Consider the following 57,671-nt stretch of genomic DNA (forward strand, 5'->3'; position numbering starts at 1 on the left):
GATCTCAACCGGCACATCGACCTGAAATACGAGGACCAGACGCTTGCCGCCTACCCGGCGCCGCTCGCTCCGCCGCCGCTGCCGATGCCGAGCCCGGTCGACCGGGAGGCCGGCATCGCGGCCTACAAGGCACTGCTCGACCCGCAGGACTACCAGGACCGTGTCAGGCGCGGCGAAACCGAGGGCCTGACACCGGGCCTGACCAGATTGTCCGGCCCGGCGCCGGTCATCGTGGCGCGGGTCAAGCGCCGGTGGCGGAGTTCCGCCGACGGCAAGATCGACCTGTTCGAGATCGAGACGCGCGACGGTTCGCCGATGCCGCCCTTCACCGCGGGTGCGCATATCGACATCACCGTTACGCCGCAATACATCCGCCAGTTCTCGCTGGCCGGCGATCCGGCGAAGCTGGACACCTATCTGGTCGGCATCCTGCGCGAGGACGAGGGGCGCGGCGGATCGAAGAAGATCCACCAGATGCTGAAGCCTGGCGCTCCGGTCGTCATCTCGCAGCCGCGCAACCATTTTCCGGTCATCGCCGAGGCCAGGCGGCACCTGCTGCTTGCCGGCGGCATCGGCGTGACGCCGCTGATCGCCATGGGCCACGAGTTGCACAGGGCAGGGGCCGACTTCATCCTCTACTACAAGGCCCGCACGCGCGCCCAGGCGGCCTTCATCGCGGAGCTGGAGCAGGTGCCTTGGCTCGACCGCGTCCGCTTCCATTTCAGCGACGAGAACCGGCTCGACATCGCCGACGTGCTTGGCGACTACCGGCCGGGCGACCATCTCTACACCTGCGGTCCCTCGCTCTTCATGGATGCGATCTTCGAAACGGCCGAGGCCAAGGGCTGGCAGGAAGATGCCCTGCATCGGGAGTATTTCTCCGTGCCCGACGGAATGGACTACGAGAACCATCCGTTCACGCTGGAACTCGCGAAGTCCGGAACGGTCATCGAGGTGCCGGCCGATCTCAAGGCGACGGAGGCGCTGGAGAAGGCGGGTTATACGGTGGACGTGAAGTGCTCGGACGGGCTGTGCGGCGTCTGTTCGGCCGGCTATCTCTCGGGCGAGGTCGAGCACCGGGACTTCGTCCTCAGCAAGGAACAGCGCCAGAAGCGCATGATCCTGTGCTGCTCGCGTGCGGCGGCGGCCGACGGCCGCATCGTTCTGGATCTGTAGAGCATTTTGCAGTCAGGTGGAATCACCTGACGTTCGCATAAATGCGGAAAACAAGAGATAGAGCGGGACAGCGTTTCTGTGAAACGATGAACCACTCTAGACGCGAAAACGGCCCGGATGATCAGCCGGGCCGTTTCCCTGAAGGCGGAGAGGGGATCAGTCGAGGCGCGCTAGGATTTTTTGCGCGAGAAGCCGGTAATCGTCCTTCTCGCTCTCGCCCGGATCGCCGAGCTGCAGGCCGCCGACGATCTTCTGCCATTCGGCGGTGGCCTGCGCCATGCGCCCCGAAAGGCCGAGATCGGCGGCCGTCTTGGCGGCTTCCTCCATTTCGGCGGCGCGGCGCGTGCCATGCACCATGGCGCGCTCCAGCATGTAGGCCGAACGCTCCGTCCAGCCGAAGCCCGGGAACGTCTTCTCGAGTGACGACAGGACCACCTCGTCGACGCCCTCGCGGGTTGCCGACAGCACGCATTCGAGCACGAGCGCCTCGATGCCCTTGACCATGATGCTGCGGATCATCTTGATCGCCGAAGCGGTTCCGACCGGTCCCTCGGCCGGCGCCGGGCGCATGTCGAGGCCCTGGAGCGCGCTCAGGGCTTCCGTGGCATGCGGGCCGCTGACCAGCAGCGGCGCGTGATGGCGTAATGGCAGGACGGGAGACATCACCGCCACGTCCACATAGCGCCCGCCGGCGCCTTCGATCGCTTCCGCCGCCTGCCGCTTGGAGGAGGGCGCGCAGGAGTTCATGTCGAAATAGAGCGCGCCGGCTTCAAGATGCGCTGCCGCGCCGCGCGCCGCCTTCAGGGCCTGATCGGCGGTGACCGTGCTGAAGACGAGGCTGGCGCCTTCCAGCGCCTCCGCCAAGCTCGTGCAACCCGATATGCCGGTGCGCAGGTAATCGGCGCGTTTGGCCGCCGCCACGCTCTCCATGGGATTGTCGGTCTTGATGTCGAATGCCTTCACCAGACGGCGGCGGCGTATGCCCCATCCTTCGGAGAAGGCGGTCGCGGCTTCGCCAAATCCGACAAAGGCTATGGTCTGCATGGTGGGTCCGTTTCGTTTCTCAGGATTGGATAAGGGTATCGATGCGATGGATGGCGCGCATGGCCGGCAGCACGTCGCCGATGGTGGATTGCGCCGGCCGGGCGCCGTTGATGGCGTCGATGAAGGCCTGGTCCTGATCGAGGAAGGCCGCGCCGGGCAGTCGTATCGGCTGGCGCTCGTGATCCTCCAGCGCGTCGCGGAACACATGGAATGTCCCGCTGTCGCCGATATAGCGATAGAAACCGCCGAACGGACCCCGGTTGTTGAACGAGAGGGCGAGCGAGAGCAGCGGGCCGCCGGCGGCCTTGAGCGCGATGCTCATGTCCATCGGAATGCCGAGTTCGGGATGCAGCGGTCCTGCCTGGCCGAAGGCGCGCGGCTCTGGGTCTCCGGTCAGCCAGATGAACAGGTCGATCGTGTGGCAGGCATGATGCCACAGGAGATTGTCGACCCAGCTGCGCGGCTCGCCATGCATGTTGAGATTGGTGCGCCGGAAGAAGAACGTTTCCGCCACCAGATGCTGGAGCGCGAAGGAGCCATTGTCGATCCGCGCCTTCAGATGGCGGTGCGCCGGCGAGAAGCGGCGGGTATGTGCCGCCATCGCCACCTGCCGGGGCCGGGCACCGGCGAATGCCGCCAGCGCCTCGCAGGCGGCAAGGTCGAGGCCGATGGGGATCTCCGCCAGGACGTGCTTGCCGGCATCTAGCGCCCGGGTCGCATGCTCGGGATGCAGGGCCGACGGGCTGGCGACGATCACCGCGTCGATGTCGTCGCGTTCCAGCACGGCGTCGAGATGGGGCGAGGTCGCGGCGATGTTCCATTTTTCAGCGAAGGCAGCCCCCGCCATCGCCTCGCCGTGGACCAGCGCCACGACCTCCGCCCCGGCGATGCGCGACAGCGACTGCATATGCGTGTCGGCAATCGCGCCTTCGCCAACGATAGCGATCCGCACCATGGTTTCGCCCTGTCCGTCGCTGTCTACTTGTTGCGGTAGCAGGCGAGGCCGGCGGCGGTCAGCGACGCGGAGACGTGGTAGTGCTGGTACACTTCCTCGACCTCCAGGTTCATGGCGCCGCGTGCCACGAGCCACATGATGAGCTCGGCGCCCTCATGGCCGGCTTCCTTCATGAAGACACCGTTCGGGATCTTCGTCAGGGCCATCGGATCGGTGACCATCTTGTCGAGGAACATGCGGTCGAAGTTCGGCTGCATGAAGCCCGAGCGCTCACCCTGAAGCTGGTGCGACATGCCGCCCGTTCCCATGATCAGCACCCGCGTATCCTTCGGATAGGCATCGACCGCCTTGCGGATCGCCTGGCCAAGCTTGAAGCAGCGGGCGGCCATCGGCAGCGGGAACTGGATGGTGTTGACGGTGATCGGGATGACGCGGGTCGGCCATTCCTCCACCTCGCCGGCGGGACCGCCGAAGAACACGCTCATCGGAACGGTGAAACCATGGTCCACGGTCATTTCCTGGAACATGGTCATGTCGAATTCCTGGGCCACCAGGTGCTCGATCAGATGCCAGCTCAGTTCCGGATCGCCCTGGAAAGGCGGGATCGGGCGCGGGCCCCAGCCTTCGTCGCCGGACAGATACTGCGCAGCCGCCCCGATGCCGAAGGTCGGCACGCGGTCGAGAAACACTTCCAGACCGTGATCGTTGTAGACGACGATGGTGACGTCGGGCTTCAGTTCCTTGACGAATTCCTTGGCCGGCAGATAGCCGTCGAACAGCGGCTTCCAGTATGGGTCCTGCGTGATCCCGGAATCCATGGCGATGCCGATGGAGGGGACGTGGCTCGTCGTGACGGCGGCGATGATTTCAGCCATGGAAACCTCCTATTGATCCCGGTGGGCGTTGAGCTTGGCGCGGAATTCCTCCAGCGTCATGCTGTTCTGCTGCGCGCCCACATGCTGCATCGAAACATGGTCGATCGCCGCGAGCTTGAACACGTAGTAGATGTTGCCGCCCGAGCGGATCATGCCGATCCAGTCGCGTTCGAGCACGAGCCGCTTCGATTCATCGCTGAGGCCGAAACGGTCGCAATAGGCGGCCTCGTCGGCGGCGAAGGCTGCGCGGTTGTCCGACTTCGTCAGGGACATGCACATCTTGTTGAGGGGATAGTTCTTCTGGCTTCGGCTGCCGTCGAACAGATAGGTGCCTTCGAGCGAGCGGGCCAGCCGCTTGTCTTCCTCGATGCGTTCGCTGATCGACGGCATGCCGCCGCTCTCTTTATCGGATGATGACATGAATGCCTCCTTGTTCGCACAGAAGCGGAACCTGTCGCTCCACACTGGCATCGGGGGAGCCGCAACTGAAATTGGAATTGCGCGCTCCATTATTCATTTCCTGCACAAGCCGAGATGCATATCTCCGGAAAGCCGTTGATTTCTGCTGGAGAGGCATTCATCGGCGTTGAATTGCGTGGCGATTGCGTGGTCAGTCCTCGAACGGCAGGCCGATATACTGCTCGGCAAGTGCCGCCTGCGCACGCTCCGAGACGCACAGGTGATCGTAGTCGTTGATGCGCACCTTCTTCTCGAAGGGCGTTTCCTGCGGGAAGACGTGCAGCAGTTTGGTCAGCCACCAGGACAGGCGCTCGGCCGACCAGACACGGCGCAGCGCCATGGCCGAGTAGCCGTCGAGATAGGCGTCGTCGCCCTTCGCGTAGTGGGTCTCGAAGGCGCGGGCCAGATAGTAGACATCCGAGACGGCCAGGTTGAGGCCCTTGGCGCCGGTTGGCGGCACGATGTGCGCGGCATCGCCGGCGAGGAACATGCGGCCGTAGCGCATCGGTTCGGCGACGAAGCTGCGCAGCGGGGCGATCGACTTCTCGATGGACGGACCGGTGACGATCTGACTGGACAGCTCTTCGGGAAAGCGGATCTTCAGCTCTTCCCAGAAGCGCTCATCGGACCAGTCGTTCAGGTCCGCGTTGACGTCGCACTGGATGTAGTAGCGGCTGAGCATGGGATTGCGCTGAGAGGCGAGCGCGAAGCCGTTGTCATGCTGGGCGTAGATGATGTCGGGCAGGGGCGGGGTCTCCGACATGATGCCGAGCCAGCCGAACGGATAGACCTGCTCGTAGGTTTTCAGAATGTCGGCGGGGATCGACTGGCGGCCGATGCCGTGAAAACCGTCGCAGGCGGCGATGAAGTCGCAGTCGATGCGTTCCTGCCTGCCATCCTTGACATAGGTCACATAAGGCTTGTCGCTCGTCAGGTCGTGCAGCTTCACGTCGGCGGCCTCGTCGATGATCTCCGCGCCCGCTTTCTCGCGTGCCGCGTAAAGATCCTCGGTGATCGCCGTCTGGCCATAGGCCATCATCGGCTTGCCGGTGTATTTGACGGTATCGATGAAGAACGGGTCGCGCCCCTGCCAGACAATGTGGGTGCCGTCGTGGAGATGGCCCTCGCGGTCCATGCGCTCTCCGAGGCCCATGTCGCGCAGCAGCTTGATCGTGCCATATTCCAGCACGCCGGCGCGGATGCGCTTGAGCACATAGTCCTTGCTCTGGCGTTCCAGGACGATGCTGTCGATCCCCTTCAGATCGAGAATGTGGGAAAGCAGCAGCCCGGCCGGGCCCCCACCGATAATGGCGATGCGCGTTTTCTTCATTGTTCGAAATACCAGTGTGGTGACTGTTGATGCGTTCGCCGCGCCAGGCGTGCCGGGCGCAACGGCCTGCCCGGACAAGCCGTGGCAGGGAGCCCTAATAAAGGCCAAGGCGATTGCGCTGTCAAGAAAATGAACTATGGTCTGCACAATGGACCATCGGAAACCCAGCCACGTTGCGTCTGCCGGCAAGGCACGGCGGAACGAACGGCGAATTGACAGAATCGGGCTTTTGGAAAACTCTCCCCCCTTTATCTGGCCGCAATCCGGCAGGCATGGAGCTGGCATGACCGATACCGATGAAGAGTCCGCGCCGACCGGCGTACGGTCGCTGTTGCGCGGGCTCGAGATTCTCATCGCGGTCAACGAGAACCCCCCGGCGACGATTACCCGGCTGGTGACCCTCACGGGCCTGCCGAAGGCCACGGTGATCCGACTCCTGGCGACGCTGAAATCGGCCGGCTATCTGCAACAGAACAGCGATACGGGGGCCTACGAGCCCTTGCCGCAGGTGCGGCGGCTGGCCAGCGCCATGATGATCGAGAACCCGTTTCTCACGGAGGCGCGGCAGCGGCTGAACGCCTTCGGCTTGCAGGTCGGCTGGCCGTCAGACCTTTTGATGGCCGAACCCGATGCGATGGTGACGGCGGCCTCGAACCGCGATACCGCGCCGATCCATCTGCGCCGGTTCGAGCAGCGCCGCTTTCCGATTCTCGATTCGGCCGCCGGCCTGGCTTTCCTGGCGGCGCTGCCGCAGGAGGAGCGCCTCGAGATCGTCAACCGGCACTGCGCGATGATGGATGAGGGCGGCGATGTCCGCCAGACTGTCGATGCGACGTTGCGGGCGGTTGCCGAGGTCGGCAGGCATGGCTTCTCGATGCACGACTACAACGCACCGATGGCGGGCACACGGGCAGTGGGCGTTGCGGTGGTCTCGCAGGATCGCCCGGTCGGCGCCCTGGTCCTGATCATCCTGAAGGGAGCGGTCACGGACGGGCAGCTTCACCAGCAATATCTGCCGGCCCTGCAGGATTGCGCGGCCGGCCTCGGCGACGCCTACCATCTGCACCGGGGTGCGCAGATGCCGTTTCCGGATGCCTGAGCTGAGGCTGCTCAGGTTTCGGCGGCAATCGTTCTCAGATGCTCGAGCAGCCTCTGCTGCGGCACGGCGGGCATCCATCCTTCGCGCATGGTGATGCCGATCGAGCGCTCGCTGCCTTCGAGCGGGTAGGGGATTTCCGACAGGAGGCCGAGCTTGATCTCGTAGTCCACCTGCCGGGCGGAGATGATGGTCAGCCGATCGCTGTTCATCAGCAGGCCGCGCAGCACGGTGAGCGAACCGGTTTCGATCGGGTGCGCGTCGCCTGCGGGACGTTCCAGCGCGGCGTAGAAGCCGTCGAAATAGTCGCGGGCGGGCGCGCCGGCGCGCGGCGCGATCCACGGGTTCGCGGCCAGGCGCCCGGGCGTCACCGGTCCCCCGGACAGAAGCGGGTGGCCGCTGCGCCCGACGATTATCATCGGATCGACAAACAATTCCTCCTGCACGAGCTCTGGCGGCAGCAGCGCGCGCCGCAGGGCGCCGATGATGATGTCGATGTCGCCGTGCCGCAGCGCCTTGGACAGATCCGCATAAGGAGCATCGACCACGGTGATGTCGAGCATCGGATATTCTTCGGCAAGCTGCATCAGCGCCCGCGGCAGCAGGCTCGTCTTCGCCAATGGCAGGCAGCCGATGGCGAAACGTCCGGCAAAACTGCCTTTCCAGCCCTGAATGTCGGCTTGCGCCTGGGCAAATTCGCCAAGCGCCAGTTTCGTCAGCCGCGAGAACTCCACCGCCTGGCGGGTCGGCTTGACGCCAGCGCTGGTACGCTCGAACAGGGCGCAGGTCAGCTGCGCCTCCAGTTCGCGGCAGGAGCGATGCACGGTCGATTGCTGCACGGCGAGCTGCTGGGCGCCAAGCCGGAAACTCTCGTGCTCGACCACGGCGATCAGCGCCCGCAACTGGCTGAGCGTGAAGCGGCGGTGCAGGTGCGGCGGCGGCCTGTCGGCGAAGCGCGCCGCATAGTCGCCGGCGCGGCGCAGATAGTGCGTGCCGCGGCCGATGCGCTTCAGATAGATCTCGCCCGGCTCCGTCGCGACCATGCCTCGCCGCCGGTTGAACAGTTTGACGCCAAGCTGCGCCTCGACCTTGGCGATGCCCTGCGTCAGGGCCGGTTGCGACAGGTTCAGATGATCGCAGGCGCGCGTGATGCTGTGCGTCGCCGCGATCGCTTCCAGCGCCTGCAGGTGCTTCAGGTTCGGGATGTCGGCGTATGGGTCCAATGCGGGCCTCCGGGCGATGGGATGGCGCCGTAGGGCGCGTCTTCCCATAGCCCGAAATCAAAATTGCGTAAAATGAATAGTTCGACATGCCCGGGGCGACATTCAAATTGGCGGATGCGGCGTGAATGGCGCTAGCTTTGCAAGCTGAAAGACCACAACAGCAAGGTAGCGACCGCCCAATGGCCCAAGACAAGACCGCTCTCGTTATCAGTGCCCATTCAGCCGATTTCGTCTGGAGGGCGGGAGGCGCAATCGCGCTGCACGCAAAGCTTGGCTACCAGGTGACGGTCGTCTGTCTGTCCTATGGCGAGCGCGGCGAATCCGCGAAGCTGTGGAAGTCGGAAGGCATGACCCTCGACAAGGTCAAGGCGGAGCGTCGCCGCGAGGCCGAGAATGCCGCAAAGGCACTCGACGTTCACGATATTCAATTCTTCGACCTCGGCGACTACCCGCTCGAGATCGACCGGGATGCGAAGTACAGGCTGGTCGACGTGATCCGCGCCGTGCAGCCCCGCTTCATGCTCAGCCATTCCCATTACGATCCGTACAATCTCGATCATTCGCACACGACCAAGATCGCGATGGAATGCCGGATGATCGCGCAGGCCTGGGGACACAATCCCGGCGAGAAGGTGCTCGGCGCGCCGCAGCTCTATCTGTTCGAGCCGCACCAGACCGAGCAGATGGGCTGGAAGCCTGACACCTTCCTCGACATCACCGATGTCTGGGAGAAGAAGAAGGCAGCCATCGAATGCATGGAGGGCCAGGAGCACCTCTGGCACTTCTATACCAATGTCGCCGAGAACCGCGGCAATCACTTCCGCCGCAATTCCGGCGGGCAGTCGGGCGGCCGCGCCGCCAGATACGCGGAGGGATTCCAGTCCGTCTATCCGCGCACCGTCGATGAGCTCTAGGGGCCTTTCCGCATGAACGTGGTGGTACAGAACATCGAGCGCGTGGATCCGGCAGTCGTCGAGGGGCTCGGCAAATGCGGCGTCTCCACGGTGCATGAGGCACAGGGGCGCAAGGGGCTGCTGGCATCCTACATGCGGCCTATCTATCCGGGCGCGCGGCTCGCCGCCTCCGCCGTCACCATTCTGGCGCCTCCATGCGACAACTGGATGGTGCATGTCGCCATCGAGCAGGTGCAGGCCGGCGACATTCTGGTGCTCGCCACCACCTCGCCGTCGGATGCCGGTTACTTCGGTGATCTCCTGGCCACGTCCATGCAGGCGCGTGGCGGCGTTGGGCTCATCATCGACGCCGGCGTGCGTGATGTGCGCGACCTGACGCAGATGGGCTTCCCGGTGTGGTCGAAGGCGATCTGCGCGCAGGGAACGGTCAAGGAAACGCTCGGTTCTGTGAACGTACCGGTCGTTTGTGCCGGAGAACTCGTTCATCCGGGCGACGTCATCGTCGCGGACGATGACGGGGTCTGCGTGGTGCGGTGCGCGGAAGCGGCCGACGTGCTCGCCAAGGCGCGCGAGCGCGAGGCGAACGAGGAAGCCAAGCGCGCCCGGCTCGCCGCCGGCGAACTCGGCCTCGACCTTTATGCGATGCGTCCCCGCCTGGAACAGAAGGGGCTGAAATATGTCTGACGGCGTGCGCTGCATGTGGATGCGCGGCGGCACCTCGCGGGGCGGGGTCTTCCTCGCCGCCGACCTGCCCGCGGACACGGCGGCACGCGATGCGTTTCTGCTGGGCGTCATGGGGTCGCCCGATCCGCGCCAGATCGACGGTCTGGGCGGCGGCGATCCGCTGACCTCGAAGGTGGCGATCGTTTCACCCTCCGCGCGCGACGACGCGGATGTCGACTATCTGTTCCTGCAGGTGTTCGTCGATCAGGCGCTGGTGACCGACGCGCAGGGTTGCGGCAACATGCTTGCCGCCGTCGGTCCGTTTGCCATCGAGCGCGGTCTGGTGCCGGCGTCGGATGGCGAGACCCGCGTCCGGATCTATATGGAGAACACGGCCAAGGTGGCGGTGGCGCGCGTCGCCACGCCCGGCGGTCGGGTGACCTATCGCGGCGCGGCGCGCATCGATGGCGTTCCCGGCTGGGCGGCGGCTGTGCCGCTGGAGTTTCTCGACGTTGCCGGTTCGAGCTGCGGCGCGCTGCTGCCGACGGGCCGGGCGCTCGACATGATCGACGGCGTCGCGGTGACCTGCATCGATAACGGCATGCCGGTGGTGGTGATCGCCGCCAGCGACATGGGCATTACCGGCTACGAGACCCGCGAGGAACTCGACGCCAACACGGCGCTGAAGACCCGCCTCGAAGCCATTCGCCTGCTCGCAGGCCCGATGATGAATCTCGGCGACGTGGCGCAGAAATCCGTGCCGAAGATGACCATGGTCGCGCCGCCGCGCGATGGCGGAGCGATCGCAACGCGGACCTTCATTCCGCACCGCTGCCATGCCTCGATCGGCGTCTTCGGCGCGGTCAGCGTCGCGACGGCCTGCATCCTCCCGGGCGCGCCGGCGGCCGCGATCGCCGCGGTGCCCGAGGGCTTTGACAAGGTGCTCCTGATCGAGCATCCCTCCGGCGCGACCCCGGCGATCCTGTCGGTTGACGGGGAGGGCAGGGTGACCAGAGCCGGAATGTTGCGGACGGCGCGCAAGCTCTTCGACGGCGAGGTGTTCGCCCAATGACGATGGACAAGATGAACATGATGGCCGAACCGCCGACCTTTCACCCGAACCCCTCGAAGCCGGCCTATGTGCCGCCAGCAGGCGCGGTCGATGCGCACTGCCATGTCTTCGGCCCCGCAGCGCGCTTTCCCTATGCGCCGGAGCGGAAATACACGCCGACCGACGCGCCGAAGGAGATGCTGTTCTCCCTGCGCCGGCATCTGGGTTTTGCGCGCAGTGTCATCGTCCAGGCGAGCTGTCACGGCAAGGACAATGCGGCGATGGTCGATGCGCTGGAGGCGGAGCCCGAGACCACGCGCGGCGTCGCCGTGGTCGCGCCGACCATCTCCGACGAGGAACTGCGGGCGATGGACCGCGCCGGCGTGCGCGCCGTGCGGTTCAATTTCCTGAAGCGGCTGGTGGATGCCGCGCCGCGCGAGGATTTCCAGCGCATCGCCGAACGGGTGGCCGAACTCGGCTGGCATGTCGTGGTCTATTTCGAGATGCCTGACCTGCCCGACCTCGCACCCTTCCTGCGCGGCCTTCCGACGACGGTGGTCGTTGACCATATGGGCCGGCCCGATGTCGCGGAGGGCACCGATGCCGCGCCGTTCCGCGCCTTCATCGAACTGCTCGAGGACGAGAAGTTCTGGGTCAAGGTCGGCTGCCCCGAGCGCCTGACGGTCGAGGGGCCGCCCTATCGCGACGTCGTTCCCTTTGCCCGCCGGCTGGTCGAGACCTATTCCGACCGGGTTCTGTGGGGGACCGACTGGCCGCATCCGAACATGAAAAGCCACATTCCCGATGACGGGTTGCTGGTCGATCTCATTCCGTCGATCGCCCCGACACCGGATCTGCAGCGCAAGCTGCTCGTCGCCAACCCCTCGCGCCTCTACTGGGGCGAAAAGTAACGGCATACCGGCGGCCCGTCCGGGCTGCCGCAAGGAGATTGAAATTGAGCAAGCGTCTTTCCACGTCGATCCGTGTCGCCCTTGCCGGTGCCCTCAGCCTCGGGCTGGTCGCCGCCTCGTCGGCCGCCGAGCTGCGGCTGGCGCATTTCATGTCGCCGATGCACCACATGCAGAAGCGCATGATGCAGCCCCTGGCGGACAAGCTTGCGGCCGAGACCGGCGGTGAGGTGACGATCCGCATCTTTCCCTCGGGCGAACTGAGCAAGAGCGGCGCGGCCCAGTGGAAGACGGCTCTGACCGGCGTTGCGGACATAACCTTCGGTCTGCAGGGGTATACGAGCGAGACCTTCCCGCGCACGATGTTCGCCGTCGCGCCGGGCCTGTTCCACTCCTCGGCCGAAGCGACGACGGCGATGTGGGAGAATGTCGACGCGCTGGCGCCCGATTACGAGCGCGCCAAGCTGCTCGCCATGTGGGCCGCCGAGCCGGCGATCATCATGACCAAGGATGTGCCGATCCGTACCATGGACGACATGAAGGGGCTGAAGATCCGCACCGCGGATCAGGTCGGCGCGGCCATCGTGCAGGCGCTCGGCGGAACGCCCGTGCCGCTGCCGGCCAGCGAGATGTACACGGCGATCGACACCGGCGTCATCGACGGGATCATGAGCGACGCCAGCACGATCGAATCGTTCAAGCTGCACGAGGTCGCCAACTATTTCACGGTCGGCCTGCCTTCCAGCACCTCGGCCTATTTCCTGGTCATGAACCGTCGCAGCTTCGACGGGCTGACCGCCGACCAGCAGGCCGCGCTCGACGCGCTGACGGGTCGCGAACTCAGCATGACGGCGGCGGAATCCTACGCCACGGAGGCGGCGCGAGGGCTAGACATGGTGCGCGCGGCCGGCAAGACGATCATCGAGGTCGAGCCTGCGGTGCTCGAGGATTTCCACGCCAAGTCGGACACGGTGATGCAGTCGATGCTGAAATCGGCCGAGGCCGCCGGCGTTGACGGAAAGGCGATCGTCGAGGGGCTGCGCGGCGGCGCATCGGCGACACGGTAAACGAAACCGACATGCCCGGCGGGAGGGAGCCCGCCGGGGGCGCATGGGGCGCCGGACCAACAACAGGGAGGAAAGACATGAGACGTACAGCAGCAGGAATCGCCGGATTGCTCGGCCTGGCACTCGCCGCAGCGGCGGGGACCGCCAGCGCCGCCGAGCTGAAGGTGTCGCATTTCATGAGCCCGATGCATCACATGCAGGCGCGGGTTCTGGAACCGTGGACCAAGAAGCTGGCCGACGAGGCTGGCGGTGAACTGACCTTCCGCATCTTCCCGTCGGGCGAGTTGAGCAAGAGCCCGGCCGCGCAGTGGAAAACGGCGCTGACGGGCGTGACGGACATCGCGTTCGGACTGCCCGGCTACACGACGGAGAATTTTCCGCGCACCATGCTCGCCGTGTCGCCGGGCATATTCGAGACCGCAGCCGAGGCGACCAACGCCATCTGGGACAATATCGAGGATATCGCGCCGGACTATGAGCGCGCCAAGCTGCTTGCCGTCTGGGGCAGCGAGCCGGCCGTGCTGATGACCCGCAACAAGCCGGTCAAGACGCTGGCCGACGTGAAGGGCCTCAAGATCCGTACGGCCGACCAGGTTTCGGCGTCGATCATCGAGGCGTGGGGCGGCACTCCTGTCCCGCTGCCGGCGAGCGAGATCTATACCGCCATGGATACCGGCGTGATCGACGGCCTGTTCATCGATCCGAGCGGCGTTCCCTCCTTCCGCCTCGACGAGGTGGTGAACCACGTGACCCTCGGCCTGCCGACCCCGTCCTCGGCGTTCTTCCTGGTGATGAACCAGAATGCCTGGAACGGCCTTACGGACGCGCAGAAGGCGATGCTGGACGGAATGAGCGGGCGGCAACTCAGCCTCGATTCCGCTGCCTCCTATGCGCAGGACGCCGAGAAGGGCATGGACATCCTGAAGAAAGCCGACAAAGAGATCATCACGCTCGATGCCGAGGCGCAGGCAGAGTTCGTCGAGGCGACCAAGCCGGTCGCGGACAAGCTCATCGCCGACGCCGAGGGACGTGGCGTGGCGAATGCCGCCGACATCGCGGCGGCTCTCGGCAAGAAGAAATAGGACATAACGACAATGATGCGTGCGAAGGAAACCAGGCCGACGGTCGCCGACCGTTTGGCCGACGGGTTCGGCCTCCTGGGCGGGATAGCGATCCTGTTCCTGGCCGGGCTGGTGTTCTGCGATGTGGTGGGGCGAACTCTCGGATCGCCGATTTTCGGCGCACGCGACATCATGGTGATGACGCTGGCGGTAATCGCCGCCAGCGGTTTCGCCAGCGGGGCGACGCATGGCGTCCACATCGCCATCGATGCCCTGCAGAATTTCCTGCCGCCCTGGCTGCGGCGCAGCCAGCTTCTGCTGGCGGACCTGATCAGCCTGGCCATCCTTGCCATCCTGTCATGGCGCAGCTTCGTCGGCGGCACGGAAGCCGGTGATTTCGGCGAGCGGACGATGCTCCTGTCGCTGCCCCATGCACCTTTCTATTTCGCCCTGTCGCTCGGCCTTGGTCTCTATGCCCTCGTGGTCGTGTTCGACATCGTCAAGCAGTTAAAGCCGGGGAACGATGATGCCGAATGAGATTTATGGCCTCCTGGGCATTGTCGGCCTGGCGGTGCTCCTGATCCTGCGCGTGCCGGTGGCGCTCGCGATCGGCATGGTCGGCTTCGTCGGCATCGCTGCGCTGAGCGGTGTCAACACCGCGTTCTACATGGCCTCGTCGGAGGCCTTCGCCACCGTGACCCAGTACGAACTCGTGGTCATCCCGCTGTTCGTCCTGATGGGCAACATCGCCAGCGCCTCCGGCCTCAGCCGCGACCTCTACGATGCGGCCTTCGCCTGGATCGGACGGCTGCGCGGCGGTCTCGCCTCGGCGACCGTCATCGGCTGCGCCGGCTTCTCGGCGCTGAGCGGATCGTCCATCGCTTCCGCCGTCACCATGGGCCGCGTCGCGCTGCCGCAGATGAAGCGCTTCTCCTATTCGGATGCGCTGGCGACCGGGTCGGTTGCGGCCGGCGGCACCCTGGGCATCCTCATCCCGCCGTCGACCGGCTTCATCATCTACGCAACGCTGACCGAGCAGTCGATCGGCCGCCTATTCATGGCCGGCATCCTCCCGGGCATCCTGCTCACTGCGCTGTTCGTCGTCGCGATCTACATCGTCACGTCGATCCGCCCCGCCGACGGTCCCGCCGGGGAACCCTTCACCCTGCGGGAGAGCATCCGCGCCGGCCTGCGCGCCTCGCTGATCGGCGGCATCATCGTCATCACCATCGGCGGCATCTATCTGGGTTTCTTCACGCCGGCCGAGGCGGCGGGCATCGGGGCGATCCTGACGCTGTTCGTCTCGTTCTTCCGCGGGCGGCTCAGCCTGGCGCAGTGGAAGGACGTGCTGATGCAGACGGTGCGCACCACGTCGATGGTGTTTCTGATCCTCGTCGGCGCCAATATCTTCGCGCCCTTCCTGGCGCTGAGCGACCTGCCGCACTTCATCAGCCAGGGGCTGACGGCTCTGGATGTCGGTCCCTACGGGGTGCTGTTCCTGATCCTGGCCGCGTACATCATCCTGGGGACCTTCCTCGAGGGCCTGTCGCTGCTGGTCATCACCCTGCCGATCGTCTTCCCCGCCATCATCGCGGCAGGGTTCGATCCGATCTGGTTCGGCGTCATTGCCGTGATCGTGCTGGAAATGGGGCTGATCTCGCCGCCGGTCGGGCTCAACGTCTTCGTCGTCGCGAGCATCGCCGACAAGGTGCCCCTGTCGACCGTGTTCCGGGGGGTCATCCCGTTCTGGATCGCCATGGCGGTCTGCACGGTCCTGCTGATCCTGTTCCCGTCGATCGCGCTCTATATCCCGCAGACGATGATGGGGAACTAGTGGGGCGATCGTGACGGATCACCCCACCAGATCAACAGCTTGTGGGCTGACTTGCCGAAACGGATGGGGACCATCTGTCTCGGTCGGACCACGAGCGCGGCCGGGTTCCAGCCGGTTTACCGCAACGTTTCCGCGAAAGCAGAGAATGCCCTCATGACCGATGCACTCGAGAACCCTACCGGCGCCGATGCGGTGCTGTTCAGCCTGAAGGCCAATGGCGTCGACTATCTGTTCGCCAATGCCGGCAGCGACTTCGCGCCGATCATCGAGAGCTATGCGCGCCGCGGCGAGGGCGGCACCGTCGCGCCGAAGCCGGTCATCGTTCCGCACGAGGCGGCGCTGGTCGCCATGGCGCATGGCTACTATCTGGTGACCGGCAAGCCGCAGGCGGCGATGGTGCATGTCAATGTCGGGCTGGCCAACGCGGTCATGGGCCTCATCAACGCTCATGCGGACGACGTGCCGGTGATCATGCTGTCCGGCCGCACGCCGCTGACGGAACATGATCGTCCGGGCGCCCGGCGCACGCCGATCCAGTACGGGCAGGAGCAGTTCGACCAGAGCGGCATGGTGCGCGAGCTGGTCAAGTGGGACTACGAACTCCGCTATGCGGAGAATGCGGGCAATCTCGTTTCGCGCGGCTACGCCATAGCCATGTCGGAACCGGTCGGGTCCATCTATCTCAGCCTGCCGCGCGAACCGCTTTGCGAGCCAGCGCCGGCGATGGGCGAGGGGGCGACGCCGCTTCAGGTGGCGGCGAACCCGGCGGCACCCGACCCGCAGGCCGTGGAGCAGGCGGCCGCATGGCTGGCAGCGGCGAAGAACCCCCTGATCGTCTGCCAGCGCGGCGATCCGGCCGGCAAGGTGGCCGCACTTCTCGCTGCCCTGGCCGAGCGGCACGGGATCGCCGTCAGCGAAGTGTTCGCGACCCGCAACGTCATGCCGAGCGATCATCCGATGCTCGTCGGCCCGAACCTGCCGGAGCTTTTGCCGGCTGCCGATGTGGTGCTCGTGGTCGATGCCCCGGTCGCGTGGATCGAAAGCGCGGCGCAGCCGGCGGTGACGGCGAAGGTGATCCATATCGGCCCCGACCCGCTTTTCGCCCGTATGCCGGTGCGCTCATACCGCTCGTCGCTCGCCATCGCCGGCAACACGGCCCGCACGCTGGCGGCCCTCGATGCTGCGCTGGATGAGCACCCCTCTCAGGGCGATACGCGGCGCGAAGCTGCCGTCGCGGCCCATGCAGCCTACCGCGCCAAGGTGGCGAAGGCGGCGGAAGCAGGAAGTCGCGGGCCAGCCAGCAAGGCATGGGTCGCGCATTGCGTCTCCGAAATCTTGGGGGACGACGGCATCGTCTTCAACGAACGCGGCGCGCCGTCGCCCTTCTACACGCTGAAGGCCGGCAACCGGTTCTTCGGCAATACGCCGGCCGGCGGTCTCGGCTGGGCGCTGCCCGCGGCGCTGGGCGCGCAGCTCGCCGACCGGGAACGCCTCGTTGTCTGCGTGGTCGGCGATGGGTCCTACATGTTCGCCAATCCGGTCGCCTGCCATCAGGTGGCCGAGGCGCACGGCCTGCCGCTTCTGACGGTGATCCTCAACAACGGGGCGTGGGATGCCGTGAGGCTGTCGACGCTGGAGGTCTACCCGGACGGTTCCGCGTCGCGCGCCAACCAGACGCCGCTGTCGAGCCTGTCGCCGTCACCGGACTACACCATGGTCGCGGCCGCCTCGCGGGCCTGGACCCGAACCGTCGAGGAGGCGGCCGACCTGCCGGCGGTGCTCGCCGAAGCCGTGAAGGTGATCGCCGACGAGCGGCGCCAGGCGCTGGTCAACGTTCGGGTGCGGCCGGAATAGAAGGCCGCACTCATGCCTCGGCGGCGCCAGCGGCATTGTTTCTCTGCGTTGGTGCGGGTGTCAGGTAATCCTACCTGACTGTAAAACACCGTAAGCCTTCGGCCGACATTGTCATTTCGGCCTGGACGCGCTGCTGAGGCCAGGCGATCACGCCTGACGGAAAGACGTTTGAAGTGCGGTGGCCGGTCCGCCGTGCGAATCTCCCGCGCCTTTGCCTCCGGCCGGCCAGGTTTCTCACCCCGTTGTCTCAGAATTCCTGATCCGCAGTCTGCCCGTGCAGCGCCGCGCGCGATGATCGCGCCTGTCGCGCAGGGGGTGTTTTGCCTTGCATTGCGGGATGTTCAGGGCTGTGGCGCGCGCTTCGCGCCCAAAAAAGCGGGCCTGTCCACCTGGCTTGTTGCCAATACCAATTCGAAATGATATTAATATTGGAACGATATGAAGATAACAACAATATGCACAAATCCGCGGCACGCTGCGTAAGATTTGTGCTGACTGCGATGTTCAGGCGCTGGGGCCCCGGACGTCAAGCGGAAACCCGTGGGTGAGGGGCTTGGCTGTGGGATTCTTTCAGATGCCGTAGATTGTGTGACGGAGCGTAGAGGCTTCGTTGCGTTGGAGGAATAGGCGCCCTTTCGCGTTCAGGCCGCGTGCCGTGAGCGGGAGGGGCCGTTTGAACAGGAACGCAGGGAGGATAAGTATTGGATCAGCTGCTGCAGCACCTCGTCAATACGATCATCATGGGAGGTACATATGCCCTTCTCGGCATAGGGCTGACCCTGATCTTCGGCATCATGAGGATCGTGAACTTCACGCATGGCGAACTGTACGCGTTCGGCGCGTACATGATGTACTTCTTCGCCACCATCATCGGCATGAATTTCTTCGTCTCCATCGCGTTCGCCATCGCCGCCGGCATGGTGCTGGGCGCGATCATCGAGTTCACGCTCCTGCGCCCCAAGCGCGGAGCCGACATCGATACGACGATGCTGATCATGATCGGCGCCTGGATCGTCATGCAGAACCTGGAACATCTGAGCTGGGGCGGCATCGCCAAGTCGATCAATTCGCCCTTGCCTGACGCGCCGCTGGTGATCGGACCGGTGTCGGTCTCGTGGCTGCGCGTCATGGTGCTTCTCATTGCGCTGGTCCTGATCGCCGCCACCTACATCGTCATTAACCGGACGAAGATCGGCAAGGCGATGCGGGCGACCTTCCAGGACAGCAACACCGCCGCGCTGATGGGCATCAACATCAACGCCATCTACACGATGACCTTCGGCTTCGGCTCGGCGCTGGCGGCGGCCGCCGGCGCGCTGCTCGGACCGGTGTTCGTGGTCACGCCGACCATGGGCGACCTGGCGTCGCTGAAGGCGTTCGCGATCGTCATCCTGGGCGGCCTGGGCAACATCACGGGAGCGGCCATCGGCGGCTTCATCCTGGCGTTCGCCGAGGAGATCGGCGCGGGCTACATCTCGTCCGGCTACCGCGACGCGATGGGCTTCGTGATCATCATCATTGTTCTTCTCTTCAAACCCACGGGCCTGTTTGCCCGGGCGGAGCGTGTCGGATGAAACAGGTCTTTCCCTTTATCGCCCTCGCGTTCTTCGCCACGGTTCCGCTCTGGCTGCAGGACCAGTACTATCTGCACACCCTCGTCGTTGCCGGCATCTTCATGCTGGCAGCCATGAGCCTCAACCTGCTGCTCGGCTATACCGGGCAGCTCAGCCTCGGGCATGTCGCCTTCTTCGGCATCGGCGCCTATGTCAGCGCGCTGACGTCGCTGGGCTTCAGCCTGTCGATCTTCGGCTTCCAGATCACGCATGAGCCGTGGCCCGCCTTCGTCGGGCTGATCCTCGGCGCCTTGGCTGCGGGCCTGTGCGGCTACCTGATCGGCAAGCTCGCCTTCCGGGTACGCGGCGCCTACTTCGTCATCGTGACGATCAGCTTCGCGGAAGTGGTGCGTCTCGTCTCGCTCAACTGGGTCGAGCTGACCAACGGACCGCTGGCCCTGCCGGGCATTCCGCCGCTGACCCTCGGTTTCGAGTGGACAGGCTATGTGACCCTGTGGGGCAAGGCGCAGAACTACTATCTCGTCCTGGTCCTGATCGCGCTCGCCTATCTGCTGATCAAGCGGCTGGTGCAGTCTCCCTACGGCCGGGCCATGATCGCGCTGCGCGAGAACGAGACCCTGGCGGTGTCGGTCGGCATCAGCGTGACCAAGTATCTGGTGCTGGCGGCCATCTTCTCGGGCGCTCTCGCCGGCCTCGCCGGCGGTCTCTATGCGCATTACATCCAGATCATCGATCCGATGATCTTCATGTTCCTGAACACGGTGACAATGGTCATCATGGTCATCACCGGCGGCAAGGGTACGCTTGCCGGCCCGTTGGTGGGCGGTCTGATCTTCGGTCTCGCGCCGGTGTTCCTGCGCAACTATGTCGGCCCCGAGGTTCAGTGGATCCTGTACGGCGTCCTGATGATCCTGGTGGTCTTCGTCCTGCCCGAGGGCATCGTTCCGGCCATCGAGCGCTGGTTCAACCGCGCCGCGAAGCCGAAGCGCAAGAACGGCTCGGCCGGCGGCAAGATGGAGCAGAGCGGTTCTTCGCTGGCGATGGCAAGTTCAGGAAAGGTCAACTCGTGATGAATGCACAAACCCAATCATCCGCGCCGATCCTGTCGGTGGAGCATGTGGCCGTGCATTTTGGCGGCCTGGTGGCGATCTCGGACATGAGCTTCGAGGTGCATGAGGGCGAACTGGTCAGCCTGATCGGCCCGAACGGCGCCGGCAAGACCACGGCTTTCAACGTCATCACCGGCTTCCAGCGGCCGACGAAGGGCCATGTGAGCTTTCAGGGGACGTCGCTCGACGGGCTGAAGCCGCATGAGGTGACCGGTCTCGGCCTGGTGCGCACCTTCCAGCGCACCAGCGTGTTCGAGAAGATCTCGGTGTTCGAGAACGTCCTGATCGGCCTGCACCGGCGCACGGCGCCGAGCCTGTTCGGCACGCTGATGGGGCTGCCGGGCGAGCGCAAGGCCGAAGCCGCGCTGCGCGAGGAGGCGTGGGAGATCCTGCGTCTCGTCGGCATCGAGCATGAAGCCGACGAGCTGGGCGGCAGCCTGCCCTACGGTGACCAGCGGTTGCTGGGCGTTGCCCTGGCTCTGGCCGCCGACCCGCGCGCGCTCCTTCTGGACGAGCCGGTGTCCGGCATGAACGCTTCGGAGACCGGCCGCTTCATCGATCTGCTCAACCGGCTGCGGGCCAAGGGCACGACCATCCTGCTCGTCGAGCACGACATGCCGATGGTGATGAAGATCTCCGACCGCATCGTCGTCCTCAACTATGGCCGCATCATCGCCAACGGCACGCCTTCCGAGATCCAGAACGATCCCGAAGTGATCGCGGCCTATCTGGGAGGAGGTGTCAAGAATGCTTGAGATCAAGAATCTCGTCTGCCGCTACGGCAAGGTGACGGCACTGGAAGGGATCTCGCTGAAGGTTCCCGAGAAGCAGCTCGTGGTTCTGGTCGGTGCCAACGGCGCCGGCAAGAGCACGACGCTCAGGGCCATTTCCGGCCTCGTGCCGGCAGCTTCGGGGCAGATTATCTTCGACGGCGAGGATATCACCAGCATGGCCGCCGGCCGCATTCTGGCGAAAGGCATCGCCCATTGTCCGGAAGGGCGGCGGGTGTTCGGCGAGATGTCGGTGCTCGAGAACCTGGAGATCGGGGCCTATCTGCGCCGCGACGCGAAGGGTATCGCCGACGATCTCGACCGGGTGCTCGACCTGTTTCCGCGTCTTGCGGAACGGCGCAAGCAGGTGGCCGGCACGCTGTCGGGCGGCGAGCAGCAGATGCTCGCCATCGGCCGGTCGATGATGTCGCGCCCCAGGCTGATCATGTTCGACGAACCGTCGCTGGGGCTCGCGCCCAACATCGTCGAGCAGACCTTCTCGATCATTCAGGGCATCCGCGAATCGGGCACCACCGTGATGATGGTCGAGCAGAACGCCTTCGCCGCGCTCGACATGTGCGATTACGCCTATCTGCTCGAGGCCGGCACGATGGTGCTCGAAGGGAAGGGCGAGGACCTGATCAAGAACCCGCATGTGCGGGAGGCCTATCTGGGAGCCGGCGTGCACGCCTGATCCCCGGCGCGGCGCGCCGTGCGCCGCGACTATCGTCGTTGCGATGCATCGGCCCGAAGACCGGCAGACGGTTCTCGGGCCTTTGCCCATTGTCGGTGGACAATCATGCCTATCCTGCAATTTTATTTGCACTATCTTACTAAACATAGTATCTTTTGATCAGAATGATCGACGGCATCGTGATTGCGCAAGCATCCGCCGCCGATCGCTGTTCAGAAACGAGTGAGGTAGGAAGCACATGGCTGAAACGTCGAAACCCGTCATCGGCATTATCGGAGGAACCGGAGACCTCGGGTCGGGCCTGGCGCGCGCCTGGGCAAGTGCCGGATATTCGGTGGTGATCGGTTCGCGCTCGGCCGAGAAGGCCGCGGACGCGGCGGCGCAGCTCGGCGCCGGCGTGCGTGGGCAGACCAATGTCGGCGCCGCGGAAGCCGCCGACATCATCATCCTTGCAGTTCCGTTCTCGAATCACGCGGCCTCGATCGAGGAAATCCGCAGTGCCGTGCAGGGCAAGATCCTTGTCGATGCGGCGGTGCCGCTCGTTCCGCCGAAAGTCTCCAAGGTTCAGCTGCCGGAGGAAGGTTCCGCCGCGCAGATCGCCCAGGCGCTGCTGGGCGAGGGCGTGCGGGTGGTCTCGGCGTTTCACAATGTGGGCGCGGCAAAACTGCACAAGGGCGGCCGCGCCGATTGCGACGTGCTGGTGTTCAGCGACGACAAGGATGCCCGCGACCAGGTGATTGCCCTTGCCGGCGCGGTGGCCAATCGCGGCGTGGGCGGCGGCTCGCTGGCCAACTCAGCTGCCGCCGAAGCGCTGACCTCGGTGCTGATCTGGATCAACCGCCAGTACAAGGTGCTTGGCGCCGGCATCGCCATCACCGGCCTGGAAGACGCCGCGCAGGCCTGAGATCATGCAGCCCGTTTCCCTTCACGCCCTGACGGGGATGCCGCTGGTCGAACCCGGCGACGACCTCGCCGCGCTCCTCGGCGACGCCCTGCGCGACAACGGGCTGGCGCTGGCCGACGGCGACATCCTGGTTCTGGCGCAGAAGATCGTGTCCAAGGCCGAAGGCTGCTACGTCGATCTGGACGAGGTCACGCCCTCGGCCAGGGCACGGGAACTGGCTGCTGAACTCGGCAAGGACGCGCGCCATGTCCAGGTGGTGCTCAACGAATCCGACGAGCTGGTCAAGGTCGGCCAGCACGTCATCATCGCCGCGCACAGGCTCGGCCTCGTCATGGCCAATGCCGGGATCGACGAATCCAACATCAGCCACGGCGATGGGGGCGGGCGCGTTCTGCTTCTGCCGCGCGATCCGGACGGGTCCGCGGCGGCGCTGAAGGCGCGGCTCGACGCGGAGCAGGGCGTCTCGGTCGGCGTCATCATCAACGACAGTTTCGGCCGTCCCTGGCGCAATGGCGTCGTGGGGGTGGCCATAGGTGCTGCGGGCATTCCGGCGCTGGTCGACCGGGTGGGCGCGGTCGATCTCTTCGGCCGCGAGCTGAAGGTGACCGAGATCGCGACCGCCGACGAACTGGCTTCGGCGGCCTCGCTGCTTATGGGGCAAGCGGCAGAGGCCGTGCCCGCAGCACTCATTCGCGGCTTTCGCTCCGATGCGCCGGCACGGCCGGCCTCGGCGATCATCCGCGACAGGAAGCGGGATATGTTCCGATGACCGCAGGAGCAAAGAACATGGCGGAGAAGGGCCGCGTGGTGGCGCTGTGCGGCGGCGTCGGCGGCGCCAAGCTGGCGTTCGGGCTGGCGCGCATCCTCGGCGACCGGCTGACGGTGGTCGTCAACACGGGCGACGATTTCGAGCATCTCGGCCTGCACATCTCCCCCGATCTCGACACGGTGCTCTACACGCTTTCGGGCCTCGCCAACCGCGAGCTGGGCTGGGGGCGCGGCGACGAGAGCTGGAATTTCATGAGCGTCCTCGAGGACATCGGCGCGGAAACCTGGTTCCGCCTCGGTGATCGGGACCTGGCGCTGCATGTGGAGCGCACGCGCCAGCTGCGCGCCGGCGTCCCGCTGACCCAGATCATCGGATCCTTCGCCAACAGCTTCGGCATTCGCGCCGAAATCCTGCCGATGAGCGATGGAAAGGTGCGCACCACGGTGATGACGCCGGAGGGCATGCTGCCTTTCCAGCGCTACTTCGTCGAGCGGCGCTGCGCGCCGATGGTGCGCGAGATCGCTTTCGACGGCGCCGGCAAGGCGGAGCCGACCGCGCAGGTGAGGGCGGCTCTCAGGGATCCGCATCTCCAGGCGATCATCATCTGCCCGTCGAACCCCTTCCTCAGCATCGATCCCATCCTGGCGGTGCCGGGCATGCGGCAGCTCATCGAGGATGCGGGCGTGCCGGTGGTCGCGGTGTCGCCGATCATCGGCGGTAAGGCCGTCAAGGGGCCGACAGACAAGATCATGGCCGAGCTCGGCGTTGCCGCGACCAACAGGGCGATTGCCGATCATTACCGCGGCCTGATCTCGGGTCTCGTGATCGATGCCGGCGATGCCGGAGAGCGCGGCGCCCTCGACGGGCCGACCCATGTCACCGCCACCCTGATGTCGTCGGACGACGACCGTGAGAGGCTGGCCCGCGAGACGCTGGGCTTTGCCGAAAAACTGGCTGCTGCATTGCGGGCAGTGGAGGCGGTGTCGACGTGAGCGGATACTGGGCCATCGTTCCCGTCAAGCGGCTCGACCGGGCAAAGTCCCGCCTGTCGCTGCTGCTGAGCAGGGCAGAACGGCAGGAACTCGCCGGCGCGATGCTGCGTGACGTGTTCGACGTGCTGGTCGGCGCTGAAAGGCTGAGCGGGATCGTCGTGGTGACCAACGACGTGCAGGCGGCGGAACTCGCCAGCGGGATCGGCGCATCGGTGGTGCCCGACCGGCTGGAAGCGGGCACGAACGAGGCCGTCCGGCAGGGGCTGGAATGGCTTCTCGGCCGCGATTGCGAGGGTGCGATCGTCGTGCCCGGGGACGTTCCCTTCGCCAGTCCGGCGGAGGTGGATGCGGTCGCCGGGGCGCTCGACGCGCATGCCGTGGTCCTGGTGCCGGCCTTACGCGACGGCGGAACCAACATGCTGGGCCTTCGGCCCTCCAACCTGATGGAGCCGGCATTCGGGCCGGACAGTTTCACGCGGCATCTGGCCATGGCGCGGGCGGCCGGCATCACGCCGCGTGTGCTTCATCTCGAAGGCGCCGGCCACGACATCGACGTTTCATCCGATCTTTTCTGCAGCGCCGAGGGCGGTGCCGCAGCGCGCACGCGGGCGTTTCTCGAACGCCTGGCGCAAAACAACCCCGTGCCGGCAACGGCATGGTTGAAGGAGGAATTGCAGCCATGACAACGCAAACGCTGCTGAAGGACTTTTCGCTCGGCCGGCGGCTCGACCGCGAAGAGGCGCTGAGCCTGATCGACATCGCGGACCTCGAGCCGTTGCTGGAAGCGGCCGCGCAGCGGCGCGATGCGGCGCATGGCGGCCGCGTTTCCTATTCGCGCAAGGTCTTCATTCCGCTGACCCAGCTCTGCCGCGACGTCTGCCATTACTGCACATTCGCGCATCCGCCGCGCAAGGGCGAGAAGGCCTTCCTGACACGGGACGAGGTGCTGGCGATCGCCGAGGCGGGCAAGCGGGCCGGCTGCAAGGAAGCGCTGTTCACGCTGGGCGACAAGCCGGAGCTGCGCTACCGGATCGCCCGCGAGGAGCTGGCGGCCCTGGGACACGAGACGACGCTCTCCTATCTGGCGGAGATGGCCGACCTGGTCTGGCGCGAGACGGGCCTCCTGCCGCATCTCAATCCCGGCCTGCTCAACGACGCGGATTTCCGCGCGCTGCGCCCGGTGTCCATCTCGCAGGGCATCATGCTGGAGAGCATTTCGGGGCGGCTGTGCGGCAAGGGAAAACCGCACTACGGCTCGCCGGACAAGATCCCGGCGGCGCGCATCGACACGATGAAGCTCGCCGGCGAGCATGCGGTGCCGTTCACCTCGGGCATCCTGATCGGCATTGGCGAGACGCGCGAGGAGCGGATCGATTCCCTTCTGGCGCTGCGCGACCTGAACGACGCGCATGGCCATATCCAGGAAATCATCGTGCAGAACTTCCGGCCGAAGCCCGGCACGCTGATGCACAATGTGGAGGCGCCGCCGCTCGACGATCATCTGTGGACCATCGCCATGGCACGGCTCCTGTTCGAGCCGGAGATGAACATCCAGGCGCCGCCCAATCTCAGCCCGGGTGCGTTGAAGCAGCTCGTCGATGCCGGCATCAACGACTGGGGCGGGGTCTCGCCGGTGACGCCGGATCACGTCAACCCGGAAGCGCCGTGGCCGCATCTTGAGGAACTGGCAAAGGCGACGGCAGAGGCCGGCAAGCTCCTGACGGAGCGGCTGGCGATCTATCCGTCCCATGCACGCCATGCCCTGAAATGGGTCGACCAGAAGATGCGCACGCCGCTCTACGACCTGATCGACGCCGATGGCTGGCCGCGCACCGACGGCTGGTGCCCCGGCCGGCAGGAGGCGCCGCCGGCCGCCGACGCCGCGCTGGTTAAGCCCGCCGCCCCGGCAAAGGCCTCGTTCGACATCCAGGCGATCCTCGATAAGGCGCAGGACGGTGTGCCGCTCGGCGAGGCGGAGATCGTGCGGCTGTTCCGGGCGCGCGGCGACGATTTCTCGGCCGTCTGCCAGGCGGCGGACGACCTGCGCCGCCGGGTGAATGGCGATGTCGTCAGCTATGTCGTCACGCGCAACATCAACTATACGAACATCTGCTACTTCAAATGCCAGTTCTGTGCCTTCTCGAAGGGCAAGCTCAGCGAAAATCTGCGCGGCCGGCCCTATGATATCGGCATGGACGAGGTGGCGCGCCGGGTGAGCGAGGCGTGGGAGCGCGGCGCGAGCGAAGTCTGCATGCAGGGCGGCATCCATCCTTCCTATACGGGGCAGAAATACCTGGACATCTGCGAGGCCGTGCGCGGCGCGGTGCCGCAGATGCATCTGCATGCCTTTTCGCCGCTCGAGGTGTCGCAGGGCGCGCAGACGCTCGGCGTGCCGGTCGCCGAGTTCCTCGGCCGCCTGCAGGAGGCGGGCTTGAAGAGCCTGCCGGGCACGGCCGCCGAGATCCTCGACGACGAGGTGCGCGCGCAGCTGTGCGCCGACAAGATCAACACCCAGCAATGGCTCGACGTGATGCGCACGGCGCACGGGCTTGGCCTGCGGTCCACGGCGACGATCATGTTCGGCCACATCGACCGCTACGAGCACTGGGCGCGGCATCTGATCCGGGTGCGCGACCTGCAGATCGAAACGGGCGGCTTCACCGAGTTCGTGCCGCTGCCCTTCGTGCACATGGAAGCGCCGATCTACCTCAAGGGCCGCTCGCGGCCGGGTCCGACTTTCCGCGAGGCGATCCTGATGCACGCGGTCGCACGGCTGGCGCTCAACCCGCACATCACCAACATCCAGGCGTCCTGGGTGAAGCTCGGGCCGGACGGCGTCCGGCACTGCCTGAACGCCGGCGTCAACGATCTCGGCGGCACGCTGATGGATGAGAGCATTTCGCGGTCCGCCGGTGCCAGCTACGGCCAGGAGATGACCCCGCAGCAGATGGAGCGGATCATCGTCTCGGCGGGCAGGCTGCCGCGCCTGCGCAACACGCTCTACGGCAATGCCAGCGCGGAGATTCGCGAGCGCGCATTCGCCGCCGCAAGCACCCGCGAGGCGGGAGAGCCGGCGCTTCAGGCTGGCGGCGTCCATTAGCCTTTTGTCCCGGGAAGCTTCCGGGGCGAAATAGAGAGCTCATTGAATCCAATGGTTTAGAGAGCCGCCGTACATTCTTAGGATGTGCGGCGGCCCGGTTTTCCCCAGCCGGGGAGGGCTGCGAAGATTCTTATCATCAAGTAGACATACTATTATTAGTATGATAGGTTGACTTAGCTGCCGAGGAGTGGCGGCCTAAGATTGGAGCAGGGTGCGATGGCGCAGGCGCAGAACGGATTTGCCGACAGGGCCGAAGTGGTTGATGCCGCCATACGGCGCTCCGCCGTCGAGCGCGTTCGGACCTCCGGCCTTGTCCTGCCGACATTCGCCCAGCTTTCCGGCCAGGATCCGTTTCCTGCCCGCGCCCTCGAGCGGCTGGAGGGCGTCGATCCCGACAGTCCCGATCCGGCAAACCTGTGGCGCGTCCACTGGTTCAATGCCGCGGACCGGCGCAGCCGCACGGATGTTCCGGCGAGCGTGACGCTGCCGCCGGCCCTGACGGGCGTTGCCGCTCCGATCGTCGTGCTTCTCGGATCGCATTTCCCGATGATCGGCGCGCACAAGGTGCTGCCGGCCTATGCGGGGCTGGTCAGCCTGCTGGTGACGGGGCGCTTCGACCCGACGCATCATCGCGCCATCTGGCCGTCGACGGGCAATTACTGTCGCGGCGGCGTGGCGATCTCGCGCATCCTGGGCTGCGACGGCGTCGCCGTCCTGCCGGAGGGCATGAGCCGCGAGCGCTATGACTGGCTGGAGCGCTGGATTTCCGACCCGTCGCACATCGTGCGCACGGTCGGCACGGAGAGCAACGTCAAGGAAATCTACGACAAGTGCCATGAGCTGGCGCTGGACGAGAAGAACGTCATTCTCAACCAGTTCTCGGCCTTCTCCAACTACATGGCGCATCATGTGGTGACGGGAACGGCCTGCGCCGCGGTCTTCGCCGCGCTTCCGGGCAAGACCGATCGCACGCGGCTCGCCGCCTTCGTCTCGGCCACCGGCTCGGCCGGCACCATCGCCGCCGGCGACCGGCTGAAGGCGCTGCACGGCACGCGCATCGCCGCCGTCGAGGCGCTGGAGTGCCCGACCATGCTGGAGAACGGCTATGGCGAGCACAACATCCAGGGCATCGGCGACAAGCACATCCCGCTGATCCACAACGTGATGAACACGGATTTCGTGATCGGCATCTCGGACCAGGTGACCGACCGGCTCAACCTGCTGTTCAGCTGCGAGGAGGGCAGGGCCGCGGTGCTGCGCCAGACCGGCCTCGACGCGGAGGCCATAGCGGCCTTCTCGGAGGTGGGCATCTCTGGCTTCGCCAACATCGCCGCGGCGATCAAGCTCGCCCGCCACATGAATTACGGCCCCGACGAGGTGGTGATGACCATCGCCACGGACAGCGCGCGCATGTACGCGACCGAGGCCGAGGGCGCACGGCGCAAGTTCTTCCCCGACGGGTTCGGTGCCGCCGAGGCGGACCGGGTGTTCCTGAGCGATCTGGCCGGCCTGACGACGCAGCACGTACTCGAACTCGACCAGGGCGAGCGGCGGCGCATCTTCAACCTCGGCTACTACACATGGGTCGAGCAGCAGGGCGTCGACATCGACGATTTCGACGCGCGCAAGGACCAGGCGTTCTGGGACGGCATCGCCGCCGACGCACCCGCCTGGGACCATCTGATCAACGAATTCAATGCCGAGGCCGGCTTGAACTGACACGTGGCGGTTTTCCGCCGGACGAAGAGGAGAGTGTTTGTGCTTGAAGCCCAGGTAGAGCCCTATGACAGGCTCAGGGAGAAAATGGCGGGCCGCGACAGGAGCCTGCGCGAGAAGGTCATGTCCCTGGAGGAGGCCGGTTCGTTCGTCCAGGACGGGATGAAGGTCGGTATCGGCGGCTCGACCATGTCGCGCACGCCGATGGCGATGATCTGGCAGCTGATCCGGCAGAACCGCAAGAACCTGTCCTGCTCGCGGGCGATCGTCTCGACCGACGGCGACCTGCTGTTCGGTTCTGGCGTGTCGGACCACATCATCACGAGCTGGTTCGCGCAGGGAATCCTGTGGGGCCTTTCCAAGGTGATGCGCCATCATGTGGAGAAAGAGGGCAAGAACTACGAGGAATGGAGCCATATGGGCGTCGGCATGCGCTTCCGCGCCGGCGGCATGGGCGTTCCCTTCCTGCCCATGCGGGCGATGCTCGGCTCGGACGTGCTCGGCCAGCGGCCGGAGGCGAAGGAGATCGACTGCCCGTTCACCGGCGAGCGTGTCCTGCTCGTGCCGGCGCTCAATCCGGACGTGGCGCTGATCCATGTCCAGCGCTGCGACGCCTATGGCAATGCGCAGATCGACGGCCTGCAGTTCATGGACATCGACCTGGCGCTGGCCGCCGACCGGGTGATCCTGACGACGGAGCGGATCGTGTCCAACGACCAGATCCGCCGCGCGCCCGACCAGACGAAGATTCCTTTCTTCTGCGTCGATGCGGTGGTCGAGGTGCCCTACGGCTCGGCGCCGCATGAGTGCTTCGGCCTCTACGAGCCGATGATGAAGCACATGGAAGCCTATGTGAAACAGGTCAATGCGGACCCGATCGAGGGAATGCAGGCCTATCTCGACAAGTATTTCCACGGACCGAAGTCGTGGAACGACTACCTCGCCCTGATCGGCATGGAGGAACTTCTCGAGGCAAGCCAGCGGGGCCGGAGCATCTACAATGACTGAAGCGCGAAACTACACCGCAGCCGAAATCCTGCCGATCCTCAGCGCGCGGCAATTGCGCGACGGGATGGTGGTGTTCGCCGGCGTCGGCACGCCGCTGCTGGCGGCGACGCTGGCCCAGCGGCTCAACTGTCCCCGGCTGACGATCCTGTTCGAGGGCGGCGTCGTCGGCGCCTTCGTCGAGCCGGGCAAGCTGCCGCCGTCGACCAACGACCAGCGCTGCACGCGCCGCGCCAACATGGTGCTCGGCAGCTCTGACGTGCTGCTTCTGCTTCAGCGCGGCTATGTCGATCTCGGCTTCATGGGCGGCGCGCAGATCGACCAGTACGGCAATCTGAACTCGTCCTTCATCGGCGATCCGGCCGCGCCGAAGACGCGCCTGCCGGGTACGGGTGGCGGCAACGACATCTCGAGCCTGACCAACATGATCGTCGCCATGAAGCACGAGAAGCGGCGTTTCGTCGAGAATGTCGACTTCATCACCAGCCCCGGCTTCATCCGTGGCGGGACCAGCCGCCGCGAGAGCGGCCTGCCGGCCGGCGGCATGTTCCGCGTCATCACCGAGCTCGCCGTCTTCGGCTTCGACGAGACCACGCGGCGCATGAAGGTCCTGGCGCTGAACCCCGGCGTCACGCGCGAGGAAGTCCAGGACAATACCGGCTTCACGCTCGATTTCGATGACGAGATCGCCATCACCGAACCACCAACCGAAACCGAACTGAGCGTTCTTCGGGAACTCGATTCCGAACGCCTGTTCATCGCCTGAGACTTCGGGCCTGACTTTTCTGGAGGAAAATGAATGACTGAACTGTCCAACACGTTCGGCGTCGCCGCGCGCAATTTCAAAGCCTTTCCCGAAATGCCGGACGCGCGCGAACTCGTCGATTACGGCGTGTGGGTCGAGGAACTCGGCTATGATTCCGTGTGGGTGTGGGATCACATGCTGCTCGGCGTTGAGCCGAACTTCCCGATCATCGATTCGCTGACGGTGCTGACCGGCATCGCCGCCCGCACCAAGAAGATCAAGATGGGCACGGGCATCCTCGTCCTGCCGCTGCGCAATCCGGTGGCGCTCGCCAAGCAGCTGTCGAGCATGGACCAGCTTTCCGAGGGCCGTCTCGTCATGGGCATGGCGTCCGGCTGGTACAAGCGCGAGTTCGACGCGGTCGGTATCCCGTTCAACAAGCGCGGCAAGCTGATGGACGAGAACCTGGAGATCATGCGCCGCCTGTGGACGGAAGAGCAGGTCAGCGGCGAATACATGAACCACAACATCTCCAAGGCGGTCATGTATCCGAAGCCGCACCAGAAGGAGATCCCGATCCTGATCGGCGGCTATGTCGACAAGGTTCTGCAGCGGGCGGCGACAGTCGGCGATGGCTGGCTCACCTATTTCTACCGCGCCGAGGACTTCAAGAAGTCCTGGGACAAGATCCGCAACTTCGCGACGGAGGCGGGCAAGGATCCCAACACGCTGAAGAACGCCTCGCAGCTGCCGATCATGATCGGCAAGTCGAAGCAGGCGGTCGAGGCCGACATGATGGATTGGCTCAACAAGGAATGGGACTTCCCGGAGCACAGCGACTGCACGCGCGAAAGCGCGATCATGGGCTCGGTCGACGAGTGCGTCGAGCAGCTGCGCGCCCATATCGACGCCGGCGTCCAGAAGATCATCTTCGTGCCCTACAAGTACCAGCGCGAGCAGGTCGAGACGATCGCCAAGGAGATCATCCCCCGCCTGAAGGCCGACAAGGCACGCTGACCAGCATTTCCGCCGTCCGGCAACGGGCGGCGGAACCCGTCCATTCGAATGCGGAAGAATTTCATGACCGACCCGAACCGCCAGAAAATCATCGACAAGATCGAGGCTTCGCGCGACCACGCCGTCAAGCTGCTGCAGGACATGGTCACCATTCCCAGCGTGACCGGCGACGAAGCCGCCATCCAGAAGTTCATGCACGACTACCTGGCCGGGATCGGCCTCGACGTGGACATGTGGGAGACCGACTGGGAAGAATTGAAGAAGCACCCCGGCTACCGGCCGGTGGCGCGCGGCTATGAAGGCCGCCCGAACATCGTCGCCACGCTGAAGGGCACGGGCGGCGGCAAGTCGCTGCTGCTCAACGGCCATACGGATGTGATTCCGGTCGGCGACGGCGAGGGCTGGAGCGACAATCCGTGGTCGGCGTCGATCAAGGACGGCCGCATCTACGGCCGCGGCTCCTGCGACATGAAGAGTGGCGTGGCGAGCCACGTGCTGGCCGTGCAGTATCTGAAGGAGCTCGGCCTGACGCCGAAGGGCGATGTGATGATCAACATCGTCATCGACGAGGAGGTCAGCGGCCACGGCACGCTCGACACGGTGATCCGCGGCTACAAGGCGGATGCCGGCATTTCCGGCGAGACCAGCGACCTGCACGTGCAGCCCGCCTGCATCGGCCGCATCTGGTTCGAGATCGAGGTCCAGGGCAAGCCGGCCGGCGTCCAGCAGCGCTACATGGGCATCAGCGGCATCGAGCTGGGCTACAAGATCTGCAAGGCCGTGCAGGAACTGGAGGACGAGCGCGTCGCGACCGTCACGCATCCGCTCTATCCGAGCGCCATCGATTCGCTGCCGTGCCTGATCGGCAGCTTCCAGGCGGGCAACTATCCGAGCGCCTTCCCGGCGACGGCGCTGCTCAAGGGATCGATCGGCACCGTGCCGAGCGAGGACCATGAGGGCGTCAAGCAGAGCCTGGTCGACAAGATCGCCGCGGTGGCCGCCGAGGATCCGTGGATGAAGGACCATCCGCCGGTCGTCCGCTTCGTCGGCTATGACGCGGAAGCCTCCGAGATCCCGCGCGATCATTCCATCGTCGAGACCGTGTCGCGCACCTACACGGAAATCACCGGCAAGGAGCCGACCATCAGCGGCCGGCAGGGCGCGGCGGATACGCGCTTCCTCAACAGCTATGGCGAGACGCCGACCGTCATCTTCGGTCCCGGCTCGACCGCGGTGATGCACTCGAACGACGAGTATGTGTCGATCGACGATTACATCACCTCGATCAAGGTGATGGCGCTGTCGATCTACGACTGGTGCAACAGCGAGGCGCAGAAAGCGTCCTGACCGCGCTTTCTCGCAGGCTGCAAAGCCTGGACCCGTTCAGCGTTTCACTGAAACGCTGAATGGGTCTATCTCATTGTTTTTGCGCGTTTATACGGGTGTCAGCTGATTCCATCTGACTCCAAGGCGCTCCGAGGCGTCGCCCCCGGCGGCGCCTTTTTCCGTTGCAGCGGGGATCGCCAGATTGTGCTTATTGATTCTATCTTACTATAAATAGGTTGACTGAAAGATAGGTTTAAGTCAGATTGAGGCTGCATCCGGGGGCGATGCGCCGGCTACCGGCTTCGCCCCCGGGTCCATCAAGGAGAAACATGGTCATGCATATTGCGGTTTTGACCGACGGCGATACACGGGTTGCGATCACCCCGGAGACGGTCCGGAAATACGAGGCGCTCGGGGGCAAGGTGGTGGTGCAGGGCGGCGCGGGCGCGGCCGCCGGCATTTCCGACAGCGATTTCGAAACGGCGGGGGCGCGTGTCGTGCCGGACGCCGCGGCGGCGGTTCGCGACGCCGACATCATCCTGGCGGTCGGCCGCCCCGGAGACACGGTCATTCGCGCCTGCAAGCCGGGCGCTGCGCTCTTCGCGACGATGGATCCGCACCAGGCCAACGGCGCCCTCGAGGTGATGGCCGGGGCAGGGGTCAGCGCCTTCGCCATGGAGCTGATGCCGCGCATCACCCGGGCGCAGTCGATGGACGTCCTGTCGAGCCAGGCAAGCCTTGCCGGATACCGCGCGGTGATCGACGCCGCCGCGGAATTTCCGCGCCTGCTGCCGATGATGATGACCGCCGCCGGCACCATTCCGGCGGCTCAGATCTTTGTCATGGGCGCTGGCGTTGCGGGCCTGCAGGCGATCGCCACGGCACGCCGTCTTGGCGCCTCCGTCTCGGCCACCGACGTGCGGCCGGCGACGAAGGAACAGGTGGCGTCGCTTGGCGCCAAGTTCATCGCCGTCGAGGACGAGGAGTTCAAGGCGGCCGAGGCTTCCGGCGGCTACGCCAAGGAGATGTCCGCGGCGTACCAGGCCAAGCAGGCCGAGCTGGTCGCCGCGCACATCGCGAAGCAGGACATCGTCATCACCACCGCGCTGATTCCCGGCCGCGCCGCGCCGCGCCTTGTGACCAGGGCGATGATCGACACGATGCGCGCCGGCTCGGTTCTCGTCGATCTCGCCGTCGAGCGCGGCGGCAATGTCGAGGGATCGAGGCCGGGCGAGGTGGTGGATGCCGGCCGGCGCATCAAGATCATCGGCAATTCCAGCATCGACAAGATCGGAACGACGGCGTCCAGCCTCTATGCCCGAAACCTCTACAGCTTCGTTTCCACGCTGATCGACCGCGACAAGCCGGCGCTTGCCATCGACTGGGACGACGAGCTGGTCAAGAGCACCAACCTCACGCGTGACGGGGCCATCGTCCATCCGGCCTTCGGCGGCGCGAAGCCCAACTGACGCGGCGGCGCCTGCGGCCGGCCTCCTGCCGGCCGCCTGGCCTGCCAGCGCAATCCTGGAGATCGTCCATGACGTCCACCGCAATCATCCAACTGTTCGTCTTCCTGCTGGCCGGCTTTGTCGGCTTTCAGACCATCAGCCGCATTCCGCCGCTGCTGCACACGCCGCTGATGGCGGCAACCAACGCCATCTCCGGCATCTCGCTGGTGGCCTCGCTGGTGCTGGCCGGCGCCGACCAGAGCGTACTGAGCACCGTGCTCGGCACGATCGCCGTCGGCTGCGCCACGGCCAATGTGGTCGGCGGCTTCCTCATCACCGACCGCATGCTGGCCATGTTCAAGCCGGCGCCGCTCGAAGCCAAGGAGCAACCCAGCTCATGATCGCCACCGGCATCCAACTCGCTTATCTCTCCTCGGCGGCGCTGTTCGTCCTGGCGCTGCGCGCGCTCGGCCAGCCGACGACGGCGCGGCGCGGCATGCAGATGGCCGCCTTCGGCATGCTCGTCGCGGTCTGCGCGACGCTCGTCGATCAGCGCATCGTCAGCTATGAATGGCTGATCGTCGGCCTGGTCGCCGGCGGCGTGATCGGCTATCCGCTCGGCATGTGGGTGCCGATGACGGCCATGCCGCAGCGCATCGCCTTCAGCCACGCCTTCGGCGCGCTCGCAGCGACGCTGGTCGGCGTCGGCGAGTATCTGCACGGGTTCCACGAAGGGACGCTGACCCACGGCAAGACGGTTGCGCTCGGTTTCGAGGTCTTTTTCGGCGCGCTGACGGTGACCGGAAGCCTGATGGCCTTCGGCAAGCTGCAGGAGCTTTTGCCCGGAGCGCCGATCACCTTTCGCGGGCAGAACGTGTTCAACCTGTCGCTGTTCGCGATCGGCGTCGTTTGCCTCGTCTGGCTGGTCGTCTCGCCCTATGACACGGCCTTCTTCATCGCCATTCTGGCGATCGGCCTGGCGGTCGGCGTCCTGATGGTGCTGCCGATCGGCGGCGCCGACATGCCGGTGGTCGTCTCCCTGCTCAACTCCTATGCCGGCCTGGCGGCCGTTGCGACGGGCTTCGCGCTCGACAACAACATCCTGATCGTCGTCGGCGCGCTCGACGGAGCCAGCGGCTTCATCCTGTCGATGGCCATGAGCAAGGCGATGAACCGCTCCTTCGCCAACGTCCTGTTCGGCGCCTTCGGAGCCGAAGCGGCCGGTCCGGAAGCGGCAACGAGTGGGGCTTCCGGCGAGATGGTCGGGATCGATGCCGACGACGCGGCACTGAGGCTGGCCTATGCGCGGCGTGTCATCATCGTCCCCGGATATGGTCTGGCCGTCGCCCAGGCGCAGCATCAGGTGCGCGAGCTTGCCGACCTCCTGGAGAAGCGCGACGTCGACGTGCGTTTCGCGATCCACCCGGTCGCCGGCCGCATGCCCGGCCACATGAACGTGCTTCTGGCGGAGGCGGGCGTGTCCTATGACAAGCTGTTCGACATGGAGGACATCAACGAGCGCTTCTCCGATGCGGACGTGGCGCTGGTGATCGGCGCGAACGACGTGGTCAATCCGGCCGCGCGCACCAACCGCAGCTCGCCGATCTACGGCATGCCGATCCTCAACGTGCAGGACGCGAAGAGCGTGATCGTCCTGAAGCGCGGCCGCGGCAAGGGCTTCTCCGGCGTCGAGAACGAGCTGTTCGTCTCGCCGAAGACGAACATGCTGTTCGGTGACGCCAAGCAGTCGATCACGCAGCTTTGCGTCGAAGTGAAGCAGGCATGACGCAAGCCGGTGCGGAAGCGCATTTCCGCACCGGAACCGCGTCGGGGAGATTGCAGCAGCGACCGTCGGGTCAATGTCTTGCTATCATCCTAGATATAGTCTGATATGAATTATGGGTGATGCCGATCGGGGAGGTCGCATCGCCGGATCTCTCAGAGCCACGAGGAGTTGAACATGGCTGCACAGGGCGTCACCGACCGGAAAGCCGACGGGCAGGGGGTCGGGGCTTCGCTTCTGCGTAAGGAGGATGACAGGCTCCTGCGCGGGCGTGGGCAGTTCGTCGCGGATATCCGGCTGCCCGGCATGAAGGATGTGGCTTTCGCGCGGTCGCCGCTTGCCCATGCGCGCGTCAACGGCGTGCGGGTGCCTGAAGCGCTGCGCGACCGCGTGGTCATCGCCGAGGACCTGAAGGACGTGAAGCCGATCCGCGCCGTCTCGGGGCTTGCCGGTTTCAAACCCTCCGACCAGCCGGTTCTGGCTTTCGAGAAGGTGCGGCAGGTGGGCGAGCTGCTCGCCATGTGCGTCGCCGACACCCGCGCCGAGGCCGAGGACATGGTCGAGGCGGTGGAACTCGATCTGGAGGAGCTGCCGGCGGTGCACGACATGCTTGCCGCCCGCAAGCCGGGTTCGGCGCTGCTGCATGAGGAGTGGGGCGACAACGTCTTCCTCGAGACCTTTGTCGATGTGAATTTCGAGGCGGCGCTCGATGCGCCGATCAAGGTGACGCGCGAGATCTCCACCGCGCGCCAGAGCATGGCGCCGATGGAAGGACGCGGCACGGTCGCCGTCTGGGACAACCGGATGGAGCAACTCGTGCTCTACACGGGCAGCCAGATGCCGCACATCGTGCGGACGGGGCTTGCCGAATGCCTTGGCCTCGGCCAGCACCAGATCCGCATCGTCTCACCCGATGTCGGCGGCGGGTTTGGCTACAAGGGCATTCTCCTGCCGGAAGACATCTGCCTCAGCTGGTACGCCATGCGCTGCGGCCATCCGGTGCGCTGGATCGAGGACCGCCGCGAGCATCTGACGGCGGGCGCCAACTGCCGCGAGCATCACTACATCATCACCGGCTATGCGGATCGCGACGGCAGGCTGCTCGGCATCGATTGTGAGGCGACGGTGGATTCGGGGGCCTATTCGTCCTACCCGTTCTCCGCCTGCCTGGAGGCGGCGCAGGTGGCGAGCATCCTGCCCGGTCCTTACGATTTCCCGTCCTATCGCTGCCGCACCTGGTCGGTGGCGACCAACAAGTGCCCGATCCTGCCCTATCGCGGCGTGGCGCGCACCGGGGTCTGCTACGCGATGGAGCTTGTGATGGACGCCATCGCCCGTGAGGCCGGGCTGGAACCGCACGAGGTGCGGCTGAAGAACCTGGTGCGGCCCGAGCAGATGCCGTTCGACAATATCACCAAGAAGCATTTCGACAGCGGCGACTATCCCGAAGCGCTGCGGCGTGCCATGGCGGCGGTCGACCTGCCGGCAATCCGCGCCCGGCAGGAGGCGGGCGAACCGGACGGGCGGCTGATCGGCGTCGGTCATGCCATCTATTGCGAACAGGGTGCACACGGCACCTCCGTCTACGCGGGCTGGGGCATTCCCATGGTGCCCGGCCACGAACAGGCGACGGCGCGCATGACGCCCGATGGCGGCCTCGAGCTGCGCGTCGGCGTCCATTCGCACGGCCAGAGCATGGAAACGACGCTGCCGCAGATCGCCCATGAAATCCTCGGCATCGATGTCGCCAGGATCAAGCTGGTCCACGGCGACACGGAGTACACGCCCTATTCGACGGGAAGCTGGGGGTCGCGCTGCGCGGTCATGGCCGGCGGCGCGGTGGCGACCGCCTCGCGCGAGATCGCCAAGCTCGCCAAGGGGATTGGCGCCCACCTCCTGCAGGCCAAGCCCGACCAGGTGGACCTGGTCGATGGCCGGGTGGTCGGGCCTTCCGGCAGCGTGTCCCTCGCCGAGATCGCCCACACCTGGTACCGGCTGCCGCAGAACCTGCCGGAGGGCGTCGATCCGCGCGGGCTGGAGGCGACCATCGGCCACAAGCCGGTGCGCGACAGCGGCACGTTCAGCTACGCGGCGCATGTGGCGGTCGTCGCCGTCGATCCGGAGATGGGCGACATCGAGATCCTCGACTACATCATCGTCGAGGACGGCGGAAAGCTGATCAACCCGATGGTGGTCGACGGGCAGATCTATGGCGGCCTGGCGCAGGGCATCGGCACGGCGCTCTACGAGGAGATGAACTTCGACGCCTCCGGCCAGCCGCTGGCATCGACCTTCGCCGACTATCTCCTGCCGGGACCGACCGAGGTGCCGGCGCCAAGGCTCGATCACATGGAGACGCTGGCGCCCTACACCGAGTTCGGCGTCAAGGGCATCGGCGAGGGCGGGGCCATCGCGCCGCCGGCGGCGATCGGCAACGCCGTCAACGACGCGCTGAAGGGGCTGGGCGTCGAGCTGACGCAGACGCCGATGACGCCGCGCCGCGTGCTCGAGGCGATCGGCAAGGCAAGCAATGGGGCCGCATCCGTGAACGCCGGCGCGCAGGGAGAACTGGTTTGAAACCCGTCAATTTCGACTATGCGCGGCCGAAGGACGTGGCGGATGTGCTGCCGCTGATCGCCGACGACAGCCGCACCGTGAAGATCATGGCCGGCGGCCAGTCGCTGGGGCCGATGCTCAACATGCGGCTGGTGCAGCCCGACCTGGTGGTGGATATCACCGGCATCGAGGAACTGCGGCAGGTGGAGGAAACCGCCGACGCCATCATCATCGGCGGCTGCATCACCCATGCCGACATCGAGGACCGGCGCGTTCCGGACGTGACGCGCGGCGCATTGCCGGCGGTGGCGGGCGGCATCGCCTACCGGGCGGTGCGCAACCGCGGCACGATCGGCGGAAGCATCACCCATGCGGATCCCTCGGCCGACTGGATATCGATCCTGTCGGCGCTGGGCGCGACGGTGACGCTGCGAGGCCCGGGGGGGAGCCGCAGCGTCGCCGTCGAGGACTACATGCTGGGCGCGCTGGAAGCGGATCTCCAGCCGGGCGAAATGCTGGTCTCCGTGACGGTTCCCAAGCTCGGCGCTTCCGCCCGCTGGGGCTATTACAAGAGTTGCCGCAAGACCGGCGAGTTCGCCCACGCCATCGGCGCCTTCCTGGTCGATCCGGAGCGGGGCGTCAGCCGCGCCGTCTTCGGCGCGACGGAAAGCCGGCCGATCATCGTCCCCGACGCGCGACGGCTTCTGGGCGAGGGGGCGGCCAGGGGATCGAACGGCGATTTCGACAGCCGGCTGGCGGGAGAACTGGTCGAGGCCGGCGGCATGAGCGATCCGATCGATCGCCAGATTCACGTCGTCGCATTGCGGCGCGCCATTCAGCAGGCAGGTTCGGCATGAGCATGATCCATCTCACAATCAACGGGAAACCGGTCGATGCGGCCTGCGAGCCACGCACCCATCTGGCGGATTTCCTGCGTGAAACGAACGACCTCACCGGCACGCATATCGGTTGCGAGCACGGCGTCTGCGGCGCCTGCACGATCCTGGTCGACGGCGTTCCGACCCGCTCCTGCATCACCTTCGCGGCGGCCTGCGAAGGGGCCGAGGTGACGACGGTCGAGGGGCTCGACGAAGACGAGATCGCCAGGGAACTCCGCGCCGCCTTCTCGAAGGAGCACGGGCTGCAATGCGGCTACTGCACGCCGGGCATGCTGGTTTCCGCGCGCGACGTGGTGCTGCGGATGGATGCGCCGAGCGAGCACGACATCCGCGTCATCATGAGCGGCAATCTGTGCCGCTGCACAGGTTATGTGGGCATTGTCCGGGCGATCCAGGGCGTCATCGCCGACCGGCGCGCGCGCGGCATCGCGGCGATTCCCGATGGCGGACGCTCGCGGCTCGGCCCGGCCGGGTCGGGCAATGCTTCGGCGGCGCGCGCCGCCGCCGGTTCGGCCAAACCGTCTGCCGCCCCCGTGGCGAAGGCTGCGAGCCAGCAGCCGCGCGCGGCCGCGCGCAAGGATGACAACTGGAAGCCGCAGACCACGTTCGAGCAAAGCTTCACCGTGGCGCATCCCGCCGATGTGGTGTGGGACTTCTTCGGCAGGGTCGACGAAGTCGCCGCCTGCCTGCCCGGAGCGTCGCTGAACGGGGCGCCCGAGGACGGCCATGTGGAAGGCCAGATCAAGGTCAAGGTCGGACCAATCTCCGCCGAATTCCACGGCGCTGCCGACATCACCCGGGACGAGGCGACCCGCACCGGCACCATTGACGGGACGGGCAAGGACAAGCGCAGCAATTCGGCGACGCGGGGGCAGATCCGTTATGCGGTGAAGGAAGCCGATGCGCCGGGGCAAACGCGCGTCGATCTTTCCATCGGCTTCACCCTGTCGGGGGTGCTGGCCCAGTTCAGCCGTTCGGGCCTCGTGCAGGATGTCGCCAACCGTCTGATCGGCGTGTTCGTCCAGAACCTGGAGGCCAGGCTCACGCACCAGGCGGATGGCGGCAGTGCCGATTCCGCTCCGGTGGCCGCCGAGTTCAATGCCGGGTCGCTGATGTCTTCGGTCATCATCGGCCAGTTCAAACAGCTTTTCGCGCGGCTCTTCCGGCGGAAATAGAGCGGGCTGGCAAGGTTTCGATGCCTATGCGCCGCCGGTCTGGCGGCGCTGTTCGCCCTGTCGACCGTGATTAGCGGTGCACAAATACTGCATAACCCTGCGGAATGACCATCACCGGTTGCGCCCGGGCGGAATTCATTATCAATTCAATGCAATCCGCTAAGGTGCCGAAGCCGGCACTGGTACTTTCATTCTATTTACCGTACATATGGACCATGAAAAAACTTTCGTCCCTTTACGATCGCAGCAGGATCCCTCTCTACATCCAGGTCGCCTCGGTGATGCGGCAGCGGATCGAGACCGGCCATTGGGTGGAAGGCGACAAGATCTCGACGCTGGAAGAGCTCGAGGCCGAATTCGGCGTGGCCCGGGTGACCATCCGCCAGGCGATCGAACTGCTGCGCGACGAGGGACTGGTGGACGCCCAGCAGGGGCGCGGAACCTTCGTTTCGGGCAAGCCCAAGCACAATCGCTGGCTGAACCTGGCGAACGACTTCGAAACGATGATCTCGCTGGTCAAGGACAATGTGCTCGAGCGCGTCCACATCGAGGAGAACGTCGTCCTGCCGGACCTCGACGAAAGCGAGGGGACGGCGGCGGCGGAGTACACCTTCCTGCGCAGCGTCCAGTACAATGACGGCGAGCCGTTCTCCGTCGTCAACCTGCATCTGGCGCAGGACCTGTTCTCGCGCGACCGGCAGCGCTTCACCCATTCGGCGGCGCTGCCGAGCATCGTCGAGATGAAGGATCTGAAGATCGTTCATGCGCACCAGACGCTGACCATCGGGGTCGCCGATCCCGAGACCGCCGATCTCCTGAAGATCGGCCTCGGCGAGCCGACGGCCGATTGCAGGCTGGTTCTGGTCGATGACGGAGGCGTCGCCATCTATGTGGCGAACATCCATTATCACAAGGATTGCTTTGCCTTGCGCGTGGATCTTCTGAAAAAGAGTCCGGTCGCCAATGCGTCGCGCGGGCTGGAAACCGCCTAGACCGATCTGGCGCCTTATCGGGACGCCGAACCAATCACGCTCATTGTTCTCCGATGATCGGGAGGCCGGGAGGTTTGCCTCCCGGCCTCAACCTTATGCCATCGCGAGCAGTTCCTCGGGTGCCGAGCCGACGATCGCTTCGTAGCGGCCCTTGTCGGTCGCGCCTTCCGTGTTGATGAGGAAGATGCGGGACTGGGCGTCGATGCCGAGGCGCGCCCGCATTTCGGGATCCTCTGCCGCCTTCAGGAAGCCCGCCAGTCCGGCGCCGCCACTTTCGCCGGCCACGACCGCCGGATCGCCGGCAGCCGGGCGCGCCAGGCGTCGCATGGTCGCGGCGGCGTCATCCTCGCCGATGATCATGAAATCGTCAGCCTTGCGCGACAGGATGCGCCATGCGACGAGCGACGGCTCGTAGCATTCGAGCATCGCCATGATGGTCGGCTCGTTATGCGCGACCTTGACGGGATGACCGGCCTTCGCCGTCTCGAAGATGCAGGCGGCGCGATCGGGCTCGACAACGATGAAGCGGGGGCGGTCCTTGCCGTAAAGGATGTCGAAATGCCCCGCGACGGCCGCCGCAAGGCCGCCGACGCCGGCCTGTATGAACACATGGGTCGGGGTCTGGGGAAGGGCTGCCGCCGCTTCGCTCAGCATCGAGGTGTAGCCCTGCATGACCAGCGCCGGGATGCGCTCGTATCCGGGCCAGGACGTGTCGGAAACGACGATCCAGCCCATTTCGGCGCAGCGGCGCTCGGCTTCGACCACGGAATCGTCATAGGTGCCGTCGACCCGGATCATGTCGGCGCCGAAGGCCGCGATGGCCGCGACGCGTTCGTCCGACACGCCCGAGTGAACGAAGATGGCGGCCTTGGCGCCGACCAGGCGGGCGCCCGCCGCGACGGATTTGCCATGATTGCCGTCGGTCGCGCAGCCGAACGTCATGCGGGACGCGATCTCGCGCACGGCCGGCGATTGCAGTTCGGCGATGTCGACCGGCAGGCCCAGCTTGCGCTCGGCTTCCTCCAGCACCAGGCGGATGACGGCATAGGAACCGCCAAGCGCCTTGAAGCTGTTGAGGCCGAGGCGATGGCTTTCATCCTTGACGTGGATGGCGGCGACCTCCGTTTCCCGGGCGAGCCCGGCCAGGGAATGCAGGGGCGTCGGCTTGTGGTTCGGCCGGTAGGTCAGGAAGCGCGAGACGGTTCTGGCCTCGGCGATGCTCAGGGTGTCGGCGTCGGCCTGGTCCAGCGGGAGACCGTGGTCAGGGTGAGTGTTGGCGATCAGCACGGAATCCTCCTTGATGGTGTTTCTGAAAATATATTGCGTTTGATGGACGTTGTTGCTTCTATATCGGGGGTAGTGATGAAATTATTTTGCAAATTTGGGCGGTGTCATGCGTGATTCATCAGAAGGTGGCCGGCTCGATTCCTTCGACCTGGCGATCCTCGACATCCTGCAAAAGGACAATGGCACGCCGCAGCGGGTCATCGGCGAGAAGGTCAATCTTTCCTCGGCGGCGGTGCACCGCCGCATTCGCCGCATGCAGGAGGAGGGGGTCATCGTCGGCAATTACGCCGTCGTCGATCCGCTCCGGGTCGGGCTTCCGTTCACGGTCGTCGTGGAGGTGCATGTGGAGAGCGAGCGGCTCGACCTTCTCGATGCCGCCAAGCGCAGCTTCGCAGGGGATCCGCAGGTGCAGCAATGCTACTACGTGACCGGCGAGGCGGATTTCGTGCTGATCGTCACCGTGCCCTCGATGAGCGCCTACGAGGCCCTGACGCGGCGACTCTTCTTCGGCAACAACAACGTCAAGAAGTTCCGCACGCTGGTGGTGATGGACCGCATCAAGACGGGGCTCGCGGTGACGCTCGACGACGCTTGAAAAAAAACCCGGCCAGAAGGCCGGGTCAGTTGGTGGGAGATGCATCCCGCCAGCGTGCTGGACCAGCGCCGCTGACGGGCTCCTACGCCGGATCAGGAACCGGCGAGTTCGATCTTGCCATCGACGATCTTGATGAGCGTGCCGTTGGTCATGTACTGGCCGCTTTCGCGTCCTTCGGGACCATCCTTGGTGAAGGTCACCGTGCCATTGAGGGCAGGGACTTCGATCTGCCACAGCGCGTCCTTGATTGCCTCCGGCTCGGCCTTGCCGGCCTTCTCGATGGCGGCGGTGATGACCTTGATGCCGTCATAGCCGCGATAGCTTTCCGTCAGGCCGGCCTTGTTGTGGCCGGCTTTTTCCCAGGCCGCGATGAAGGCTTCGGCCTGATCGGGGTGAGCGGTCTTCTCCGGGACCCAGGGAGCGAAGAACACCATGTGCTGGGTGTTGTTTGCAGCGGCGCCCGCCTGGTCGACCAGTTGGTCGGGGTTCTGCGAGCCGCCGGTGGTGACGATCTTCTTGGTGATGCCGAGGGCCGCGGCCTGCTTGAGGAGGAGGGTCAGCTGCTCGACAGCGGTCGTCACGATGATGGTGTCGGAATCCGACGCCTTGATCTTGGAGAGCTGAGCGCTGAGATCCTGCGCGCCCTGATCCATCATCTCGGTCAGGCCGACCTCGATGCCTTCCTTGCCGAGCGCCTCGGAGAAGTCGCTGACGGTGCCGATGCCCCAGTCATTGTTGATGGCGAGGAAGTCGACCTTCTTGATGTCGAGCTGCGGCAGGTACTTCTTGAACAGTTCGGCCTCGACCCAGGACGGCGGCGAGATGCGGAAGACATAGGGGTTGCCCTGCTTGGTGATCTTCGACGACGACGACGTCTCGACCAGCATCGGCACCTGGTACTGCATCAGCTTGGGCATGGCGGCGAGCGTCAGGCTGGAGCCCCATGCGCCCATCATCACGGGAACCTTGTCGCTGACGATGAGCTTCTCCGCCACGGCGGCAGCTTCCGTCGGGTTGCTCTTGTTGTCCTCGATGACGAGCTCGATCTGCTCGCCGAGCACACCGCCATTGGCGTTGATCTCCTCGACGGCCAGCTTTGCGCCATCGACGATGTAGGTACCCGAGGCGGCGAAGGGTCCGGTCAGCGGCTGATTGACGCCGATCTTGATCGGATCGGCATAAGCGAGGCTCGAAACCGCCAGCAGCAGCGAGGCGGTAATCGCGGAAAGACGTGCGGATTTAACCAATGTTTTCTCCTCCAGAGTGAGTCAGCTCTACTGCTCGGACGTCACTGGCGACAAGGGCTGGTTGTTATAGAGTGCCTCGCCAAGGTAGGGACAGGAACCAGCAGTGTTCATATTGTACTAACATTAGTATGATAATGCAAATGCTAAATCGCGGGACTCGCGGCGGGGCGGATGGTCTGCGTGTCGGCGGTCGATCACAGCCATCGGGAAGAGGTGGTTGCCGGCGGGAACAGTCATGTGGGGGATGGACGGGTTTGCGCCTTTGGAGTCAATATGGAGCGGATGAGCATTTTCAGCGACGGACCGGCAAGACGGGTGTGACAGCCACGCGGGACAAGCAGATCGAGGAGCGCCGCCGCGCCATGGTGGATCTGCTCATGCAACGCGGCATCCGCGCGCCACGTGTCATCGAGGCGATGCAAAGCGTGATACGCGATGCCTTCGTGCCCGAGCATCTCGCCGAACTCGCCTATGAGGACGGCGCACTCCCTATCGGAGAAGGGCAGACCATCTCGCAGCCCTATGTGGTGGCGCTGATGACGGAAGCCGCGGCCCTCACCGAAACCAGCCGGGTTCTGGAGATCGGAACGGGTTCCGGCTACTCGACCGCCATCCTCGCGACGATCGCGGGCGCGGTCTTCTCCGTCGAGCGCCACGAAGCGCTGGCCGAGACCGCGGAGCGGCGCCTTTCCGCGCTCGGCATGGGGAACGTGACCATCCGGGTCGGCGACGGCACTCTGGGCTGGCCGGAGAAGGCGCCATTCGATGCGATCATCGTTGCGGCGGCGGGACCGCGCATCCCCGATGCGCTGCGGGCGCAACTGGCGGTTGGCGGGCGTCTGGTGATGCCCGTCGGCAGCGGGGCGGGACCGCAGACGCTGACGAGCGTCATGCGCCGGGGAACGGATGATTTCGCGACGGAGACGCTTGCCAAGGTCTCGTTCGTGCCGCTCATCGGGGCGCAGGGCTGGCAGCGCTAGACCCTTTTTGCAGTCAGGTGGAATCACCTGACGTCCGCATAAATGCGGAAAACAACGAGATGGAACCGTTCAACGTTTCACGGAAACACCAGACGGGTCCAAGGGCATCCCGATCATTGCGAACGCGCCGTGCGCCGGGATGGAACCATTCTGGCGCCAGGCTGTTTCTTTCGCAGGCGCGCGCCCATCCCCCTCGACCCGAACCCTGCGCGCCCGGAGCCGGTCAGCCTCGCTGGCCGGCTTTCTCGTTGGAGAGAGGCTAATAATCCTTCTCGAAGAAGACGCCGATGCTCGAATCGCCGTCCGATCCAAGCGACCCGCGGGCCTTCAGCTCGTCGGTGATGTCGAGATTGATCGTGCCGCGCGTCGTGCCCTTGGCGCCGGCTTCCACACCGAGATAGATGTTGTCCTGGATGTAGCGGCCGGCGCGGACGGCGGCATTGCCTTCGCTGTCGGTCACCACGTCCAGATCGTCCAGGCCCGTCGCATTGCGCAGCGAGCCGAGCAGCGACGAGTTGGAGCCGCCGGCCAGTTCTGCGGCCGCCGCCGCGAGCTGCGCGATCTGGATGGCGGAAAGTTCATCGATGCCGCGGTTGAAGATCAGGCGGGCGAGAACCTCGTCCTCGGGCAATTGGGGCTGCGAGGAGAAGCCGATCTCGAGATCGGAGACCCGGCCCTTGACCGTGATGAAGACGATGATGTCGTTGCCGCGCGAGCGCGCGATGAAATCGAGCTGCGGGTCCAGATCGCCGACGAGCGTCACTTCGCCCTCGTCGAAGGTAATGCGCTGGCCGAGAATGGAAAGGCGGCCCCGGATGAGCTTGAAGCCGCCGACCGGCTGAATGTTGGTGACGGGGCCCGTCAGGCGCACCGAGCCGCCGAGTTCCGCATCAAGGCCGCGCCCGCGCACGAAGATGCGGGCGGGCGCGCTGACCGTCACGTTGAGCTGGACGACGCTCGGGCGTGCGGAGGGCATGGGCGTTCCGTCGTCGGCCCGCGCACGCTTGAGCGTGCGCTCCACCGCGGGGGGAGGGTTCCGGTGGCGCACCTGAAGCGCCTCCGCGCCGCCGCCCAGGTTTTCCGGAACGATGATTTCCGCCCGCTCGACGGTGATGTCGCCGGACAGGAGGGGATCGCGGGTGAGCGATCCCGTCAGGGAGAGGGCGCCGTTCACCGTTGCGGTGACCATCTCGCCGTCCGTGTGCCGGGCATTTTCCAGGCCTATCCTCAGATCCGCCGGGAAGCCCGCCCCGGCGTTGCTCGAAACGCTGCCGGAGACGGAGACGCGGCCGCCGCCGGACAGGGCGGCTGAGCCCTCGGTGATGGTGATGCGGTCGCCGGCGATCGCCGCCGCAAGGCGCACATCGCTGACGCGGAGATTGGTCAGGGGATCGACGGCAGCCGCGTTGGCCGTGGTTATCGAGCCGTTGATGACCGGATTGCGCATCTCGCCGCTGACGCGCGCGTCGAGCGAGACGGTGCCGGACAGCTGCGTTCCCCGGTCGGCCAGCATGCGGTTGGCGATCGAGAGCGGAGCGTCGCCCGAAACATTGAGCGCCAGGCCGGCGCCCGCCAGCGGGATGGTGCCGCTCGCCTCGATGGCGAGGCCGGATGCGCCCGTGGCCGTCAGGCTGTTCAGCTGCACGCTCTCGCCGGCATAGCGGCCGTTGGCCGAAAGTTGCAGGGGGCCGACGCCGACGCTGGAGAGGGCGGCGGCATCGAGGCCCGCGGCGCGCAGGTCGAAACTCGCCTGCGGCGCCGCAAGCCTGCCGGTGACGCGCGCGGTTCCGGTCAGTTGACCGGCGAGCGCCTGTCCCGGGGCGATGCGGTTGAGGATCGCCATGGGGAAGGCGTCGAGCCCGACATCAATCGCCAGCGCGCCATCCGCCAGCGGCACATCGCCCTGCGCGGTGGCGCGCAGACCCTCGGGACTGGATACGGCGGCATCCACGGTGAGCTGGTCGCCGCGCGTTCTCCCGCTGGCGTCGATGGTCAGCGTGCTCAGTCCCGCCTGCGCAAGCAGGGTGGAAGCGATGCGCCGGCCTTCCAGATCGAAGGTGATTTCCGGAGCCTCGCGGGTTCCCGTGAGGCGGGCGTTTCCGTCCAGTGTGCCGTCCAGCGCCAGATCGGGGCGGATGGCGTTGGCGACCGAAAGGGGAAGCCGGCTGATGGTGAGGGCGAGGTCGAGCGTGCTGGTCACGCGGCCCGCGGCGCTGATGCGGCCGCCGGCAACGTCGAGCTCGAACGGCTCCAGCGTCAGGTTGCTGCCTTCGACCAGGAGCGATGTCGGCTGGATCAGACGGGCGGCGAGCGTTCCCTGAACGAGGCCAAGCTGCTCCAGAGCGACACGGTAGCCGTTGCCCTCCGGCGTGAGCCCGCCGCGGGTCGTCAGCGTCGTTCCCTGTTCCAGCACGGCTTCGGCGGTGAAGGCCGTGGTTTCGCCGGTCTGATCGGCCCTGGCGTCGAGGCGGGTGATCTTGAGCTGGCCGGCGGCAACGCCCTCCGCCTCGACGAGACCGGAGATTGCGGGGACACCGAACAGGTCGTCGATCGCGGCCTCGATCCGGCCGCTGGAGAGCGTCGTGTCGTCGATGCGCAGCGCGCGCAGGGTCGCGTCGATCTCCACACGCTGCTTGCCGTCCACCGGTTCCAGAACGACGCTGGCATCGGCCGCACCGGTTGCCTCGCGCAGCAGAAGCGCGGCCGCGGTGGAGATGTCGGCGGCATCGACGTCCAGCCGTCCGGCAAGCAGCCCGTTCGTGCCCTGGGTGACGTCGCCGCTGGCGGTGGCCCCGCCGGCGCTGAAGGAGAGGCCCGTCAGCTGCCTGCGGTCGGCGGCCAGCACGATGCCGCTTTCAAGCGTGGCGCGTTCGCTGGCAAGGAAGGCACCGCCGACGAGCTTGCCGGTCAGCGTGCCGCGCTCCAGCTGCCCGTCGAAGCCGAGCGATGCGTTCCTGAGGTCGCGGCCGGCGAGGACGCCCGCCGGCGCTTCGGTGGCCAGCGTGAGGTTGATGCGGCCATCGGCTCCCTCGGCGCGGCCCGATGCGGTGAGACGACCGCCGGCGCGCGGCGACAGGGACGCCATGTCGGCGAGCGCCGCGTCGAAGCGGAAATTGGCGGCACCGGTGGCGAAACTGCCATCGGCCTCAAGCACCAGCTGCTCGTTGGTCAGCCGCAACTGGCGGGCGGTGAGCCCGCCCGTGCCGCGCGCCACACCGCCGTCGATGCGCGTCGTGCCGGCCATCAGCCTGCCGGCGGTCTCGTTCTCCAGGCGCAGATCGGTCGCTGTTCCGTCCAGGTCGAGGTCGAAACCGCCGCTGACCGGCATGACCCTGCCGCGCGCCGTCAGGTCGATCGCGCCACCGAGGTCCTGGCCTGCCAGGGCGGAGAAGGGCGCCAGGCTCGCAGCCGAAACGCCGATCTCGCCGGTGAAGATGAACTTGTCCACCGTGCCCTTGAGCGACGCCGCCAGCCCGTTGCCGGACAGGGTGGCGTTGTCGATGGCAACCGGTGTGCCGGCGCGCCAGTCACCGGCGACCTCGAGCGCCAGCGCATCGCCCAGCGCCTCGGCGATGTCCGCGCGCTTGGCGGTGATCCCGGACAAGCCGCCGTCGATCTCGAAGCTGATCCGGCGGTCCGCAGGGCGCTCGAGATTCTGCGCCAGTCCGCCCATGGTAAGCCGGGTCTCGCCCGCCGCGAACGCTGCCGTCTGCAGGCCGTCGATCTCCAGCGTGCCGTTCCAGCGATCGGCGCCGGCCTCGCCATAGGTCACGTTCAGCCGGCCGATCTGCAGCGACGTCTCTCCACCGGCAACCGGAAGGAGCACGCGCTGGCCGTTGCGGTCGGCGATGTCGGCGTCGAGGGAGAGGGCGGTGAGGAAACCGTCGCTGCCGGTTTCGGCCGCGGCCTCGAGCCGCAACGCGGCGCTGGAGACCTCCAGGTTCTCGAGGAGCATGCCGCCGGCCGATTTCGACACGCCGTTGGCGGTGATCGTGGTTCCGGCGCCGAAAAAGTCGCGGAACTGCGTCGGCAGCAGGCGGGAGATCGTGCCGGCCAGCCGGGTGGAGAAGCCGAGGCCGTCGTCGCGCTGGCGGAAGCGCGCGGTGCCGCCGAAAGCCGGCACACCGTCGGCTTCGAGTGCCAGCTTGACGTCGAGCTCGCTGAGCGGGCCGCTGCCGGCCACCGTCAGCTTGAGGGGCGGTCGGCCCTCGACATTAAGCAGATTGGCGACGACGCCGTCGGCCGGCTCGTCGAGGGTAAGGTCGAGGTCGAGTATCTGGGTGTCGTTGGCAAAGGCGGCGGCGAGCTTGAACGCGCCGCCCGGGCCATCGAGGCGCTGGATGTCGAACCGGGTATCCAGTGCGCCGCCGTCGATCTTCAGGGCCCCGTCGAGGCTGAGTTCGGCGGCAAGGCCGAAAACGTCCTCGCCGAACCGGGCGGAGGGGATTTCCAGCTTCGCCAGATTGACGGCGAGAGGCAGTTCAGGGACCTGGAACGAGCGGGATTCCGGCGCAGGAAGTCCTTCGGCAGGCAGCGGCCGGCGCAGGACCTCGATCCGCTCGGCGGCAAGGCGCTGCACTTCGAGCCTCTGGCGCAGGATCAGCGTCGAGCGGCTCCAGTCGATCGATGCGTTGACGATGCGCAGCCACACGCCCTCGCGGTCGGCGATGGATATCTCCCCGATGGTCGCTTCCGAGGAAAGCGCGCCCTGGATTCCGGAAATACGGATCCGGCGGTCGGGCGTCGAAAGCTGGTCTTCGAGAAGCGTCGTGAAGAAGGACCGTTCCTGCTCTGCATCACTCGCGGTCGGCGCGCTGTCCTGCGCCATCGCGGGCAGCAGGGCGAAGAGAAGGGCGAGGAGGGCGAGAAAACGGGTCAAAACGCTTGTCCTATCCCGACATAGAAGGCGACGCTCGGATCGCCGGCGCGCCGGTCGAGCGGAACGGCGACGTCGAGGCGGATGGGGCCGAGCGGCGTCAGGTAACGCAGGCCCGCGCCGACACCGACACGCACATCCTCGGAGAAATCGGGGAAAGACTCCGCGCTGACCGTTCCGGCATCGACGAAGCCGACAAGGCCGATGCTGTCCGTGACACGCGCGCGCAGTTCGGCGGAGGCCTCCATCAGCGAGCGTCCACCGGCGATGCCGCCCGGCGTTTCGACGCCGATATTACGATAGGCGTAACCGCGCACCGAGCCGCCGCCGCCCGCGAAGAACAGCTTGTCCGGCGGCGTTTCGGCGATCGGCGCACCGACGAGCGAGCCGATCTTGGCGCGAGCGGCGGCGACGAACCGCCCGTCGCTGCCGAAATCATAATAGGCGCGGCCCTCGAGCATCATGCGCGCGGCCAGATTGCCGTATTCGAGCTCGTAGAAGGGATCGAGGCTGGCTTCCAGGAAATAGCCCGTGGTGGCGTCGGCGGGATTGTCGCGGCTGTCATAGGTGACCGTCCCGGCAAGGCCGATCGTCGTGAAGTTGCGGGTGCCGAAATCATCGTCGAAACGGGCGTAGCCGCCATTGGCGAACAGGCTGCCCGAAAGTTCCCTCGTGAACTCGTGGCGGAAGCCGATTTCGGCGCTGACGCCGGTGCGCGTGTAGCGCTCCAGCACTTCGCGGTCGCCAAATACGGAGGCCTGAAAATCGGTGTCGGGCGTGTAGACGCCGGGTTTCAGGAACGTCGCACCCAGCCGGTAGGTGAGGTCGGCCGGATCGAACGTGTTGCCGATGCCTGAAACCTGACCCTCGAAGCGCAGCCTCTCGGCGCGGCCGAACAGGTTGCGGTGCATCCAGTAGGCCTGAAGGCCCAACCCGTCGAGCGTGGAATAGGTGCCGCCGACGCCGAAGCGACGCGGCAGCCGTTCCTGCACGATGAGCGACAGCGGCAGGCTTCCGTCCGGCCCGATCTCGTCGGCCTCCTCGATGCGCGCCGAACGGAACACGTCGAGCTTCGAGAGCCGTTCCCGGGCGCGGGCCAGATCGTCCGGATCGTATTCGCGTCCCGGCACGAGGCCGGTCTGCCGCGCGACGAAATCCGGGTCCATGCGCTCCGTGCCGCTGACGGTCAGCGGTCCGTAGACGGCATATCGTCCCGGCTCCACGGTCAGCACCGCGTCGAGCGTGCTGCTTTCATGGGCGGCGGTGACGCGCCTGTCGGCGATCTCGGCCTTGGGGTGACCCTGCTCGCGCCAGGCCTCGACGGCAAGCCGCCCGGCCTGCAGGATGGTGGCCGAACGGGCGATCTCTCCCGTTTGAAACCCTTCCTTCGCGGGAGCGTCAACCCGGTCGTTGCGCCGCGCCGGCGGCGGAGCCTGATTGACGATGCGGGCCTCGCCGAAGCGGAATTCGGGGCCTGGATCGACACTGATGCGGACATTCGCCGGGTTGGCGGGCACCGCGTCGGGCGGCAGGTCTGCCGCTTCGCGGCCGTCGATGGTGATGCTGATCGCGCCGCCATAGCGGGCCTGGCCGTAGAGCGTGTTGAGCAGCCGGCGATAGTCGCCGCGCGCCTTGACGATCAGGCCGCCGGCGCCGGACGCCGGTTTCTCCCGGTCCGCCCAGAGGCCGGAGGCGCCGCGCAGGCGTTTTTCCAGGTCGTCATTGCCTTCACCGGCGCTGAACTCGACCGTGTAGTTCCATGGCTCGCCGATGGTTTCCTCGGTCTCGGCGGGCTTGTCGCGGCCGAACAATTTTATGCCGAAGAGCTCGAAGGCGTTTGCGGAAGGCTGCGGACAGGCAAGCAGAAACGCGAGGGCCATCGTCAGACCCAAGCGCCCGCGCATCGACGGTGCGGCGTCGATTCTACTCAATACCCTCTCCGTGCCCACCGAGGTGAAGTCTACGTTGGCGACGTTTCCGCCGCGTTAACGTTGATTTTCCGTGCATTCGCGACGCGAAGGCTCCCAGTCCAAGGCGTTAAACCACAAAGGTCCGCACCCGCCAATGCGGAGCGTCACCAATGGCAGGAGAAATGTGGCCTGATGCGGGCATTTTCTGGAACGGAGCGTAACGGGAACCAACATCGGCACAACGGGTTGCGTAAACGAGACGTATCGGGCCGCATTTGAAAGCGTGGGATGCACGGTTATGTTGACATCGGGACGCTTGCTTGACGAAGGAAACGGAAACAATGGCAAACCAACAGGCCAAGACCGCGCCTGCGAAGCGCAAGCCGGCTGCCGGCGGACGCGGGTCCGTCGTGCGGCGAAGCCCGGCGGCAAGCGCGCAGCGGCCGGTCTATCTGGTCGATGGCGCGCGCACGCCCTTCCTGAGGGCGCGTGGCAAGCCAGGCCCCTTCACGCCGGTCGACCTCGCCGTGCAGTGCGGAAGGCCGCTGCTCCTGCGGCAGCCATTCGCTCCGGATGCGTTCGACACCGTTATCCTCGGTTGCGTCAACGTGATCGCCGACGAGATGAACCCGGCGCGCGTCGCCGCCCTGCGGCTCGGCATGGGGGAAGCGATGACGGCCTTTACGGTACAGATCAATTGCGGTTCCGGAATGCAGTCGATCGATACCGCGTTCCGCACCATCGAGGCGGGCAAGGCCGATCTCATCCTGGCCGGCGGAGCGGAAGCGCTGTCGCACGCGCCGCTGGTGCTGCGCCAGGAGGCGGCGGCCTGGTTCGGGCGGTTCGCCATGGCGAAAACGGCGCTGGAGCGCGCCTCGGCGCTGGCCGGTTTCCGGCCGGAGATGGCCAAGCCGGTCATCGGCCTCGAACGGGGTCTGACCGACCCGGTCACCAATCTCAACATGGGGCAGACGGCGGAGAAGATCGGCCATCTGTTCGACATCTCGCGCGAGGCGGCGGACGCCTATGCGCTGGAGAGCCACCGACGGCTGGCGAAGGCGCAGAAGGACGGCGCGCTCGCCGGCGAGGTGATCCCGGCCATCGACCGCAAGGGGGAATTGTACGACCACGATGATGGCGTGCGGCCCGACAGCACGATGGAGAAGCTTGCCAAGCTCAACCCAGCGTTCGAGCGTCCCTATGGACGGGTCACGCCGGGCAACTCCTCGCAGATCACGGATGGAGCCTGCTGGGTGATCCTCGCGTCCGAGGAGGCGATGAAGAAGCACGGGCTCACGCCGCTGGCGCGCATCGTCGACAGCGAATGGTCGGCGCTCGATCCCTCGATCATGGGGCTCGGGCCGACCCTGTGCTCGACAGCGCTGATGCAGCGTCAGAAGCTGATGCGCACGGACATCGACCTGTGGGAACTGAACGAGGCCTTCGCGGCGCAGGTGCTCGCCTGCCTTGCGGCATGGAAAGACGAGGACTTTTGCCGCAAGGTTCTCGGGCTGGACGCGGTTTTCGGGGCGATCGATCATGACAGACTGAATGTCGATGGCGGCGCGATCAGCCTCGGCCACCCCGTCGGCACGAGCGGCAACCGCATCGTCCTTCACCTCGTCAATGCCATGCGCCGGCGTGGGGACAAGCGCGGCATCGCCACCGAGTGCATCGGCGGCGGGCAGGGCGGCGCGATGCTTCTGGAGGTGGTGTGATGTCCAAGACCGGAATCTCCGCCGCCGCGCTGCTGGCGCCGCGCGCAATGGACCTCGGGCCTGCGGAGCGGATCGACACCGGAGCCGTCCACTGGCGGCTTGCCCGGGATGCGCAGGACGTCGCCTGGCTCGTGCTCGACCGCGCCGGCGAAAGCGCCAACACGCTGAGCGAGGCGGTGATGGCGGAACTCGACATGCTTCTCGGCAGGATCGAGGCGATGAAGCCGAAAGGCCTCGTCATCCGCTCGGCCAAGAAAAGCGGCTTCATCGCCGGCGCCGACATTCGTGATTTCCAGGGGATCGCCGATTCAGCGGAGGTGGAGGCGCGCATGACGCAGGCGCATGCGGTCATCGACCGGCTGGCGGCACTGCCCATGCCGACGCTGGCGGTGGTGCATGGCCATTGTCTCGGCGGCGGCCTCGAACTGGCGCTCGCCTGCCGGTACCGCATAGCGATCGACGGTGCGTCATTTGGCTTTCCCGAAGTGCTGCTTGGTCTGCATCCCGGGCTGGGTGGCACTTTCCGCCTGCCGGCGCTGATCGACCCGCTCGAAGCGATGACGATGATGCTGACCGGCAAGACGGCGCACACGAAACGGGCGAAGGCGCTCGGGCTTGTCGATGCGGTCATCGAGGAGCGGCATGTGCAGAACGCGGTTGCCGCCGCGATGTCGGGCAAGCTCCGCAAGCCGCGCGGCAACTGGAAGTCCGGGCTGCTGGGCTTCTCGCCGGCGCGCGGCCTGGCGGCGCGCAGGATGCGGGCAGAGACGGAGAAACGCGTTTCCGAAGCGCATTATCCCGCCCCTTATCGGCTGATTGACCTCTGGGAAGAGCATGGCGGCGACGCCAAGGCGATGCAGAAGGCCGAGATCAGGTCCTTTGCCGCCCTGCTTGCCGGCGTGACGGCGCAGAACCTGATCCGCGTGTTTTTCCTCCGCGAGGGCCTGAAGGCACAGGGCAAGGGCGACAGCGACATCGCGCATGTGCATGTGATCGGCGCCGGCACGATGGGCGGTGACATCGCTGCCTGGTGCGCGGCGCGCGGATTGAAGGTCACGCTTACGGATATCGATGCGAAAGCGATTGCCCGCGCCGTCGGCCGCGCATCGTCCTTCTTCGACAAGCGGCTTTACACCGGCATCGACCGACGCGACGCCTTCGATCGGCTGGGCGCCGATTTCTCCGGCGACGGGGCGGGCCGCGCCGACCTCGTGATCGAGGCGGTGGCGGAGAATGCCGACATCAAGCGCACCGTCTACAAGGCGGTCGCGCCGCGGATGAAGGAGGGCGCGCTGCTCGCCACCAACACGTCGAGCATTCCGCTGGAACAGTTGCGCCGGTCCGTGCCGTTTCCGGAGCGGCTGTTCGGGCTGCATTTCTTCAATCCCGTCACGCGGATGGAGCTCGTCGAGGTGGTCGGCCACGACAAGGCGGCGGAACGCGCCCTTCAGCGTGCCCGCGCCTTCTGCGGCGCCATCGACCGGCTGCCCGTGCCGGTCAGGAGCGCGCCGGGCTTTCTCGTCAACCGCGTCCTGACGCCTTACCTGATGGAAGCGCTGGTGATGCTCGATGAAGGGATCGACAAGGAAACCATCGACAAGGCGGCCGAAACGTTCGGCATGCCGATGGGACCGATCGAACTCGCCGACCGTGTCGGTCTCGACATCTGCCTTGAAGTGGCAAGGACGCTGAAGGACGGACTCAAGACCCCGATGCCGGACGTGCCGGCGTGGCTTGAAACCATGGTCTCGGAGGGGCGAACCGGCCGCAAGGCGGGGAAGGGGCTTTACGACTATGATGCGGCGGGAAATCCGAAGAAGAAAACGGATACGCCGCCGCCGCACGCGAGCCTGAGTGACCGGCTGATCCTGCCATTGATCAACGCCTGCGTGGCATGCCTGCGCGAAGGCATCGTCGCCGATGAGACGACGCTGGACGCGGCGGTGATCTTCGGTACGGGGTTCGCGCCTTTCCGCGGCGGGCCGCTGCATTATGCCCGCTCGCGGGGCATCGATGACCTCATCGCGGAACTCGAACGGCTGCGGGAAAAATTCGGCGACCGGTTTGCCCCGGATGCGGGCTGGAACGGGCTCGGCAAGACCGGGTGACGTTTCACATCATGCCACCCGTGGAACCGGGCGCGGCGTCGGCGGATTACCCCTTCTCACGATGAGAAGGAGACGGACAATGCCCGCAACCTCGAAAGCCCAGCAGAGGGCGGCCGGGGCCGCTCTCGCCGCAAAGCGGGGGGAGATGGCCAGGTCGAAGCTTCAGGGCGCTTCGCGCGACATGTATGATTCCATGAGTGAGAAGGAACTGGAAGACCTCGCCGAGACCGATCACAGGGGTCTGCCGGAGAAGAAGGACTAAAGCAGGGTCGGCCGATCAACCCGCTCTCCGGAGCGCGACCGCTGATCAGGCAGGGATGAGGGTGATGCGCCTTGTGAGCTTCGCCCGGCCGGTCACACCGTCCTATCGCCGATGAAGCGGCGGATCCTGCCGGCCGCCTCGCGCAGGACGGCTTCGTCCTGGCACATGGAGATGCGCACATGCCCCTCGGCGGCAGCGCCGAAACTGACCCCGGGCATCACCGCGACGTCCTCGGCCTTCAGAAGATCCCAGGCGAATTTTTCGCTGTCCCTGTCCACCGCGCGGATGTCGAGCATGACATACATGCCGCCTTTCGAGCCGCGGACTGTGACCCCGTTCATACCGTGGATCGCCGCGAGGAAGGCCGTGCGGCGCTTCGCATAGCGCTCGGCGATCTCGGCGACACCATAGGCGTTCTCGACGGCGGCAATGGCGGCGCGGGAGATGAAGTCGGGCAGGCCGTAGGTGGCGACGAGATTGAGATTGGTCATGGTGGCGATCATGTCCGCCGGGCCGGTCAGCCAGCCGATGCGCCATCCGGTCATGCCGTGGCTCTTCGACAGAGAATTGATGACCAGCGTGCGTTCCTTCATGCTCGGCAGCG

49 protein-coding genes (2 of these 49 running past the window's edge) are annotated in these 57,671 nt (G+C 65.9%); 38 read left to right on the forward strand and 11 right to left on the reverse strand.

Features of this window, described 5'->3' with window-relative positions:
* Nucleotides 1-1,176 carry the 3' portion of a 4Fe-4S double cluster binding domain-containing protein gene (locus tag NA2_RS00785; RefSeq protein WP_008593084.1) on the forward strand. It extends 2,043 nt beyond the left edge of the window, so 1,176 of the gene's 3,219 nt are visible here — the last part of the coding sequence; its start codon lies beyond the left edge, outside the window; its stop codon occupies nt 1,174-1,176.
* Nucleotides 1,177-1,332: 156 nt separating this feature from the next.
* Here NA2_RS00785 and NA2_RS00790 read toward each other — a convergent pair whose 3' ends face one another.
* The 5 genes from NA2_RS00790 to pobA form a co-directional block, all read right to left on the reverse strand.
* The gene (locus tag NA2_RS00790; RefSeq protein WP_008593086.1) at nt 1,333-2,220 is read right to left on the reverse strand and encodes an NAD(P)-dependent oxidoreductase; all 888 of its coding nucleotides are present in this window, start codon (nt 2,218-2,220) and stop codon (nt 1,333-1,335) included.
* Between the two features lie 19 nt (nt 2,221-2,239).
* Nucleotides 2,240-3,175, reverse strand: a complete 936-nt coding sequence (locus NA2_RS00795; RefSeq protein WP_008593088.1) for a Gfo/Idh/MocA family oxidoreductase — start codon at nt 3,173-3,175, stop codon at nt 2,240-2,242.
* A gap of 23 nt (nt 3,176-3,198) precedes the next feature.
* On the reverse strand, nt 3,199-4,050 hold the full coding sequence (locus NA2_RS00800) for a class III extradiol dioxygenase family protein (protein ID WP_008593090.1): 852 nt from the start codon (nt 4,048-4,050) through the stop codon (nt 3,199-3,201).
* A gap of 9 nt (nt 4,051-4,059) precedes the next feature.
* Complete coding sequence (locus tag NA2_RS00805) at nt 4,060-4,470, reverse strand: protocatechuate 3,4-dioxygenase (RefSeq protein WP_202803220.1); 411 nt, start codon at nt 4,468-4,470, stop codon at nt 4,060-4,062.
* A 190-nt stretch (nt 4,471-4,660) separates the two neighbouring features.
* Complete coding sequence (gene pobA / locus NA2_RS00810) at nt 4,661-5,839, reverse strand: 4-hydroxybenzoate 3-monooxygenase (protein WP_008593094.1); 1,179 nt, start codon at nt 5,837-5,839, stop codon at nt 4,661-4,663.
* 283 nt (nt 5,840-6,122) lie between these two features.
* Here pobA and NA2_RS00815 point away from each other — a divergent pair, with 283 nt between their 5' ends.
* Nucleotides 6,123-6,938 carry a helix-turn-helix domain-containing protein gene (locus tag NA2_RS00815; RefSeq protein ID WP_008593097.1) on the forward strand — a complete coding sequence of 272 codons (816 nt, stop codon included), beginning with the start codon at nt 6,123-6,125 and terminating at the stop codon, nt 6,936-6,938.
* A gap of 11 nt (nt 6,939-6,949) precedes the next feature.
* On the opposite strand, the gene NA2_RS00820 is transcribed toward NA2_RS00815, so the two are convergent.
* A complete protein-coding gene (locus tag NA2_RS00820; protein WP_008593099.1) occupies nt 6,950-8,158 on the reverse strand; it encodes a LysR family transcriptional regulator in 1,209 nt (402 codons plus the stop codon).
* Nucleotides 8,159-8,337: 179 nt separating this feature from the next.
* Between NA2_RS00820 and NA2_RS00825 the strand changes: the two genes are divergently transcribed.
* The 31 genes from NA2_RS00825 (at nt 8,338) to NA2_RS00970 (ending at nt 42,084) form a co-directional block, all read left to right on the forward strand.
* Entirely contained in the window at nt 8,338-9,072 is a 735-nt protein-coding gene (locus tag NA2_RS00825) for a PIG-L deacetylase family protein (protein WP_008593101.1), read from the forward strand.
* A 12-nt stretch (nt 9,073-9,084) separates the two neighbouring features.
* Nucleotides 9,085-9,756 (forward strand): 4-carboxy-4-hydroxy-2-oxoadipate aldolase/oxaloacetate decarboxylase, encoded by a 672-nt coding sequence (locus NA2_RS00830; RefSeq protein ID WP_008593103.1) that lies wholly within the window; start codon nt 9,085-9,087, stop codon nt 9,754-9,756.
* Nucleotides 9,749-10,807: a 4-oxalomesaconate tautomerase gene (locus NA2_RS00835; protein WP_008593105.1), complete on the forward strand. Its 1,059-nt coding sequence runs from the start codon at nt 9,749-9,751 to the stop codon at nt 10,805-10,807. The genes NA2_RS00830 and NA2_RS00835 overlap by 8 nt, the downstream gene beginning before the upstream one ends.
* The gene (locus NA2_RS00840; protein WP_008593108.1) at nt 10,804-11,697 is read left to right on the forward strand and encodes an amidohydrolase family protein; all 894 of its coding nucleotides are present in this window, start codon (nt 10,804-10,806) and stop codon (nt 11,695-11,697) included. The genes NA2_RS00835 and NA2_RS00840 overlap by 4 nt, the downstream gene beginning before the upstream one ends.
* 44 nt (nt 11,698-11,741) lie before the next feature.
* Nucleotides 11,742-12,761, forward strand: a complete 1,020-nt coding sequence (locus NA2_RS00845) for a TRAP transporter substrate-binding protein (protein WP_008593111.1) — start codon at nt 11,742-11,744, stop codon at nt 12,759-12,761.
* A 77-nt stretch (nt 12,762-12,838) separates the two neighbouring features.
* Complete coding sequence (locus tag NA2_RS00850) at nt 12,839-13,843, forward strand: TRAP transporter substrate-binding protein (protein WP_157188091.1); 1,005 nt, start codon at nt 12,839-12,841, stop codon at nt 13,841-13,843.
* 15 nt (nt 13,844-13,858) lie between these two features.
* A complete protein-coding gene (locus tag NA2_RS00855) occupies nt 13,859-14,359 on the forward strand; it encodes a TRAP transporter small permease (RefSeq protein WP_192814148.1) in 501 nt (166 codons plus the stop codon).
* Entirely contained in the window at nt 14,346-15,656 is a 1,311-nt protein-coding gene (locus NA2_RS00860; protein ID WP_008593116.1) for a TRAP transporter large permease, read from the forward strand. The genes NA2_RS00855 and NA2_RS00860 overlap by 14 nt, the downstream gene beginning before the upstream one ends.
* Nucleotides 15,657-15,809: 153 nt before the next feature.
* The gene (locus NA2_RS00865; protein WP_040676396.1) at nt 15,810-17,510 is read left to right on the forward strand and encodes a thiamine pyrophosphate-requiring protein; all 1,701 of its coding nucleotides are present in this window, start codon (nt 15,810-15,812) and stop codon (nt 17,508-17,510) included.
* Between the two features lie 291 nt (nt 17,511-17,801).
* Complete coding sequence (locus tag NA2_RS22370) at nt 17,802-17,930, forward strand: hypothetical protein (RefSeq protein ID WP_274531966.1); 129 nt, start codon at nt 17,802-17,804, stop codon at nt 17,928-17,930.
* A 281-nt stretch (nt 17,931-18,211) separates the two neighbouring features.
* Nucleotides 18,212-19,084, forward strand: coding sequence for a branched-chain amino acid ABC transporter permease (locus tag NA2_RS00870; RefSeq protein WP_008593120.1), 873 nt, complete (start codon nt 18,212-18,214; stop codon nt 19,082-19,084).
* Nucleotides 19,081-20,154, forward strand: a complete 1,074-nt coding sequence (locus NA2_RS00875; protein ID WP_008593122.1) for a branched-chain amino acid ABC transporter permease — start codon at nt 19,081-19,083, stop codon at nt 20,152-20,154. Before NA2_RS00870 ends, NA2_RS00875 begins: the two co-directional genes overlap by 4 nt.
* Nucleotides 20,154-20,948 carry an ABC transporter ATP-binding protein gene (locus NA2_RS00880; protein WP_008593124.1) on the forward strand — a complete coding sequence of 265 codons (795 nt, stop codon included), beginning with the start codon at nt 20,154-20,156 and terminating at the stop codon, nt 20,946-20,948. The genes NA2_RS00875 and NA2_RS00880 overlap by 1 nt, the downstream gene beginning before the upstream one ends.
* On the forward strand, nt 20,941-21,657 hold the full coding sequence (locus NA2_RS00885; RefSeq protein WP_008593127.1) for an ABC transporter ATP-binding protein: 717 nt from the start codon (nt 20,941-20,943) through the stop codon (nt 21,655-21,657). Before NA2_RS00880 ends, NA2_RS00885 begins: the two co-directional genes overlap by 8 nt.
* Nucleotides 21,658-21,895: 238 nt before the next feature.
* Entirely contained in the window at nt 21,896-22,561 is a 666-nt protein-coding gene (gene npdG, locus NA2_RS00890) for an NADPH-dependent F420 reductase (RefSeq protein WP_008593129.1), read from the forward strand.
* 4 nt (nt 22,562-22,565) lie between these two features.
* Nucleotides 22,566-23,330: a coenzyme F420-0:L-glutamate ligase gene (gene cofE / locus NA2_RS00895; RefSeq protein ID WP_008593131.1), complete on the forward strand. Its 765-nt coding sequence runs from the start codon at nt 22,566-22,568 to the stop codon at nt 23,328-23,330.
* Nucleotides 23,327-24,322, forward strand: coding sequence for a 2-phospho-L-lactate transferase (gene cofD, locus NA2_RS00900; protein ID WP_008593133.1), 996 nt, complete (start codon nt 23,327-23,329; stop codon nt 24,320-24,322). Before cofE ends, cofD begins: the two co-directional genes overlap by 4 nt.
* Nucleotides 24,319-25,005 (forward strand): 2-phospho-L-lactate guanylyltransferase, encoded by a 687-nt coding sequence (gene cofC / locus NA2_RS00905; RefSeq protein WP_008593135.1) that lies wholly within the window; start codon nt 24,319-24,321, stop codon nt 25,003-25,005. The genes cofD and cofC overlap by 4 nt, the downstream gene beginning before the upstream one ends.
* A complete protein-coding gene (gene cofH / locus NA2_RS00910) occupies nt 25,002-27,422 on the forward strand; it encodes a 5-amino-6-(D-ribitylamino)uracil--L-tyrosine 4-hydroxyphenyl transferase CofH (RefSeq protein ID WP_008593138.1) in 2,421 nt (806 codons plus the stop codon). Before cofC ends, cofH begins: the two co-directional genes overlap by 4 nt.
* Nucleotides 27,423-27,623: 201 nt before the next feature.
* The gene (locus NA2_RS00915; protein WP_244423562.1) at nt 27,624-29,141 is read left to right on the forward strand and encodes a pyridoxal-phosphate dependent enzyme; all 1,518 of its coding nucleotides are present in this window, start codon (nt 27,624-27,626) and stop codon (nt 29,139-29,141) included.
* An 84-nt stretch (nt 29,142-29,225) separates the two neighbouring features.
* Nucleotides 29,226-30,146: a CoA transferase subunit A gene (locus tag NA2_RS00920; protein ID WP_008593142.1), complete on the forward strand. Its 921-nt coding sequence runs from the start codon at nt 29,226-29,228 to the stop codon at nt 30,144-30,146.
* Nucleotides 30,139-30,909, forward strand: a complete 771-nt coding sequence (locus NA2_RS00925; RefSeq protein ID WP_008593143.1) for a CoA-transferase subunit beta — start codon at nt 30,139-30,141, stop codon at nt 30,907-30,909. Before NA2_RS00920 ends, NA2_RS00925 begins: the two co-directional genes overlap by 8 nt.
* Nucleotides 30,910-30,942: 33 nt before the next feature.
* Nucleotides 30,943-31,905, forward strand: coding sequence for an LLM class flavin-dependent oxidoreductase (locus NA2_RS00930; protein WP_008593145.1), 963 nt, complete (start codon nt 30,943-30,945; stop codon nt 31,903-31,905).
* Between the two features lie 63 nt (nt 31,906-31,968).
* Nucleotides 31,969-33,252 (forward strand): ArgE/DapE family deacylase, encoded by a 1,284-nt coding sequence (locus tag NA2_RS00935; RefSeq protein ID WP_040676400.1) that lies wholly within the window; start codon nt 31,969-31,971, stop codon nt 33,250-33,252.
* A gap of 314 nt (nt 33,253-33,566) precedes the next feature.
* Complete coding sequence (locus NA2_RS00940; protein ID WP_040676401.1) at nt 33,567-34,700, forward strand: NAD(P) transhydrogenase subunit alpha; 1,134 nt, start codon at nt 33,567-33,569, stop codon at nt 34,698-34,700.
* Between the two features lie 68 nt (nt 34,701-34,768).
* Nucleotides 34,769-35,080: an NAD(P) transhydrogenase subunit alpha part 2 gene (locus NA2_RS00945; protein WP_008593149.1), complete on the forward strand. Its 312-nt coding sequence runs from the start codon at nt 34,769-34,771 to the stop codon at nt 35,078-35,080.
* Nucleotides 35,077-36,465, forward strand: a complete 1,389-nt coding sequence (locus NA2_RS00950; protein ID WP_008593151.1) for an NAD(P)(+) transhydrogenase (Re/Si-specific) subunit beta — start codon at nt 35,077-35,079, stop codon at nt 36,463-36,465. The genes NA2_RS00945 and NA2_RS00950 overlap by 4 nt, the downstream gene beginning before the upstream one ends.
* Nucleotides 36,466-36,639: 174 nt before the next feature.
* Nucleotides 36,640-39,039, forward strand: coding sequence for a xanthine dehydrogenase family protein molybdopterin-binding subunit (locus NA2_RS00955; protein ID WP_008593153.1), 2,400 nt, complete (start codon nt 36,640-36,642; stop codon nt 39,037-39,039).
* Nucleotides 39,036-39,875, forward strand: coding sequence for an FAD binding domain-containing protein (locus tag NA2_RS00960; protein ID WP_008593157.1), 840 nt, complete (start codon nt 39,036-39,038; stop codon nt 39,873-39,875). Before NA2_RS00955 ends, NA2_RS00960 begins: the two co-directional genes overlap by 4 nt.
* Entirely contained in the window at nt 39,872-41,092 is a 1,221-nt protein-coding gene (locus tag NA2_RS00965; RefSeq protein ID WP_008593160.1) for a xanthine dehydrogenase family Fe-S subunit, read from the forward strand. Before NA2_RS00960 ends, NA2_RS00965 begins: the two co-directional genes overlap by 4 nt.
* Before the next feature lie 215 nt (nt 41,093-41,307).
* Nucleotides 41,308-42,084, forward strand: coding sequence for a GntR family transcriptional regulator (locus NA2_RS00970; protein ID WP_008593162.1), 777 nt, complete (start codon nt 41,308-41,310; stop codon nt 42,082-42,084).
* Nucleotides 42,085-42,177: 93 nt separating this feature from the next.
* Here the strand turns inward: NA2_RS00970 and NA2_RS00975 are convergent, their stop codons facing one another.
* Nucleotides 42,178-43,371, reverse strand: coding sequence for a diaminopropionate ammonia-lyase (locus NA2_RS00975; protein WP_008593164.1), 1,194 nt, complete (start codon nt 43,369-43,371; stop codon nt 42,178-42,180).
* Nucleotides 43,372-43,477: 106 nt separating this feature from the next.
* Here NA2_RS00975 and NA2_RS00980 point away from each other — a divergent pair, with 106 nt between their 5' ends.
* The gene (locus NA2_RS00980; protein ID WP_008593166.1) at nt 43,478-43,966 is read left to right on the forward strand and encodes an Lrp/AsnC family transcriptional regulator; all 489 of its coding nucleotides are present in this window, start codon (nt 43,478-43,480) and stop codon (nt 43,964-43,966) included.
* A 92-nt stretch (nt 43,967-44,058) separates the two neighbouring features.
* Here the strand turns inward: NA2_RS00980 and NA2_RS00985 are convergent, their stop codons facing one another.
* Nucleotides 44,059-45,213, reverse strand: coding sequence for an ABC transporter substrate-binding protein (locus NA2_RS00985; RefSeq protein ID WP_008593169.1), 1,155 nt, complete (start codon nt 45,211-45,213; stop codon nt 44,059-44,061).
* Nucleotides 45,214-45,530: 317 nt separating this feature from the next.
* Between NA2_RS00985 and NA2_RS00990 the strand changes: the two genes are divergently transcribed.
* Nucleotides 45,531-46,193 carry a protein-L-isoaspartate(D-aspartate) O-methyltransferase gene (locus tag NA2_RS00990; protein ID WP_008593172.1) on the forward strand — a complete coding sequence of 221 codons (663 nt, stop codon included), beginning with the start codon at nt 45,531-45,533 and terminating at the stop codon, nt 46,191-46,193.
* Between the two features lie 259 nt (nt 46,194-46,452).
* On the opposite strand, the gene NA2_RS00995 is transcribed toward NA2_RS00990, so the two are convergent.
* Together NA2_RS00995 and NA2_RS01000 are read right to left on the reverse strand one after the other, a co-directional pair.
* Nucleotides 46,453-51,072 carry a translocation/assembly module TamB domain-containing protein gene (locus tag NA2_RS00995; protein WP_008593176.1) on the reverse strand — a complete coding sequence of 1,540 codons (4,620 nt, stop codon included), beginning with the start codon at nt 51,070-51,072 and terminating at the stop codon, nt 46,453-46,455.
* Nucleotides 51,069-52,973: an autotransporter assembly complex protein TamA gene (locus tag NA2_RS01000; RefSeq protein ID WP_008593178.1), complete on the reverse strand. Its 1,905-nt coding sequence runs from the start codon at nt 52,971-52,973 to the stop codon at nt 51,069-51,071. Before NA2_RS01000 ends, NA2_RS00995 begins: the two co-directional genes overlap by 4 nt.
* A 347-nt stretch (nt 52,974-53,320) precedes the next feature.
* Here NA2_RS01000 and NA2_RS01005 point away from each other — a divergent pair, with 347 nt between their 5' ends.
* The 3 genes from NA2_RS01005 (at nt 53,321) to NA2_RS01015 (ending at nt 57,067) form a co-directional block, all read left to right on the forward strand.
* Entirely contained in the window at nt 53,321-54,697 is a 1,377-nt protein-coding gene (locus NA2_RS01005; protein ID WP_008593181.1) for an acetyl-CoA C-acetyltransferase, read from the forward strand.
* Nucleotides 54,697-56,805, forward strand: coding sequence for a 3-hydroxyacyl-CoA dehydrogenase NAD-binding domain-containing protein (locus tag NA2_RS01010; RefSeq protein WP_008593183.1), 2,109 nt, complete (start codon nt 54,697-54,699; stop codon nt 56,803-56,805). Before NA2_RS01005 ends, NA2_RS01010 begins: the two co-directional genes overlap by 1 nt.
* Before the next feature lie 79 nt (nt 56,806-56,884).
* Nucleotides 56,885-57,067, forward strand: coding sequence for a DUF3008 family protein (locus tag NA2_RS01015; protein WP_008593185.1), 183 nt, complete (start codon nt 56,885-56,887; stop codon nt 57,065-57,067).
* 92 nt (nt 57,068-57,159) lie between these two features.
* Here NA2_RS01015 and NA2_RS01020 read toward each other — a convergent pair whose 3' ends face one another.
* Nucleotides 57,160-57,671: the final stretch of a pyridoxal phosphate-dependent aminotransferase gene (locus NA2_RS01020; protein ID WP_008593188.1), read on the reverse strand. The gene runs 664 nt beyond the window's last position; 512 of the gene's 1,176 nt are visible here — the last part of the coding sequence; its start codon lies off the right edge, out of view; the stop codon is at nt 57,160-57,162.

The organism is Nitratireductor pacificus pht-3B (assembly GCF_000300335.1).
Taxonomy (GTDB): Bacteria; Pseudomonadota; Alphaproteobacteria; order Rhizobiales; family Rhizobiaceae; genus Nitratireductor; species Nitratireductor pacificus.

Coding starts and splice junctions, on each gene's coding strand:
- NA2_RS00790 (WP_008593086.1), bottom strand. CDS start 2,220: ATGCAGACCATAGCCTTTGTCGGATTTGGCGAAGCCGCGACCGCCTTC.
- NA2_RS00795 (WP_008593088.1), bottom strand. CDS start 3,175: ATGGTGCGGATCGCTATCGTTGGCGAAGGCGCGATTGCCGACACGCAT.
- NA2_RS00800 (WP_008593090.1), bottom strand. CDS start 4,050: ATGGCTGAAATCATCGCCGCCGTCACGACGAGCCACGTCCCCTCCATC.
- NA2_RS00805 (WP_202803220.1), bottom strand. CDS start 4,470: ATGTCATCATCCGATAAAGAGAGCGGCGGCATGCCGTCGATCAGCGAA.
- pobA (WP_008593094.1), bottom strand. CDS start 5,839: ATGAAGAAAACGCGCATCGCCATTATCGGTGGGGGCCCGGCCGGGCTG.
- NA2_RS00815 (WP_008593097.1), top strand. CDS start 6,123: ATGACCGATACCGATGAAGAGTCCGCGCCGACCGGCGTACGGTCGCTG.
- NA2_RS00825 (WP_008593101.1), top strand. CDS start 8,338: ATGGCCCAAGACAAGACCGCTCTCGTTATCAGTGCCCATTCAGCCGAT.
- NA2_RS00830 (WP_008593103.1), top strand. CDS start 9,085: ATGAACGTGGTGGTACAGAACATCGAGCGCGTGGATCCGGCAGTCGTC.
- NA2_RS00835 (WP_008593105.1), top strand. CDS start 9,749: ATGTCTGACGGCGTGCGCTGCATGTGGATGCGCGGCGGCACCTCGCGG.
- NA2_RS00840 (WP_008593108.1), top strand. CDS start 10,804: ATGACGATGGACAAGATGAACATGATGGCCGAACCGCCGACCTTTCAC.
- NA2_RS00850 (WP_157188091.1), top strand. CDS start 12,839: ATGAGACGTACAGCAGCAGGAATCGCCGGATTGCTCGGCCTGGCACTC.
- NA2_RS00855 (WP_192814148.1), top strand. CDS start 13,859: ATGCGTGCGAAGGAAACCAGGCCGACGGTCGCCGACCGTTTGGCCGAC.
- NA2_RS00860 (WP_008593116.1), top strand. CDS start 14,346: ATGATGCCGAATGAGATTTATGGCCTCCTGGGCATTGTCGGCCTGGCG.
- NA2_RS00865 (WP_040676396.1), top strand. CDS start 15,810: ATGACCGATGCACTCGAGAACCCTACCGGCGCCGATGCGGTGCTGTTC.
- NA2_RS22370 (WP_274531966.1), top strand. CDS start 17,802: ATGATCGCGCCTGTCGCGCAGGGGGTGTTTTGCCTTGCATTGCGGGAT.
- NA2_RS00875 (WP_008593122.1), top strand. CDS start 19,081: ATGAAACAGGTCTTTCCCTTTATCGCCCTCGCGTTCTTCGCCACGGTT.
- NA2_RS00880 (WP_008593124.1), top strand. CDS start 20,154: ATGAATGCACAAACCCAATCATCCGCGCCGATCCTGTCGGTGGAGCAT.
- NA2_RS00885 (WP_008593127.1), top strand. CDS start 20,941: ATGCTTGAGATCAAGAATCTCGTCTGCCGCTACGGCAAGGTGACGGCA.
- npdG (WP_008593129.1), top strand. CDS start 21,896: ATGGCTGAAACGTCGAAACCCGTCATCGGCATTATCGGAGGAACCGGA.
- cofE (WP_008593131.1), top strand. CDS start 22,566: ATGCAGCCCGTTTCCCTTCACGCCCTGACGGGGATGCCGCTGGTCGAA.
- cofD (WP_008593133.1), top strand. CDS start 23,327: ATGACCGCAGGAGCAAAGAACATGGCGGAGAAGGGCCGCGTGGTGGCG.
- cofH (WP_008593138.1), top strand. CDS start 25,002: ATGACAACGCAAACGCTGCTGAAGGACTTTTCGCTCGGCCGGCGGCTC.
- NA2_RS00920 (WP_008593142.1), top strand. CDS start 29,226: ATGGCGGGCCGCGACAGGAGCCTGCGCGAGAAGGTCATGTCCCTGGAG.
- NA2_RS00925 (WP_008593143.1), top strand. CDS start 30,139: ATGACTGAAGCGCGAAACTACACCGCAGCCGAAATCCTGCCGATCCTC.
- NA2_RS00930 (WP_008593145.1), top strand. CDS start 30,943: ATGACTGAACTGTCCAACACGTTCGGCGTCGCCGCGCGCAATTTCAAA.
- NA2_RS00935 (WP_040676400.1), top strand. CDS start 31,969: ATGACCGACCCGAACCGCCAGAAAATCATCGACAAGATCGAGGCTTCG.
- NA2_RS00940 (WP_040676401.1), top strand. CDS start 33,567: ATGCATATTGCGGTTTTGACCGACGGCGATACACGGGTTGCGATCACC.
- NA2_RS00945 (WP_008593149.1), top strand. CDS start 34,769: ATGACGTCCACCGCAATCATCCAACTGTTCGTCTTCCTGCTGGCCGGC.
- NA2_RS00950 (WP_008593151.1), top strand. CDS start 35,077: ATGATCGCCACCGGCATCCAACTCGCTTATCTCTCCTCGGCGGCGCTG.
- NA2_RS00955 (WP_008593153.1), top strand. CDS start 36,640: ATGGCTGCACAGGGCGTCACCGACCGGAAAGCCGACGGGCAGGGGGTC.
- NA2_RS00965 (WP_008593160.1), top strand. CDS start 39,872: ATGAGCATGATCCATCTCACAATCAACGGGAAACCGGTCGATGCGGCC.
- NA2_RS00970 (WP_008593162.1), top strand. CDS start 41,308: ATGAAAAAACTTTCGTCCCTTTACGATCGCAGCAGGATCCCTCTCTAC.
- NA2_RS00980 (WP_008593166.1), top strand. CDS start 43,478: ATGCGTGATTCATCAGAAGGTGGCCGGCTCGATTCCTTCGACCTGGCG.
- NA2_RS01000 (WP_008593178.1), bottom strand. CDS start 52,973: ATGCGCGGGCGCTTGGGTCTGACGATGGCCCTCGCGTTTCTGCTTGCC.
- NA2_RS01005 (WP_008593181.1), top strand. CDS start 53,321: ATGGCAAACCAACAGGCCAAGACCGCGCCTGCGAAGCGCAAGCCGGCT.
- NA2_RS01010 (WP_008593183.1), top strand. CDS start 54,697: ATGTCCAAGACCGGAATCTCCGCCGCCGCGCTGCTGGCGCCGCGCGCA.
- NA2_RS01015 (WP_008593185.1), top strand. CDS start 56,885: ATGCCCGCAACCTCGAAAGCCCAGCAGAGGGCGGCCGGGGCCGCTCTC.